Origin of the sequence: Pseudonocardia ammonioxydans (assembly GCF_900115005.1) — a bacterium.
In the GTDB taxonomy this organism is placed as follows: Bacteria; Actinomycetota; Actinomycetes; order Mycobacteriales; family Pseudonocardiaceae; genus Pseudonocardia; species Pseudonocardia ammonioxydans.
Map to the genome: position 1 here is coordinate 56,696 of NZ_FOUY01000007.1, position 56,040 is coordinate 112,735.

Genomic DNA, 56,040 nt, shown 5'->3' on the forward strand with positions numbered 1-56,040 from the left:
ACCCCGAGCAGCGGGACCTCGGGCAGCGCCACGGTCGAGGAGTTGTCGTCGATCAGCAGGATCGTCTCGCAGGCCAGTGCCATCTCGTAGCCGCCGCCGGCCGCGGTGCCGTTCAGCGCGGCGACCCAGGTCTGGCCGGAGTGCTCGGTCGCGTCCTCGATGCCGTTGCGGGTCTCGTTGGTGAACTTGCAGAAGTTCACCTTCCACGGGTGCGGGGACCCGGCGAGCATCCGGATGTTGGCGCCGGCGCAGAAGTTCCGGTCGCGCGCGCTGGTCAGCACGACGGCCCGGACGCCGGGGTGGGTGAAGCGCAGCCGCTGGGTGATGTCGTACAGCTCGATGTCGACGCCGAGGTCGTAGCTGTTCATCTTCAGCTCGTAGCCGTCGACGAGCCCACCCTCCTCGTCGACGTCGAGCCGGACGTAGGCGACAGCCGGGTTCTCGGAGTCGATCTCCAGTTGCCAGTGCCGGTACGTCGAGGGATCCCGGTCGAAGTCGACCGCCGGGGAACCGGCGTCGGTGGTGGGGCCGGACTCGGTCATGGGACGGGCGCCTCCTCGCGTCGTCGCGGTGCCTCAAAGGCTACAACACGACGACGCGACGACGGAAGATTGTGGAGTGTCCGTCCGGTGCCGGGGTCAGCGGGAGTGGTGCACCACTCCCGCGGGGACCGGCTTGCGCAGCTCACCGACGTCGTTGCCGACGAACCCGTGGGTGGCCAGCCAGTCGGTGACCTGCTCGGGGTCCGGGTGGGCGTGCGGCACCACGTTGTAGATGTAGCTCAGCCCGCGCTGCCCGGCCTCGTCCTCCAGCCGGGACAGCACGAACGAGCCGACCCCGGTCCGCCGGGCCTCCGGATGCACCAGGACGAGGATCTCCGCGTCCCCCCACGACTCGTCCAGCCGGCCGTAGGCGACGGTCCGGCCGCCGCCGTCCTCGACGCGCCACCACTCGTCGCCCAGCGCGTCACCGGACTCGGGCCTGCCCAGGCCGAACAGTGCCGGATCCAGAACGCCGAGCACGCCGGCCTTCCGGGTGTCCCAGGTCGCCGGGGTCTCCGGGATCCACTCCCACGCGTGCACGCCGGCCTCCTCGCCGTCGGGTGACAGGTGCCCCTGCGAGTGAACCCTGTCGACCGGCTCCGGCCAAGGGACCGTCGCGAAAAGCGACACTAGGGCCGGCGCATGGTGCCCGTCTCGACGAAGCGTGCGTGCCAGGACAGCGCCTCGGTCAGCAGGTGCGGGGTGTGGCGTCCGTACGCCGACGCCAGCGCCCGTTCGTGGTAGTCGCGCAGCGCCGGCCGGTAGTCCGGGTGCGCGCAGTGCGCGATGACCTGCTCGGCGCGCTGCTTGGGCGAGAGCCCGCGCAGGTCGGCCAGGCCCTGCTCGGTGACGACGATGTCGACGTCGTGCTCGGTGTGGTCGACGTGCGAGACCATCGGGACGATCGCCGAGATCGCCCCGTCCTTGGCGGTCGAGGGGGAGAGGAAGATCGAGAGGTAGCCGTTGCGGGCGAAGTCGCCCGACCCGCCGATCCCGTTCTGGATCCGGCTGCCCATCAGGTGCGTCGAGTTGACGTTGCCGTAGACGTCCGCCTCGATCATGCCGTTCATCGCGATCACCCCGAGCCGGCGCACGACCTCCGGGTGGTTGCTGATCTCCTGCGGGCGCAGCACGATCCGGTCGCGGTAGTCGGCCGCGCTGGCGTTGAACCGCTGCACCGTCCCCGGGCTGAACGACAGCGCCGTCGCCGAGGCGGTCGCCAGGGTGCCCGAGTCGAGCAGGTCCAGCATGCCGTCCTGGATCACCTCGGTGTAGGCGCTCAGGCCCGCGAAGGGGCCCTCGGCGAGCCCCGCCAGGACGGCGTTGGCGATGTTGCCCACCCCGGACTGGATCGGCAGCAGCCGGTCGGGCAGCCGCCCGCGCCGCACCTCGGCGGTGAGGAAGTCGAGCACGTGCCCGGCGATGCGGCGGGACACGGTGTCCGGTGGCGCGAACCCGCTGTTGCGGTCCGGGGCGTCGGTGGGCACGACCGCGATCACCTTGTCCGCCGGGCACTCCAGGTGCGGCACCCCGATCCGGTCGGCCGGGCCGGTGATCGGGATCGGGACGCGGTCCGGGGGCAGCGCGGTGCCGTAGTAGACGTCGTGCATCCCGCGCAGGCCCTCGGACTGCCAGCTGTTCACCTCGAGGATCACCCGGTCCGCCCGGTCGATCCAGGTCTTGTTGTTGCCCACCGACGAGGACGGCACCAGCCGGCCGTCGGCGTCGATCCCGGCGACCTCGACGACGGCGATGTCGACCGCCCCGAGGAAGCCCATCCACACCATCTGGGCCACGTGCGAGAGGTGGGTGTCGAGGTACTCCATCGTCCCGGCGTTGATCTTCTTCCGGGTGACCGGGTCCGACTGGTAGGGCAGCCGCAGCTCGATCCCGTCGGCCTCGGCGAGCGCGCCGTCCAGCTCCGGTGCGGTCGACGCTCCGGTCCACACGTTGACTCGCAGCGTCTCGCCGGCCGCGGTCGCCGCCGTCATCCGGCGGGCCAGCGCGCCGGGCACCGCCTTCGGGTAGCCGGCGCCGGTGAACCCGCTCATGGCGACGTTCGCGCCGACCGGGATCAGCCCGGCCGCGTCCTCGGCGGACATCACCTTCGCGCGCAGTGCCGCGGACGCGATCCGGTCCGGGGTCATCCGCGACGGTCCGGGTCGGGGAGCGCGATCAGCGGGTCGGTGGCCAGGTCACCGGCCCGGATGCGGTAGACCCACAGGGTGCGGCCGTAGTACTTGTCGGTCTCGCCGACCCACTCCAGGCCCAGCCGCCGGGCCGTCGCGATCGCCGGCTCGTTGTCCGGGCGGGCCACCGCGAACAGCTCCTCGACGTCCGGCTGGCCCAGCGCCCACCCGATCAGCGCGAACGCGGCCTCGGTGGCGTAGCCGCGGCCCCACGCGTCCGGGCGCAGCTGGAAGCTGATCTCCAGGTCCTGGTCGTAGGGCGGCAGCAGCCGGATGGCCAGGCCACCGACGACCACCCCGTCGGTGCGGCGCTCGATCGCCCACCGGCCCCGCGGGGCCTCCAGGTTCTGCTGGGCCTCGGTCCAGGCGACCAGGACCGCGCGCATGGCGTCCACGTCGCCGATCCGGTCGGTCTCGGGCGTCAGCCAGCCGGTGACGTCGGCGACCCCGTAGGTGGCCAACGCGTCCTCGGTGTCCTCCGGCCGCCAGCCGCGCACCCGCAGACGCTCGGTCTCGAGTTCCAGCGCCATCCCGGCACGCTAGCGCCGGGCAGGGCGGGCCGCCACCGGACGACCGGGTGCCCGCGGCGGCCCGGGGCGCCCGGTCACGCCTCCCGGCGTCACGCCCTCAGGACACCGCCTCCGGTGTCGCGCTGCGCCCGCCGACCTCCGGCAGGGCGGAGGCGTGCTCGCGCAGCCGGTAGCGCTGGATCTTGCCGGTCGGGGTCTTCGGCAGCTCCTCGACGGTGACGACGACGCGGGGCCGCTTGAACGCGGCGAGCCCGTCCCGGCAGAACGCCACCAGCTCCTCCGGCGAGGGTGCGGCGGTCGGGTCCCGCGGGACGACGAACGCGACCGGCTTGTCCAGCCCGTCGGCGTCGGGCACCCCGACGACGACCGCCTCGGCCAGGCCGGTGTGCTCCAGCAGGCGGGTCTCCACCTCGCCCGGGGAGACCCAGATGCCGCCCACCTTCAGCACGTCGTCGGCGCGGCCCAGGCAGGTCCACGAGCCGTCGGCGTTGCGCACGTACTGGTCCCCGGTGCGCATCCAGCGGCCCTGGAAGACCATCCGGTTGACCTCGGTGCGGCACCAGTAGCCGGTGCAGATCGAGTCCCCGGCGACGTAGAGCATGCCCTGCTCGCCGGCCTCGTCGATCACCGTGCCGTCCGGGCGGCGCAGCTGGACCTCGTAGCCGGGCACCGGGAAGCCCGAGCTGCCCGGGACGACCTGCCCGGGCAGGTTCGACACGAAGATGTGCAGCGCCTCGGTGGAGCCGATGCCGTCGAGGACCTCGAAGCCGTAGCGCTCGCGCACGCCGTGGAACATCCGGGCCGGCAGCGCCTCGCCCGCCGAGGCGCCGCGCCGCACGGTCGCGAACCGCTCGGCGGGCAGCTCCGCGGCGAGCATCGGCCCCCAGAAGCTGGGCACGGCGAAGAACAGCGTCGCGCCGTGCTCCTCGGCGAGCCGGGAGTACCGCTCCGGGTCCGGCCGGCCGGGCTCGAGCACCGCGCAGGCGCCGGCCGACAGCGGGAAGAACATCGAGTTCCCGATGCCGTAGGCGAAGAACAGCTTCGCCACCGACAGGCAGACGTCGTCGGCGCGGATGCCGAGCACCTGGGCGGCGTAGGTGTCGCAGACGAACCGGATGTCGCTGTGCCGGTGCATCGCGCCCTTGGGCTTGCCGGTGGTGCCCGAGGTGTAGAGCCAGAGCGCCTGCGACTCGTCCCAGGTCGGGGCGGGTTCGGGCATCGGCCCGCCGGCGGCGAGCAGCCCGTCCCAGGTGAGCGCGTCGACCCCGGACGGCGCGGTGGGTGCGGTGGCGCCGGTGAGGACGACGCGTTCCAGGTCGGGCGCGCCGGCGGTGGCCTCGGCGAGCCGGTCGGCGAACGCCTCGTCGCCGATCACCGTGGTCGCCCGGGAGTCGCGGATCAGCACGCCCAGCTCGCGCCCGGTCAGCATCGTGGAGCCGGGCACGGCGACCGCCCCGGCCCACATCGTGCCGAGGATCGCGGTGAACAGGTCGATGTCGTCGGGCATGACCATGAGCACCCGCTGCTCGGGGCGGACACCGGCCGCCCGCAGCGCGCCCGCGACCGCGCGGACCCGCTCGGTCAGCTCGGCGTAGGTGAGCGAGCCGCCCGGGAACCGGACGGCGGTACGGTGGCCGTCACCGGCCTCGACCCGGGCCAGGGTGAGGTGGGCGGCCGCGTTGAAGGAGGCCGCGCCGCTGGTCGGGCCGGGTGCGGTCGGTAGGGAACGGGCGGGTTCGTCACCGCGGGTGGGCTCGTCCGGGGCGGGTTCGTCAACGCGGGTGGGCTCGTCCGGGGCGGGTTCGTCAACACTGACGACATCAGCCATGGTGGGTGGCTCCTGTGCCGGTTCGGGGCCTGTGATGCTACACACGTCGGACGTGTCGTCAACGGTTTGTAGATCGAAATGGACCCGCTCCGGACGGTGGTCCGGCGCTGCGTAGGCTCCGCCGCCGTGGGGACCCTTGTCAGCTTCCACGCCCATCCCGACGACGAGTCGATCGGCACCGGCGGCACGCTCGCCAAGGCCGCGGCGCTCGGGCACCGGGTGGTGCTCGTCTTCGCCACCCGCGGTGAGCTCGGCGAGCCGGTGCCCGGCGTCCTGGCCGACGGCGAGCAGCTCTCGTTACGGCGCTCGGCGGAGTGTTTCGCCTCGGCGCGCGAGCTCGGCGTCGCCCGCGTCGAGTTCCTCGGCTACGTCGACTCCGGGATGATGGGCGAGCCGACCAACGACGCGCCGTACTGCTTCTGGCAGGCGGGGGTGGAGCACGCCGCCCGCCGGCTCGCGGTGATCCTCGAGGAGGAGGAGGCCGACGTCGTCACCACCTACGACGACAACGGCGGCTACGGCCACCCCGACCACATCCAGGTGCACCGGGTCGGCAACCGGGCCGGCGAGCTCGCCGGGGTGCCGGTGGTCGCGCAGAACACCACGAACCGGGACTGGATGCTGCGCGGGATGCGCGGTCTGCAGAAGGACCGTGGTGCCGACTGGACGCCGCCGGAGATCCCCGACGACGGCTCGTTCGGCAAGCCCGAGTCGGAGATCACCCACCGGGTCGAGGCCGTCGAGTACGCCGAGGTCAAGCGGGCGTCGATGCGCGCGCACGCCAGCCAGATGGGGCCCGACCACTTCATGCTGACGATGCCCGAGCCGGTGTTCGCGATGGGGCTGGGCACCGAGTTCTACATCGTCGAGGTCCAGCCGAACCCGGCCTCGGCGCCGGACGTGTGGACCGACGTCTTCGAGCCGCTCCGCCCGTGAGTGGTTTTCGCGGTCCTGACCGCGAAAACCACTCACGGGCGCGGTAGCGCGAACCGGTCCCAGGTGCGCATCAGCGCGCCGTGCGCCGGGCGTTCGACGAGCCGGGTCAGCAACCAGCCGAGCAGGACCGCGGTGACCAGCATCGCCGCGGACTGCAGCAGCGGCCCGACGCCGACGTCCTGCAGCCGGCGCATGAGGACGTAGCCGACGGTCTGGTGCATCAGGTACACGCCGTAGGAGATTCCGGCCAGCCACCGGACCGCCGACGCGACCGGGGCCGGCGTCCACGCCCCCGGCCGCGGCAGCCGCGCGACCAGCGCGACCAGCGCGATCCCCACGCACACCAGGCCCGCGGCCATCGCGTCGAGGTGGTCGAGGTCGAAGCGCACGACGTTGTCCGGGCCGGGGGTGAAGGCGTGCACGAACTGCGCCACCCCGCAGAGGGTGAGCAGGGCACCGGCGTGGGCGTTGCCGATGCGCCGGGTCGACCACAGCCAGACGGCGATCCCGGCCACGAACAGGTGCAGCCGGTGGAACCCGAAGCCGTCGGAGATCATCCGGTACCACTCCGGCGGGTCGGCCGGGTCGTTCGGCGCCGCCCGCAGCGGCCACAGCAGCAGCGGGACGACGACCATCATCCACAGCAGGATCCGCAGCCGCGGCCCGGTGCCCCAGCGGGTCACGCTGAGCACGGCCGCCGCGGTGAACGCCATGAGCTGCAGCGGCAGCGTCCAGAACGCGGGGTCGAGCCAGGGGAACCGCTCGGTGTCCCAGTTCCCGAGCATCAGCCAGTTGACGACGAGCTCGCGGGCGGGCGGGTCGCCCCAGTCCTCGGGGGACAGGTAGCGCAGCGCGGTCCAGGCGATCGGCACGGCGACGAGGAAGGCCGGTAGCAGCCGGGACACCCGGCCCCACCAGTAGCGCCCGGGGGAGTGCCTGCCCAGGGTGGCGCACGCGAAGTACGCCGAGATCACCAGCAGCAGGCTCGCGCCGACCTGGTGATCGAAGGAGAACCGGCGCGGGATCAGCTCCGGGTGCAGCGTCGGGCCCAGGTGGGTGGCGTGGTAGAGGACCACGAGCAGCACGAACCCGCTGCGGAGCACGTCCCAGCCGGGTTCCCGGCGCCGGGAGCCGGGTCGACCGGGTTCCGGTGTCGGTACGACCACCCCGCCACGGTAGGCATGGGCCCCGCGCGGCCCCGGCGGTACCCCCGGGCGGGCCGCGGGGGTGATCCCGGACACCGGCGGGCCCGGTGGAAGGCTGCCCTGATTGCGCTTCCGGAGAGTGTTCGTTCTACTCTCCGTAGAGCACGATCGGCGGCTTTCCGGCCCGACCGGAGGCGGGCCGTCGATCGAGAAGTAGAGTCCCCGCGGAGTCCGCGAGGACTTGCTCAGGTCAGGCAAGTGCATGGAGGCCCAGGTGACAGCGGTCGAGCCCAAGCCGATCTCGACGCGCCCGTATCCGGCGCGCCGGGAGGGCAAGGGATCCACGTTCCTCAAGATGCTGAGGACGACGGACCCCAAGGACATCGCGATCCTCTACATGGTCACGTCGTTCGCCTTCTTCGCGGTCGGCGGCGTGATGGCGCTGCTCATCCGGGCCGAGCTCGCGCGTCCGGAGCTGCAGTTCCTCTCGACCGAGCAGTACAACCAGCTGTTCACCATGCACGGCACGATCATGCTGCTGCTGTTCGCGACGCCGATCGTGTTCGGTTTCGCGAACTACATCGTGCCGCTGCAGATCGGTGCGCCCGACGTGGCGTTCCCGCGGCTGAACGCGTTCTCGTACTGGCTGTTCCTCTTCGGCGGCCTGACGGTCCTCTCCGGCTTCCTGACCCCGGGTGGCGCCGCCGACTTCGGCTGGTTCGCCTACACCCCGCTGTCGAGTGCGGTCCGCTCGCCCGGCGTCGGCGCCGACCTGTGGATCATGGGCTTGGTCGTGTCCGGTCTGGGCACGATCCTGGGTGGCGTCAACTTCATCACCACGATCGTCTGCATGCGCGCGCCCGGCATGACGATGTTCCGGATGCCGATCTTCACCTGGAACATCCTCATCACGTCGATCATGATCCTGATCGCGTTCCCGATCCTGACCGCGGCGCTGCTCGGCCTGGCCGCGGACCGGCATCTCGCGGCCAACGTGTTCGCCCCGGAGAACGGCGGTGTGCTGCTCTACCAGCACCTGTTCTGGTTCTTCGGGCACCCCGAGGTCTACATCGTGGCGCTGCCGTTCTTCGGCATCGTGTCCGAGGTCTTCCCGGTGTTCGCCCGCAAGCCGATCTTCGGCTACAAGGGCCTGATCTTCGCGACGATCGCCATCGCGGCGCTGTCCATCGCGGTCTGGGCGCACCACATGTACGCCACCGGCGCGGTGCTGCTGGCCTTCTTCTCCTTCACGACGTTCCTGATCGCCATCCCGACCGGCATCAAGTTCGTGAACTGGATCGGCACGCTGTGGCGCGGCAAGATTACCTTCGAGACGCCGATGGTCTTCGCGCTGGGCTTCCTGGCGACGTTCCTGTTCGGCGGACTGACCGGCGTCCTGCTCGCGATGCCGCCCGTGGACTTCCACGTCTCGGACAGCTACTTCGTCGTCGCGCACTTCCACTACGTGCTCTACGGCACGATCGTGTTCGCCACCTTCTCCGGGATCTACTTCTGGTTCCCGAAGATGACCGGCCGGTTCCTCGACGAGAAGCTCGGCAAGATCCACTTCTGGCTGACCTTCGTCGGGTTCCACATGACGTTCCTGGTGCAGCACTGGCTGGGCAACGAGGGCTACCCGCGCCGGTACGCCGACTACCTGCCCTCCGACGGGTTCACCACGCTGAACATGATCTCGTCGATCGGCGCGTTCATCCTGGGTGCCTCGACGCTGCCGTTCTTCTACAACGTGTTCAAGAGCTACCGGTTCGGCCGGGTCTGCACGATCGACGACCCGTGGGGCTTCGGCAACTCGCTGGAGTGGGCCACGACGTCGCCGCCGCCGCGGCACAACTTCACCGAGCTGCCGCGGATCCGGTCCGAGCGTCCGGCGTTCGACCTGCACTACCCGCACCTGGTCGAGCGGGCCCGGGCCGAGGCCCATGTCGGCGGCCACGCGCAGCCGAGCGAGGTGCTGGCCAAGGAGGTCGGCAAGGAATCGTGGCCGGACGACGACCCCAAGTCGAACTGAGGTGCCGGTAGCTCCCACCCCCGGTCCGGCCCGCCCCACCGTGCTCGTCACGGTGAGCGGTCCGGACCGTCCGGGTGTCAGCTCCGTCCTCTTCGCCGCCCTCACCGCCGCCGGCGTCGAGCTGCTCGACCTGGAGCAGGTGGTGGTGAACCGCCGGCTCACCCTCGGTGCCCTCGTGGTGCCGGCCGGGGACCCGGAGGAACTGCAGGAGTCCGTCGGCGAGGCGATGGACTCCATCGGCATGTTCGTGCACATCGAGATCCAGCGCGACGGCGACGTCGACACCCGCCCGCAGTCGACGCACGTCGTCACGGTGCTGGGCCGGCCGATCACGGCCCGCGCCTTCGGGGCGATCGCCGCCGAGCTGGCCGCGGTCGGCGCGAACATCGACGCCATCCGCCGGGTCGCCGACTACCCGGTGACCGGGCTGGAACTGCTCGTCTCGCCCGTTCCCGACGGCGACGCCGACGCCTACCCGCCCGGCACCCTGCGCAAGCGGCTCGTCGAGGTGGCCCACCAGGCCGGGGTGGACGTCGCGGTGTCGCGGTCCGGGCTCGCCCGGCGCAGCAAGCGGATGATCGTGTTCGACGTCGACTCCACCCTGATCCAGGGCGAGGTCATCGAGATGCTCGCGGCGCGGGCCGGTTCGGACGTCGAGGACGAGGTCCGGCGGGTCACCGAGGAGGCGATGGCCGGCGAGCTGGACTTCGCCGAGTCCCTCACCCGCCGGGTCGCCGCGCTGAAGGGACTGCCCGCCTCGGTCGTCGACGAGGTCGCGTCCGAGATCGAGCTGACCCCGGGCGCGCGGACCACGATCCGCACCCTCAAGCGGCTCGGTTACCGCTGCGGGGTCGTCTCCGGTGGGTTCACGCAGGTCATCGCCGGGCTCGCGGACGAGCTGAAGCTCGACTTCGTGGCCGCCAACGAGCTCGAGATCATCGACGGGGCCCTCACCGGCCGGGTGTGCGGCGAGATCGTGGACCGGCCGGGCAAGGCCGTCGCGCTGCGCCGGTTCGCCGAGGCGTACGAGATCCCGATCGACCAGTCGATCGCGGTCGGCGACGGCGCGAACGACATCGACATGCTCTCCACCGCCGGGCTCGGCATCGCGTTCAACGCCAAGCAGGCCCTGCGTGACGTCGCCGACACCTCGGTGTCGGTGCCCTACCTCGACGTGGTGCTGTTCGTCCTGGGCATCACCCGCAACGAGGTGGAGGCGGCCGACGCCGCCGAGGGTGTGCTGCGCCGGGTCCCCATCCCGTGACGACGCCGGCGCCGGTCCTGGGCCTGCTCGCCGGGCGGTACGGCACCGGCGCCCGCTCGCGGGAGATCCCGCCCGAGCCGGACGGCGTCGTCCGGGCGATGCCGGTCGTGCTGCGGATCGAGCGGGACCCGCTACCGGGCCGCACCCCGCTGCTGGAGGCGGCCGCGACCGCGGCGGTGGCGGTGTGCCTGGACCCCCGCTCCCAGCCGGACGGCGAGTGGCACGAGGCCGTCGCCCCCTGGATCGACGGCCGGATCCGCAAGATCGCCCGCCGGGCCCGGGGCGCGCACTGGCGCGCGGTACAGGACCTGCCCGGGGTCACGGTCGAGGTCGACGGAGCCGAGGCCCGCGCGTTGCTGCCGGGTCCGGTCGACGACGTGCCGAAGCCGGTCTCGCGGCTGCAGATCGGCGGCACCGAGCTCGACGCCGACCGGCCGGGTGAGGTGCCGGACGGTGTGCCGACGGTGCTGCTGAACCCGCGTGCGGAGATGACGGTGGGCAAGGCCGCGGCCCAGGTCGGGCACGCGTCGATGATCCTCGCCGCGGCCCGTGGCTGGCCGGTCGCCGAGCCCGCCGAGGTGCCGCGGTGCGCCGTGCGCACCCCCGCGCCCGAGGCCTGGGACCGGCTCTGCGCCGGGCTCGCCGCCGGCGGGGACCCGGGCCTGGTCGCGGTACGCGACGCCGGGTTCACCGAGGTCGAACCGGGTACCGTCACCTGCCTGGCCCGCTGACCGGCCGCTGACCGGCCGGGAGCCGCTGCCGGCTCAGCCGCGGTCGACCTCGGTGACGAACGTGAGCACCCGCTCGTTCACCACCTCCGGGAACTCCCCGTTCAGCGCGTGCCCGGCACCGTCGACGATCTCGACCCGGACGTCCGGCAGGAGTGCCCGCGCCCGCTCCCGGGAGCGCCGGGCGTCGTGGGTGCGGCTGCGCCCGCCCAGCAGGGCCAGTACCGGGACCCGCAGCCCGCGCAGGTCGTCGTCGGCGGGCAGCGCCGGCGGCGGGGTGACGTTGCGGAAGTCCCCGGCGGCGGCGACGGTCAGCCGGCCGATCGGGCCGTCGAACAGCGTGTCGTCGGCGTCGACGATCCAGCGCAGTGCCCTCCGCCGCAGCCCGACCGGCAGGCCGGGGACGGTGAGCAGCCCCGCCACCACCAGTCCCGGCCGGATCCGGCCGAGCACCTGGGTCGGCTCGATCATCGACAGGGACGCGACCCGGGCCGGTTCCCGCAGGGCGACCTGGACGGCGAGCCAGCAGCCGATCGACTGCCCGACCAGGTGCGCGGGGCCGGTGTCGAGGGCGTCGAGCACCGAGGTGAGCCAGGACGCCTGGTCCTCGCCGGAGCGGAGCGGCCGCTCCTGGCGGGACGGACCGGCGTCGCCGAGCGGCTCGACCGCGTAGACGGTCCGCGCGGCGGACCAGGCGTGCAGGTTCGGCAGCCACAGCGCCGAGGTCCCGCCGCGCCCGGGCAGCAGGACCATCGGCGCCCCACCTCCTGCGCCGAACCGGTACACGCGCACGGTGCCGAACGGGGTCGGGACGTCCTCGGTGCCGGCAGGCGTCGGCAGCAGGGCGAGTGCCTCGGCGTAGAGCCGGCCGAAGCGTTGCTCCGCCTCGGGGGTCGTGAACCGCCCCACGTCGGTACCCATCGCCGCCTCCCAGCCGCCCCGGTCGGCGGGGACGGAAGAGGAGAGTACGGGAACCGACGCCGGGCGGTGACGATGTTCCCCGACCCGTGTGGCCGCGTCTGTGACCTTCGTAACCGGCACGGACCCACGTCGTTACCGAGAGTATGACCAGACAGGCTCAGCCGTCACATCCGATGTTCCGCCCGGTACCGCCGGGCCCGTCGGGGGCCGGACGGGACCTCTGGGCCACGGCGGCGGACAGCCCGGAGTTCGCCGAGCTCCGACGGCGCCTACTGCGGTTCGTCCTGCCGGCGACGGCCGGCTTCCTGGTCTGGTTCTTCGCCTTCATCGGGCTCACCGCCTGGGCGCCGGAGCTGATGAGCACCAGGGTGGTCGGTGACCTGACGCTGGTGCTGGTGCTGGCCGTCGCGCAGTTCGTCTCGACCTTCGCGCTCACCGCCGCCTACGTCCGGTACGCCAACCGCAGGCTCGACCCGCTCGCCGACGACATCCGCGGCCGGCTCGAGGGGACCCACCTGTGAGCATCGCGGATCCCGCCGGCACGGACGTCCCGGCCCCGACCCTCGCCGCGGCGGCACCCGCACCGGGCGACCCGGTACTCAACATCGTGGTGTTCACCGCGTTCATCCTGTTCGCCTTCGTCCTCGTGATGCGGGTCCGGCGCCGGTCGGGGGCCGCGACCGCGGACTACTACACCGCGGGCAGCCGGTTCACCGGAGCGGAGAACGGGCTCGCCCTGTCCGGCGACTTCCTCTCCGCCGCGACGTTCCTGGGCATCGTCGGAGCGGTCGCCGTGGCCGGCCCGGACGGCTACGTCTACGCGGTGGTGGCCTTCGTGGCCTGGCTGGTGGCGCTGTTCTTCGTCGCCGAGCTGCTGCGCAACACGGGCCGGTACACGATGGCCGACGTCCTGGGTTACCGGCTGCGGAAACGGCCGGTCCGCGCGGCGGCCGCGACCTCGGCGGTGGTGATCTCGACGCTCTACCTGCTCGGCCAGCTCGCCGGTGCCGGCGGCCTGATCGCGCTGCTGCTGAACATCACCGACCGGGCCGCCCAGTCGGCGGTGATCGCCGGCGTCGGTGCCGTCGTGGTCGCCTACGTGCTGGTCGGCGGCATGTCCGGCACGACCTGGATCCAGATCGTGAAGGCCTGCCTGCTGCTCGTGACCGGGCTGGTGATGGCGGCGTTCGTGCTCGGGACCTCCGGGCTCAGCCTGCCCGCGCTGCTCTCCGCCGCCGTGGCGAACCATCCCGGCGGCGAGGCGGTGCTGCAGCCCGGGTTGCTCTACGGCGGTTCCCTCACCGCGAACCTCGATCTGGTGTCGCTGGCCCTCGGGGGAGTGCTGGGCGTGGCCGGGCTCCCGCACATCATGATGCGCTTCTACACCGTGCCCGACGCCCGTCAGGCCCGGCGGTCGGTGGTGTGGGCGATCTGGCTCATCGGTGCGTTCTTCCTGCTGGTGCTCGTCCTCGGGTACGGCGCCACCGCGCTCGTGGGGCCGCAGGCGATCATGGCCGCCCCGGGCGGGGTGAACTCGGCGGCACCGCTGCTGGCGCTGCAGATCGGTGGCCCGGTGCTGCTCGCGCTGGTCTCGGCGGTGGCGTTCGCGACGATCCTCGCCGTCGTCGCCGGTCTGATGATCACCGCGGCCGCGGCGTTCGCGCACGACGTCTACGCCCAGCTGATGCGCAACGGCCGGGCCACGGCGGAGGAGGAGGTCCGGGTCGCGCGCCGGACCACGCTGGTCATCGGGGTGGTCGGCATCGCGGGCGGGATCCTGGCCAACGGCCAGAACATCGCCTTCCTGGCCGCCCTGACGTTCGCGATGGCCGCCTCGGCCAACCTGCCGACGCTGCTGTACTCGCTGTTCTGGAGGCGGTTCACCACCACCGGCGCGGTGTGGAGCATCTACGGCGGCCTCACGGTCACGCTGACGCTGATCGTCTTCTCACCCGCGGTGTCCGGGACACCGGAGTCGATGCTGCCCGGCCTGGACTTCGCGTGGTTCCCGCTGAGCAACCCGGGCCTGGTCTCGGTGCCGGCGGGCTTCCTGCTCGGCTACCTCGGCTCGGTGCTGGGTCGTGAGCGGCCCGACGACGCCGGCTACGCGCAGATCTCGGTCCGGGCCCTGACCGGTGCCGGCCTGCAGCGCCGGGTGACCGGCGACCCCGCCGCGCCGCCCCCGCTCGGACGGCACCGGACCGGGGCACCCGGCCGCGCACCGGGCTCGGCACCGGGCCGCGCACCGGGCCGGGTGGCGGGCCCGGTCCCGAGCCCGGCTGCGGGGACGCCCGGACGGGGCCCGGCGTCGCAACCCGGCGGCCCGGTTCCGGCGGGACCCCGGGGACCGGTGGGGGTGGCGGGGGACCCCGGCCGGCCGGGTCCTCCGGACGCCGCGCTCCGGCTGGGCCGGAACCGGCCGTACCGCCCCGGTGACGCAGCGGGCCCCGGCGGCCCGCGCCGGTGACCGGATCCGGCAGGGCTCGGCCGTGCCGCCGGGACCGCTGTGCCGCTGCGACCGCTGTGCCGCTGGGACCGCTGTGCCGCCGCGACCACTGTGCCGTCGCGACCGCCGTGGCGCACGCCGGCGCCCGGCGCCGCCGTGACCCGTGTCCCGTGCCCGGTGTCCATGGACCCGGGCCCGGACCCGGATCAGGCGCCGCGCAGCCGCTCGAGCGCGCCGTGCACCTTCGTGACGTCGGTCGTCTCCCAGAACGGCGGCAACGACGCGCGCAGGAACCCGCCGTAGCGCGCGGTGGCGATCCGCGGGTCCAGGATTGCGACGACACCACGGTCGTCGGTGGCCCGCAGCAGCCGGCCCGCACCCTGGGCCAGCAGCAGCGCGGCGTGCGTCGCCGAGACCGACAGGAACCCGTTGCCGCCGCGGGCGTCGGTGGCCTTCTGCCGGGCCGAGACCAGCGGGTCGTCGGGGCGCGGGAACGGGATCCGGTCGATGAGCACCAGGGACAGCGAGGGGCCGGGCACGTCGACGCCCTGCCACAGCGACAGCGTCCCGAACAGCGACGTCTCCTCGTCCTCGGCGAACCGCTTGACCAGCAGCATCGTCGAGTCGTCGCCCTGGCACAGCAGCGGGGTGTCGAGCCTGCCCCGCAGCGCCTCGGTGGCCTGCTTGGCCGCCCGGGTGGAGGAGAACAGCCCCAGCGTGCGGCCGCCCGCGGCGCGCACCAGGCCCTCGATCTCGTCCAGCGTCGCCTGCGCGAGGCCGTCGCGGCCGGGGGAGGGGAGCCGTTTCGCGAGGTAGAGGATCCCGGAGCGGCCGTGCGCGAACGGGGAGCCGACGTCGAGGCCCTGCCAGCGCGGGGCGTCCGGGTCCTGGACCGGGCCGTGCCCCTCGGGCGTGGCCGGTGGGGTGTCGCCGACCTCCTTGGGCTGCGACGCGGGGAGACCCCACTGCCGGGCCAGCGCGTCGAACGACCCGCCCAGCGCCAGCGTCGCCGAGGTCAGCACGGTGGTGCGGGTGTTGAACAGCCGCTCCCGCAGCAGCCCGCCGACCGACAGCGGTGCCACCCGCAGCACCTTGTAGCGGGAGCCGTCGGGGCCCTGCTCCCCGAGCCACACCACGTCGCGGCGCTTCGCCGGGTCGGTCTCGGCGAACGTGTCGTTGAGCCGGACGCAGGTCTCGGACACCTCGTCGAGCACCGCGAGGGCGAGCTTGCGGGCGGCGGCGCCCTCGGGGTCGCCGTCGTCGGAGCGCTTGTTCGCGCCCATCGCCTGGCGGCAGCCGGCGGCGGCGGACAGGATCGCGTTCAGCGCGCCCGCGGCCGGGGTCGGCAGCGACTCCCAGCGACCGGTGGCCATGTCGTCGAGCACCGCGCCGAGGCCCTCTCCGGACTCGGCGAGCCGGTCGGCCAGCTCCTGGTCGACGAGCTTGCCGCAGCGCCGCGCGGCGGTGGCGACCGTGCCGGCTGTCAGCTCCGCCGTCGCCGCGCCGGTGACCCGGTCGACCAGCTCGTGCGCCTCGTCGACGATCACGGCGTCGTGCTCGGGCAGCACCTGCGCCTCGCCCATCGCGTCGATCGCGAGCAGGGCGTGGTTGGTGACGACGATGTCGGCCCGGCCGGCCTCGGCGCGGGCCTTCTCGGCGAAGCAGTCCTCGCCGACCGGGCAGCGGCTGGCGCCGAGGCACTCCCGCGCGGTCACCGACACCTGCCGCCACGCGGTGTCCGGGACACCGGGGACGAGCTCGTCCCGGTCCCCGGTCTCGGTGTCGGAGGCCCACTCGTGCAGCCGCTTCACGTTGCGGCCCAGCGCGGAGATCGCGAACGCGTCGAACAGCTGCTCCTCGGGCGCATCCGCAGTATCTCCCATGTCGCCGTGCAGCTTGTTCAGGCACAGGTAGTTGCGCCGGCCCTTGAGGATCGCGAACGTCGGCTCCCGGCCGAGCACCTTCTTCAGGCTCTTCGCCACCCGCGGCAGGTCGCGGTCGACGAGCTGGCGCTGCAGGGCGATCGTCGCCGTCGACACCACGACGGTGGTGTCGCGGGCGATCGCGTGCCGGATCGCGGGCACCAGGTAGGCCAGTGACTTCCCGGTGCCGGTGCCGGCCTGCACGGCCAGGTGCTCCCCGGACGACAGCGACCGGCGCACCGCGTCGGCCATCCGGTCCTGGCCCTCCCGGCGCGACCCACCGACCGAGGAGACGGCGGTCTCCAGCAGCTCGTGCACCCCGGGCAGGTCGCGGGTCTGCACGGGTGTCGGGGCGGCGGGCACCGTTCGATGCTACCGAGCGGGTCCGACGGTCACGGCCGGACCGGGGAGGCCGACACGCAGGGACGCGGGCCGGCCGCGAGACGCACCACATGTGATAAAGGGCGGCCGGTGCCCGGTGAGCGGCGACACAGCGTCACCATGGTGGGGTGACTGCCACTATCCCGACTGAGAACGCCACGGTTCCGCAGCCGAGCGGGTTCCCGGTGCTGATCGAGCACGAGGCGCGCTACGCCGACCTCGACCCGAGCCGCCGGATCGGCCGCGACGCACTGGTGCGCTGGTTCGAGGACGCCCGGGTCGCCGTCGAGCGCGACACCTTCGGCGCCGACCTGGTCGCGCGGCTGCAGTCCCGGGTCCGGCTGCTCCTCGCCGCGATCCGGGTCGACGTGCTCGCCCCGCTGCGCGTCGCCGGCTCCTACCGGATCGGTGTCGGCGTGAGCCACGTCGGCACGACGTCGTTCTCCTACCGCTACGCGGTCTTCGCCGGCGACGAGTGCGTCGCCACCGGCGAGTCGACCTCGGTGCACACCGACGGGGACGCTCCGGCCCCGCTGCCCGGTGAGGTCCGCGAGGCGCTGACCACGCTGATGATCGAGGCCCCGGCCCCGGTCCGCCCCGAGCGCGGCGACGCCCGCGCCGTCCGCGAGAACTACCCGTTCCGCTGGGACGTCCGGACCCGGTTCACCGACCTCGACACCAACCGGCACGTCAACAACGTGGCGCTGGCGTCGTGGTACCTCGACGGCCTGGCCGAGCTGCACTCGGACGTCTTGGGCTACCCGGCCGGCGGGCCGCTGGACGGGCTGTCGCCGTCGTCGCTGTCGGTGCAGTACCTCGACCAGGTGCACTACCCGGGCATCTACCAGCTGCGGGTGGGCGTCGAGGAGATCGGCGAGGACACCGTCCGCTACGTCTGCGGCCTGTTCGACGAGCGCCGCCTGATCGGGCTCGCCGAGGCCGAGGGCTTCCACCACGCCCCGGGCGAGAACGGCGACCCGGTGCGGCTGGCGGAGGCGCTGGCCCCGTTCCGCTTCGGGGACTGAGGCCCGGCGGTCACCGTCGATCACCCCGGGGTGACGACGGTGACCCCCGACTCCCGCAGCCGGGCCAGGGCCTGGCGGGTCGTCTCCTCGGCGACTCCGGCACAGTGCGCGAGCAGCACCGACGTCCGCAGGCCGAGCCGGGCGGCGTCCAGCGCGGTCGCGCGGACGCAGTGGTCGGTCGCGAGCCCGACGATGTGCACCTCGGTGACCCCGCGCTCGTCCAGCCAGTCGGCGAGCGGGGCGCCGGACTCGTTGGCGGTGGCGCCTTCGAAGCCCGAGTAGGCACTCGTGTAGGCGCCCTTGTCGAAGACGCACTCGATCGGCGCCACGTCGAGGGCCGGGTGGAACGACGCCCCGGGCGTCCCCGCCCGGCAGTGCGGCGGCCAGGAGTCGACGAAGTCCGGGGTGTCGGAGAAGTGCGGGCCGGGGTCGACGTGCACGTCCCGGGTGGCGACGACGTGGTCGTAGTCCCCGCCCGTCGCGAGCGCCCCGATCCCGGCGGCCACGGCGGCACCACCGGTCACCCCGAGCGAACCGCCCTCGCAGAAGTCGTTCTGGACGTCGACGACGATCAGTGCGCGGGCCGCACGGGACTCGCCGCTCATCGAGCCTCCTGGAACGTGGTCGGGATCGCCGGCTCGCCCCGGGAGAGCTTCAGGCCCTCCCACGGCACGGCGACCAGCGCCGTGCGGAGCCGTTCACGGGCGTCCTCGAGGGTCGCGCCGGTGGCCTCGGCGGTCAACTCGCCGCCGCGCACCAGCGGCACCGGCAGCACCCGGTCGTCCGGACCCAGCTCCGGGGCCGCCCCGTACGGGAGGACGACCTCCTCGACGGCGGTGCCCGTCGGCTTGTAGCGGCGCAGCGCGGACTTGCGCCCGCCGCGGGACTCCTTGGCGCTGGAGCGCTTGCTCACCGGGCGGTCGTCGACCTCGACCAGCTTGTAGACCATCCCCGCGGTCGGCGCCCCGGAGCCGGTGACCAGCGAGGTCCCCACGCCGTAGCTGTCCACCGGTTCGGCCCGCAGCGACGCGATCGCGTACTCGTCGAGGTCGCCGGAGAGCATGATCCGGGTGCTCGTCGCGCCCAGGGAGTCCAGCTGGTCGCGGGCCTGGCGGGCCAGCTCGCCGAGGTCGCCGGAGTCGATCCGGACCGCCCCCAGGCCGGTCCCGGCCGCCTCGACGGCGTTCGTGATGCCCGTGCGGATGTCGTAGGTGTCGACCAGCAGGGTCGTGCCGGTGCCCAGCGAGGCGACCTGGCTGCGGAACGCCGAGGGCTCGTCGTCGTGCAGCAGCACCCAGGCGTGTGCGGCGGTGCCGGCGGTGGGGATCCCGAAGCGCTGCCCGGCCGCCAGGTTGGACGTCGTCGCGAAGCCCGCCAGGTGGGCGGCGCGTGCCGCGGCGACGGCGGCCTCCTCGTGCGTGCGCCGCGAGCCCATCTCGATCAGCGGGCGCCCGGCGGCGGCGGAGACCATCCGGGCCGCGGCCGAGGCGATCGCACAGTCGTGGTTGTAGATCGACAGCGCGAGGGTCTCCAGCAGCACCGCGTCGGCGAACGTGCCGGTGACGGTGAGTACCGGCGAGCCGGGGAAGTAGAGCTCGCCCTCGGGGTAGCCGTCGACGTCGCCGGTGAAGCGGTAGTCGCGCAGCCACTCCAGCGTCGCGGGGTCGACGACCCCGGCCAGCGGCTCCAGCTCGGCGGGGCCGAACCGGAACCGGGAGAGTGCGTCCAGCAACCGGCCGGTGCCGGCGACGACGCCGTAGCGCCGCCCGTGCGGCAGGCGGCGGGCGAACAGCTCGAACACGCAGCGCCGGTCGGCGGTGCCGTCGGCCAGCGCGGCGGCCACCATCGTGAGCTCGTAGCGGTCGGTCAGCAGCGCCGGGCCGGGGGCCGGGGTGCTCGGCGGGACGGAGCCGGTCATGGCCGGAGCCTATGCCCGGCCGGGCGACTGTCCGGCTGTGCCGTCGTGCCCCTGTGTCACCATGGCGTGCATGACCGCGCCGTCCCCGTCTCCCACCGAGCACGTCTCGCCGGACACTGACGAGGTCACCGATCCCGACACCCCGTGGCAGGCGGTCGTCTGGAACGACCCGGTCAACCTCATGTCGTACGTCACCTACGTGCTGCAGAAGATCTTCAACTACCCCGAGCCCAAGGCCACCGCGCTGATGCTCGACGTGCACCACAAGGGCAAGGCCGCGGTCTCGTCCGGGGACAAGGACACGGTCGAGGGGCACGTGGCGCAGCTGCACACGGCGGGCCTCTGGGCCACCATGCAGCGCTGCTGAGATCCGGGGGATCATGAACGGCTGGAAGCGCAGCGGGCGCGGGAACCGCGTCCGCTACACCTCGGGTTTCTCCGGTGAGGAGGCCGCCGTGCTGCGGGGGCTGTTCACCGAGGTCCGCCAGATGCTGGCCGGCCGGGCCGAGCTCGCACCCACCGACGAGCTCGCCGAGCTGACCGGCATCCGCACCGGTCCCACCTCCCGGCCGACCGACCGCGTGCTGGCCCGGCTGCTGCCCGACTTCACCACCGAGGACTCCGACCTGGCCTCCGGCCTGCGCTCGCTGCACGAGCCGGAGCTGATCGAGGCCAAGGACACCGCGGCGGCCACGGTGCTGGACACGCTGCCGGAGGCGGGCGGACGGCTCGAGCTCAGCCCCGACCAGGCCGACGCCTGGCTGGCGGCGCTCAACGACGTCCGGCTCGCGCTGGGCACCGCCCTCGACGTCAGCGAGGACATGCCCGAGCAGCTGCCCGACGACGACCCGCGGGCGCAGCACCTGGGCGTGTACCACTGGCTGACCTACGTGCAGGACTCGCTGGTGCGGGTGCGGGTCACATCGCTGTAGCCGCACGGGCGGGTATTCTCACCGGCGTGCTGGCCATCCGAGCGGACCTCGTCGACGAGATCGTCGCGCACGCCCGGCGGGACTTCCCGCTGGAGGCGTGCGGGCAGCTCGTCGGCCCGGAGGCCGGGGAGCACGCCGAGCGCTACGTCCCGATGACCAACGCCGACGAGGTGGAGAGCGACTTCGCGTTCTCCCCGGCCGAGGACATCCGGCTCGAACGCGACCTCGACGCCCGTGGCGAGCGCCGGATGCTCGTCGTCCACTCGCACACCCGCGTCCCGCGCCGGCCGCTGACCGACACCGGCCTGCCCGAGGCCTACCCCTCGGTCAAGGACATCGCGCAGATGGAGTGGACCCCCGACCAGCACTGGCTGATCGTCGGGCTGGCCACCGCCGACGGTGACCCCGAGGTGCGCTCGTACCACCTGGCCGACGGCGAGGTCGTCGAGGACGACGTCGCCGTCGTGGAGTCCTACATGTTCTCCCACACCGGCTCGGACGACGTCCCCGACCGGGCCTGAACCTCCGTCGGCGCACCCGCGTGCGACGGATCCGCGGGAATGTCGCCGGGCTCCGGTCGCGTTCCCGTGTCCAGAAGTGCGACCACGGCACCACGTGCCGCCACGGCAACAACGAATCCAGGAGTGATCACCTCAGATGGCCGTCTCCGTCTCCATCCCCACCATCCTGCGCACGCACACCGGCGGCGAGAAGTCCGTCGAGGCGAAGGGTGACACCGTCGCCGCCGTCATCGACGACCTGGAGTCGCGTCACGGCGGCATCAAGGACCGCCTGATCACCGACGGCAAGCTGCACCGCTTCGTCAACATCTACGTCGACGACGAGGACGTCCGCTTCGCCGGCGGGCTCGAGGCCCCGGTCAAGGAGAGCTCGACCCTGACGATCCTCCCGGCCGTGGCCGGCGGGCGCTGACAACCTCGTTCCGGGTGCCGGACGGCCTCGTCGTCCGGCACCGTCGTCCGGCACCCGTTCGTGAGGAGAACCTGTGCGTTACGACTCGCTGCTGCATGCCGTCGGCGACACCCCGCTGGTCGGGCTGCCGTCGCTGTCGCCGTCGGAGGACGTGCGGCTGTGGGCGAAGCTGGAGGACCGCAACCCCACCGGCTCGATCAAGGACCGGCCCGCGCTGGCGATGATCGAGGACGCCGAGAAGCAGGGGCTGCTGACACCCGGCTGCACCATCCTGGAGCCGACCTCGGGCAACACGGGCATCTCGCTGGCGATGGCGTCCCGGCTCAAGGGCTACCAGCTGGTCTGCGTGATGCCGGAGAACACCTCCGAGGAGCGGCGCCAGCTGCTCGCCATGTACGGCGCGCAGATCATCTCCTCACCGGCGGCCGGCGGGTCGAACCAGGCCGTCGCCGTCGCCAAGCAGCTCGCCGCCGAGCACACCGACTGGGTGATGCTCTACCAGTACGGCAACCCGGCCAACACCGAGGCGCACTACCGCGGCACCGGCCCGGAGATCCTGCGGGACCTGCCGTCGATCACCCACTTCGTCGCGGGCCTCGGCACCACCGGCACACTGGTCGGGGCGGGGCGCTACCTGCGCGAGCACAAGCCCGACGTCCAGGTGGTCGCCGCCGAGCCCCGCTACGGCGAGCTGGTCTACGGGTTGCGCAACCTCTCCGAGGGGTTCGTCCCGGAGCTGTACGACGAGACCGTGCTCACCGGCCGGTACTCGGTGGGGTCCTACGACGCGCTGCGCCGCACCCGCCAGCTCGTCGAGCAGGAGGGGATCTTCGCCGGCATCTCGTCGGGGGCGATCGTGCACGCGGCCCTCGCGGTCGCGACCAAGGCGCTCGACGCGGGGGAGCGGGCCGACGTCGTCGTGATCATCGCCGACGGCGGCTGGAAGTACCTGTCCACCGGTGCCTACTCGGGCGACCTGGGCTCCGCTGCGCAGGGGATCGACGGCCACCTCTGGGCCTGAGGGCCGGTACCGTCGACGGCATGACCGCACCCCCGTCCGGCCGGGCCCGCGCCCGCGTGCTGCCGCCCGCGCCGCGACGGGCCGCGGTGACGATGCTGCTGTTCACCGCCGCGCTGTACCTGTTCGAGGCGATCGACCAGGCCTCCGGCGGGATGGTCGACGCCGCCGCGGCGATCTACCCGCGCGACACCTCCGGGCTGACCGGGATCCTCACCGCGCCGCTGCTGCACGTCGGCTACGTACACCTGGCCGCCAACACGCTCCCGTTCCTGCTCTTCGGGTTCCTCGCCATGTCCGGCGGGATTGGGCAGTGGTTCGCGGTCACCGCGACGATCTGGGTGATCAGCGGGGTCGGTGTCTGGCTGATCTCCCCGGCGGCGGTGCTCGGGGCGTCCGGGATCGTGTTCGGCTGGTTCGTGTTCCTGCTGGCCCGCGGCTTCTACGCCCGCAACGGCCGCCAGATCGCGCTCGCCGTGGTGCTGTTCCTGATCTGGGGCTCGCTGCTGTGGGGCGTGCTGCCCTCCGACCCGAGGGTGTCCTGGCAGGCGCACCTGTTCGGCGCCCTCGGCGGGCTCGTCGCCGCGTCGTGGGTGGCGAAGGCCGACCGCCGCCCCGCACCTACCCTGGGGGCGTGACGGACGCACCCGGCCTCGACGCCCCGATCGGAATCTTCGACTCCGGCGTCGGCGGGCTCACCGTCGCCCGCTCGGTGATCGACCTGCTGCCCGCCGAGCAGATCGTCTACCTCGGCGACACCGCACACAGCCCGTACGGGCCGCGCACCATCGCCGACGTGCGCCGGCTCGCGCTCGCGATCGGCGACGAGCTCGTCGAGTCCGGGGTGAAGGCGCTGGTCATCGCCTGCAACACCGCCTCCGCGGCCTGCCTGGCCGACTTCCGGGAGCGCTACCCGGTCCCGGTCGTCGAGGTCGTCCGCCCGGCCGTGCGCCGCGCGGTCTCCGCCACCCGCAACGGCCGGATCGGCGTCATCGGCACCCGGGCCACCATCGCCTCCGGCGCCTACGCCGACGCGTTCGCGGCCGCCCGCGACACCGAGATCACCTCGGTGGCCTGCCCGCGGTTCGTCGACTTCGTCGAACGCGGCACCACCAGCGGACGCCAGGTGCTCGGCGTCGCCCAGGGCTACCTCGAGCCGCTGCAGCGGGCCGGGGCCGACACCGTCGTGCTCGGCTGCACCCACTACCCGCTGCTGTCCGGCGTCCTGGAGATCGTGCTCGGCCCGGACGTCACGCTGGTGTCCTCGGCCGACGAGACCGCACGCACGCTGGTGCGCACCCTGCACGCCCACGACCTGCTCCGGGACGACACCGCCCCGCCCGCGCCGCACCGCTTCCTGGCCACCGGGGACCCGGAGCCGTTCCGCCGGCTCGGCCGCCGCTTCCTCGGCCCGGAGATCGGCGCCGTCGTCGGACGGGCCGGGGCGGGTGTGGCCCAGGACGCAGGGGTACGGTCCGTGCCGTGATCGGTGCGCTGGTCCTGGTGATCATGGTGGCCCTGTCGGCGACCGCGCTGTTCGGCCTGGTCACGACGGCGATGAACCGCCCTCCCGGGCCGGTGCACAGGGTCGCCGTCGGGATCTGCACGGCGCTGGTCGTGGTGCAGGCCGCCGTCGCGGCGTACCAGGTGCTCGTCGGCGGGGTGACGCTGCCCGAGCAGACCACCTTCCTCATCTACCTCGTCGTCGCGATCTGCGTGCCCCCGATCGCGCTGCAGTTCGCCACGGCCGAGCCGACCCGCTGGGGCGGCGCGGTGATCGCGGTCGGGACGATCGGCACGCTCGTCGCGGTGCTGCGCCTGCAGGGTCTGTGGGTCCCCGGTGCCTGAGGGAACGCCGCAGGTGCGGGCCACGGCGACCGGCCCGGGCCGGATCCTCATCGCCGTCTACGGGATCTTCGCGCTGTCCGCCAGTGCGCGGGCCGGCGTCCAGATCGCCGAACGCTTCGACGAGGCCCCGCTGGCCTACGCGCTGTCCGCCGTCGCCGGATTCGTCTACATCCTCGCGACCGTCGGGCTGGCCGGCTCCGGGCCCGGCTTCCGCCGGCTCGCGTGGTTCGCGGTGTCGTTCGAGCTGCTCGGCGTGCTGCTGGTCGGGGCGTTCACGGCGTTCGTCCCCGGCGACTTCCCGCACGACACCGTCTGGTCCTGGTTCGGCCGGGGCTACGGGTTCATCCCGCTCGTGCTGCCGTTCGTCGGCATCTGGTGGCTGCGCCGTACCGGCCGATCGGGTTAGTGTCGCCCATGCGCCTGATCGTGCTCGGTTGCTCCGGCAGCGGCCCCGGGCCCGAGTCACCGGCGTCCGGGTACCTGGTCGAGGCCGGCGGCACCCGACTCGTCCTGGACCTGGGCAACGGCACCCTCGGCGCGCTGCAGCGCCACACCGACCCGTGGTCGCTCGACGCTGTGGCCTTCAGCCACCTGCACGCCGACCACTGTGCCGACTTCGCGTCCCTGGCCGTGTATCGCCGCTACCACCCACGGCCCCCGTACGACGCCACCGCGGCCCCGCTGCCGGTACTGGCCCCGGCCGGCGCGCACCCCCGGTTCGCCCGCGCCTACGCCCCGTCGGAGCAGGAGCTCGCGACGACCGACCTCACCGACGTCTTCACCTTCCACGACCTCGCGGCGGGCGAGCCCGTCACCGTGGGCACCGGCACCGACACCGTCACCGTGACCGCCCACCCCGTCGTGCACCCGTGCGCGGCGTACGCGCTGCGCGTCGAGCACCGCGGCACCGTGCTGACCTACTCCGGCGACACCGCCGCCTGCGCCGGCCTCGTCGAGGCGGCCCGCGACGCCGACCTGTTCCTGTGCGAGGCCAGCTGGCCGCACGGGGACGGCAACCCCGCGGGCGTGCACCTGTCCGGGCGCGAGGCGGGGGAGCACGCCGCCGCCGCGGGGGCCCGCCGGCTGGTGATCACCCACGTCCCGGCCTGGTACGACGCCGACGAACTCGCCACCGAGGCCAAGGCCGCGTTCGACGGTCCGGTCCAGACGGCCTTCCCGGGCGCCGAGTTCCGGGTGTGAGTTCCTACGATGTCCCGGTGACACGACCTGAGGGCAGAGCGGACGGACGGGCGGACGACGAACTGCGCCCGGTGACGATCACCCGGGGCTTCCAGAAGCACCCGGCGGGATCGGTACTGGTCGAGTTCGGGGACACGAAGGTGCTGTGCGCGGCCAGCGTCACCGACGGTGTCCCGCGCTGGCGGAAGGGCTCGGGCCTCGGCTGGGTCACCGCCGAGTACGCGATGCTGCCGTCGTCGACCGACACCCGGTCGTCCCGGGAGTCGGTGAAGGGCAAGATCGGTGGCCGCACCCACGAGATCTCCCGGCTGATCGGGCGCTCGCTGCGCGCCTGCATCGACCTGCGCGCGCTCGGCGAGAACACCATCGCGATCGACTGCGACGTGCTGCAGGCCGACGGCGGCACCCGCACCGCGGCGATCACCGGGGCCTACGTGGCGCTGTGCGACGCCGTCACCTGGCTCGGCGAGCACGGCAAGCTGTCCGACCCCAAGCCGATCTCCTGCCAGGTGGCGGCCGTCTCGGTGGGCGTGGTCGACGGCCGGGTGCGCCTGGACCTGCCCTACGTCGAGGACTCGCGGGCCGAGGTCGACACCAACGTCGTCGCCACCGAGACCGGCACCCTGATCGAGGTCCAGGGCACCGGCGAGGGCGCCACCTTCGCCCGCAAGACCCTCGACGCCATGCTCGACTCGGCGCTCGGCGGGATCGCCGAGATCGCCCGGCTGCAGGTCGAGGCGCTGGCCGCACCGCACCCGAAGCTGGCGGCGGAGAAGGGCGCCACCGCGCCGGAGACGCCGGCGTGAGCGCCACCGACAGCGGCTCCGGCGCCGGCAGGTCCCCCGACGGCGGGTCCACCGGCAGCGGGTCCACCCCCAGCAGCAGCGCCGGGCGGGCGCAGCGGATCCTGCTCGCCACCCGCAACGCGAAGAAGCTGGTCGAGCTGCGCCGCATCGTCGACGCGGCCGGGCTCGCCGACGTCGAGATCGTCGGGCTGGCCGACGTGCCGGAGTTCCCGGAGGCCCCCGAGACCGGCTCGACGTTCGCCGAGAACGCGCTGGCCAAGGCGCGGGACGCGGCCGCCGCGACCGGCCTGCCCGCGATCGCCGACGACTCGGGCATCACCGTCGACGCGCTGAACGGCATGCCGGGGATCTTCTCCGCGCGCTGGGCCGGCCGGCACGGCGACGACGAGGCCAACCTGCAGCTCCTGCTGGGCCAGACCGGTGACGTACCGGACTCCCGGCGCGGTGCCGCGTTCGTGTGTGCCGCCGCGCTGGTGACACCGGCCGGGGCGGCGGCGGACACCCGGGACGGCACGGCCGGCGGGGCCCGCTCCGTCGGCGCGCCGCTGGGGGAGGTGCCCGGCCAGACCGTCGTGCACGGCACCTGGCGGGGGACCCTGCTGCGGGCGCCCCGCGGGGAGAACGGGTTCGGCTACGACCCGATCTTCGCGCCGGAGGAGGGGACCCGGTCCTCGGCGGAGCTGTCCGCCGAGGAGAAGGACGCCGCCTCGCACCGCGGCCGGGCGCTGCGGGCCCTGGTCCCGCACCTGCAGGCGCTGCTCACGGAATCCTGAACCCGGGCTCCGCGGCGCGGACCGGCCTGCGTGAACCGGGCTGTGTGAGCCGGGCTGCGTGAACCGGGCTCAACGGCCCGGCCGGGCTACTCGGGGGCCGGCTCCGCCAGCACCCGCTGCGCGATCTTGAACGCCGAGTTCGCGGCGGGCACACCGCAGTAGATCGCGGTCTGCAGCAGGATCTCCTTGATCTCGGCGTCGGTCAGGCCGTTGCGGCGCGCGGCACGCAGGTGCATCTCCAGCTCGGCCCAGTGCCCGTGCGCGACGAGCGCGGTCAGCGTGACCGCCGAGCGCATCCGGCGCTCCAGGCCCGGCCGGGTCCAGATCTCGTTCCAGGCGTAGCGGGTGATCAGCTGCTGGAACTCGGCGGTGGTGGCGTCGGTGTTCTCCAGGGCGGCCGCCACGTAGTCGGGCCCGAGCACCTCCCGGCGCACGGCGAGGCCGTCGGCGTCCAGCTCGGAGGGATCGATCCCGTTGCTCGCAGCGCTCATGGCCGCAGCCTCTCACGGCCTGCGGGGTGCGCCGGACCCGTGACCCCGGGCGTGACGACGGTCGCGCCGGCACGCGCAGTACCGTGACGGACGTGCGGTGGTGGCGTCCCCTCCTGGCGTGTCTCGGGCTGGTGCTCCTGGCGAGCCTCGTCGTACTCGTCGCCCGGGCCTCCGGCATCTCCGTCGTCCCGCAGTTCGGTGAGCTGCGCCGGGTCGTGGAGTCCACCGGCGCGTGGGGGCCGCTGGCGTTCGTGCTGCTCCAGGTCCTGCTCAACGTGCCGCCGTTCCCCCGGACCGTGTTCACGGTCTCGGCCGGGGTGCTGTTCGGCGCGGTCGCCGGGACGGTGCTCACCCTGCTCGCCACCGCGCTCGCCGCGGTGGCCGCGTTCCTCCTCGTCCGGCTCACCGGGGGCCGGCTCGTCGCCCGCTACGCCACCCACCCGCGGGCGGTCTGGGTGCGCCGCCGGCTCGACCACCACGGCACGCTGGCGGTCACCTCGCTGCGGCTGATCCCGATGGTGCCGTTCGCCGCGATGAACTACCTGGCCGGGCTCTCCCAGGTGCGGTTCCGGCCCTACCTGGTCGGGACCGTCCTCGGCTCCGCGCCCGGCACGATCGCGATCGTCGCGCTGGGCGATGCGGTCACCGGGCACCTGCCCCCGGCGCTGCTGATCGTCTCGGGCGGCTGTGCGGTCGTCGGGCTGGCCGGGGTGGTGCTGGCGGCCCGCAGACCCCTGCCCGAGGAGGAGCCCGCGGCCTGAGCCGCGAGCCCTCGATCGGCGGTCGTGCTGTGCCGGCGGCGGGATTCGAACCCGCACTTGCACGGACCTAAACCGTGTCTCTCTGCCGATTGGAGTACGCCGGCTAGTTCTTTCGGCCGCACCATGTGTCCGTGAGCGCATGGCAGTTGGGGCACAGAATACGGAGGTTCTCCAGCCGGTTGTCAGTGTGGTCCCCGTTGATGTGGTCGAGCTCGAGAGGGAGCTGTCGACCGCGCCACTCGGTGAGACCGCATTCCTCGCACCGTGCCTGCTTCAGTCCCTCGGCGATCAGTCGCCTGCGCAGTACGGCACTGCTCCGATAGTCGGAGTTCCGGACGAGGATCTCGGAGAGGGGTCGTGCACGGCGACGGGGGAACCGGCGACCGCGCGCCCACGCCTGGCCGGTGAAATGGCCGGTGTCCAGCCCGAGCGTTCGGATGTGCATCGTGACGGCTCGGAACATCCCTCCATTGGGTTGGTAACCGAGACGGCGCAGCACCCCGTGGACACTCACCTCCGCGGCGACCGCCTCGACGAGTTCGGCATCGGTGTAGCGCCGGCGGTGGTTGCGGTGCCCGGGATCGAGGGCGCCCGGGATGTGGCGCACATCCGCGCCGACTCGTTCGATGTGCTTCCGGAGCTGGTCGTAGCGGCCGGGCTTGATCCCGAGACGGTGACAGACCTCGCTCAACCTGGACGACGCCGCGACCGCGGCGATCAGCTGCTCGTCGGTCCACCGGCGGGCGCGGGGCATCACCCACCGCCCGCCGGCGGGACCGCGCCCATGTCAGATCTTCCAGTCCCGGCGCAGCTTCGCGACGTGCCCGGTCGCCTTCACGTTGTACTTCGCGTCGGTGATCGTGCCGTCCTCGCCGATCAGGAACGTGGAGCGGATGACCCCGGTGACGGTCTTGCCGTACATCGTCTTCTCGCCGAAGGCGCCCCACGCGGTGAGGACGCTCTTGTCCGGGTCGGACAGCAGGGGGAAGGTCAGGCCCTCGGCGTCGCGGAACCTCGCGAGCTTCTCCGGCTTGTCCGGGGAGATGCCGAGGACGTCGATGCCGGACTCGTTCAGCTCGGCCAGGTTGTCGCGGAAGTCGCACGCCTCCTTGGTGCAGCCGGGCGTGCTCGCCGCGGGGTAGAAGTAGACGATCACCTTGCGGCCCTTGTGGTCGGCCAGCGAGACGGGCTTGCCGTCGGCGTCGTCGAGGGTGAAGTCGGGGGCGGGGTCGCCCGCCTGCAACCGGGTGCTCATGAGGATCAGAGTGCCACCCGCCGGCCGCGACGAGCGGCCCGGATCGTGGCCTGTGGACAACTCCGCCGGGTCGGGCCCGGTTGTGGACAGCGGCGTCCGGCGGGCGCGTGCCACCCGTCCGGTGCGCGCCGCGCCGTGGGCGGGACGCGCGGGGCACGGGCCCGGTGGCTACGGTGTGTGCCACGCCGCCCGCACGTCGCCGGTGCGGGCGAGGACCAGCAGGAACCGGGGCGCGGAGCGCACCGGCCGGACCGAGGAGACGACGTGGTGGCCCGCGACCCCGAGAACATCCAGCGCGAGATCGAGAAGACCCGGGACGCGCTGGCCGAGAGCCTGGACGCCCTGGCCGACCGGGCGAACCCGAAGACCCTGATCGAGGGGAGCAAGGAGCAGATCGCCGAGAAGCTCGCCGACCCCAAGATCAAGTACACGTTGATCGCGGTGGGCACGCTGGTGGGCCTGGCCGTGGTCCGCTCGATCTTCCGCTGAGCCTGCGGCCGGCCGCTCAGGTCAGCGAGTCGCGGAACTCCAGGACGGTGTCGCGGTCGGCGCGGTCGGCCAGCGGCTTGCGGTAGCGGGCGATCCGCCGCGCCGCCCCGAAACCGACGACGGCGACGAGCTCGTCGCCGCGCAGGTAGCCGATGGTCGTCCCCTTGATCTCGCCGCCGGTGTCCCCGCCGTCGTCGAAGCCCTCGCCGTGCAGCGCCAGCAGGCCGTCGGCCAGCTCCGGGCGCCCGATCAGCTGGATCTTCAGCCCGAACTGGTCGGACCAGAAGTAGGGCACGCTCTCCGGTGGCGGCTGCGCCCCCGCGATGTCCGCGGCCACGGCGGCGGCCTGGTCGGTCGCCGAGGTCCAGTGCTCGTGCCGCGGCCGGTCGCCGTAGCGCGGGTCGGTCCAGGCGGCGGCGTCGCCGACGGCCCACACCCCGGCCAGGCCCTCGACCCGGCCGCGCTCGTCGCACGGGATCCCGCCGGCCAGGTCCAGCCCGGTGGTGGTGAGCCAGTCGAGGTCGAGCCGGGCACCGACGCCGACGAGGATCGCGTCGGCGTCGACGGTGCTGCCGTCGGACAGCGTCGCCCCGGAGCCGGTCAGCGCCGACACCGACACCCCGCACCGCAGGTCCGCGCCGCCGTCGGAGATCAGCCGGCCGGCGAGCGCGCCGACCCGGGAACCGAGCACCCGCGCCATCGGCACCGCATCGGCCTCCAGCACCGTCACCCTCAGGCCGCGCGCCACCGCGGTGCTCGCGACCTCCGCGCCGATGAACCCGGCCCCGACCACGAGCAGCGACGACGCGCCGTCGAACGTGCCGCGCAGGGCGGTGGAGTCCTCGACGGTGCGCAGCAGGTGGGCCGAGTCCGGCTGCCCGGACAGTCGCCGGGGGGCGACACCGACCGCGAGCACGATCGCGTCGGCGTGCAGCGTGCTGCCGTCGTCCAGCTCGACCTCGTGCGTGTCCCCGCCGGGCCGCAGCGCGACCGCGGACCGGCCGAAGTGGGTGCGCACGCCGAGCCCGTCGAACTCGTCGTCGGCGACCAGGCCGATCCGCTCCCGGTCCCACTCGCCGGCCAGGTACTGCTTCGACAGCGGCGGCCGGTCGTAGGCGGGCGGCTCCTCGGCCCCGACCAGGCTGATCCGGCCCGTGAAGCCGGACCGGCGCAGGCCCTGCACCGTCCGCAGGCCACCCAGCCCGGCCCCGATCACCAGCACGTGCTCCGGCTCGCTCATCGCACCCCTCGTCCCAACGGCAGCAGAATCGCCCAGCTCGCTGCCGATGATCCTCTCCTGCCGCCGGTGGCCGGCGCACGGGGGCGTGGCTACAGGGCGCGCTCGCCGGGGTCGAGGCGGTCGCGCAGCCGGGTCAGCGTCTGTGCCAGCAGCCGTGAGACGTGCATCTGGGAGATGCCGACCTCGGAGGCGATCTGGGTCTGGGTCCGGTTGCCGAAGAAGCGCAGCATGACGATGGTGCGTTCGCGCGGTGCCAGCTCGGCGAGCAGCGGCCGGAGGGACTCGCGGTAGTCGACCCGGTCGAGTTCGGCGTCGGCGTCGCCCACCAGCTCGCCGACGGTGGCGCTGCCGTCCTCGGAGGACAGCATCTCGTCGAGCGACGAGCTGCGGTAGGCCTCGGCGGCCTCCAGGCCCTCCAGGACCTCGTTGACCGGCAGGTCGAGGTGCCGCGCGATCTCGGACGGCTTCGGGGACCGGCCGAGCGTCTGGGACAGCTCGGACACCGCGCCGTTGATCGACACGTGCATGTCCTTGAGCCGCCGCGGGACCCGCATGGACCAGCTCTGGTCGCGGAAGTGCCGCCGCACCTCACCGGAGATCGTGGGGACGGCGAAGGAGAAGAACTCGCCGCCCTTGCCGGGGTCGAACCGGTCGATCGCGTTGATCAGCCCGACCGTCGCGACCTGGACGAGGTCGTCGAGCGGCTCGCCGCGGTGGTTGAACCGGCGTGCGATGTGCTGTGCGACCGGCAGGTAGCCGGTGACCAGCCGGTCCCGCAGCTCCTCCCGCCGGGGGTCGTCCGGTTCGAGACCGGAGTACTCCTCGAGCAGCGGCGTGAGGTGGGCGTACTCGGGGTCTGCCGTCACAGGGCCGGCCCGGCGAGCTTGTGCAGCCGGATGGTCAGGGCGGGACGGCCGCCGTCGACCGCACCGGTCTCCACCGCCACCTGGTCGGCGAGGGTCTGGAGTACCCGCCAGCCGAAGCTGTCGGTCGGGAGTGTCGCGTCGGCGCCGGTGAGCACCTGGGCCGCGACATCGATCCGCTCGTCGTGCACGTCGAACGTGCACCGCAGCGACGAGCCGGGCTCGGCCAGCCCGACCAGGGTCGCGCAGGCCTCGTCGACCGCCATCCGCAGGTCGGAGATGGCGTCGAGGTCGAAGTCCGCACGGGCGGCGAGGTCCGAGGCGACCGCGCGAACCGTCGGGATCAACGCGGCCCGCGCCGCGGTCCGGATCTCGACGCTGGCCGCGCGGGGTTCGGCGGGTGCGCTCGAAGGTTCCTGCTGGGGCACGCTGGCATGTCCTTTCGACGTGGATCCGGTCCCGGCGCGAGTACGCCGATCAGGTGGAATCATGTCTGGCTCGCGCCGGATGTGCAGGGTCGGGCGTGGTCACGGCCCCGGGATCGCGGTGAGGTCGGGTACGACGGTGAACAGCTGTGCGGACCCGGTGACCTCCAGCGGCCGGAGCACGGCCCGGGCGGTGGCGACGACGACCAGCGTGCGGTCGTCGCGGGCGGCCCGGCGCGCGGTGTCGATGAGCACGCCCAGGCCGCTCGAGGCGAGGAACGTGACGCCCTGCAGGTCGAGGGCGACCCGGTGGTCGTCGGGACCGCTCATCAGCTCGTCGAGGGCGGTGGCGAGCCGGGGCGCGGTCAGGGCGTCCACCTCGCCGCGGACGGTGAGCACGGTCAGGCCGGCACGCGGGGACGACACCGCGACACCGAGGTCGACCAGCAGGTCCTGGTCGGGGGCGCCGTCATCCCGGGACGGCTCGGCCGGCGCGGATCCGGGCAGGGGGATCACCTCCGTGTGGGGGCGGACGACCGATGACGGCCGGGCACACCGCCGTGGTCTCGACGGACTGCCTTCGGGCCCGCTCCGGTACGTGTCGTGCCGGGAGCCGTGGGAGTCCACCACACAGGGCGGAACTCCTCGGCGACGATACCGGCCGGTCCGTCGTGCCACCGCCGGAGGCCTCGATGGCAGGTGCCGGCCACGGCCTACTCTCGCCGCTGTGACCCCGTATCCCGACGACGGTGCGAGCGGACCCCCCGGAACCCCCGGTGACGCCCTCCGGCGGGCCGTGGGCCGCGCGGTCGAGGCGTCGGCGGACCTGGCCGTCCCGGCCCCCGCCGTCCCGGACGTCGCCATCCCGGACGTCGCCACGAGCGCCGGCCGGGTGGTGGTGCTGGTGATCGACATCGCCGGGCGGCGGATCGTCGACGCCGGCCCGTCCGCTGCGGTGCCGTGGGCGCCGGAGCCGCCGGTCGGGCTGTCGCAGTGGAGCGAGGCCGTCCGGCTCACCGGCCCGGACGGCCGTCCGTTCGACGGCGCGGGATCGCCGCTGACCCGCATCGCCGACGGTGAGCCGGTGTCCGACGAACCGGTCGTGCTGCACGCTTCCGGTGCGCCTGCGGAGCAGGGTGGGACGACTGTCCGCGTGACCGGGTTCCCCCTGACCGGCCCCGACGGTGCTGCCGGACCCACCGGACCGGCCCACGCCCTGGCCGTCCTGCTGCTCCCGGACGGCCCCGCCCACCGCGACCGGCTGGAACACCTGCGGGACCGGGCGGTGCTCGCCACCGAGATGTCGTTCGCGATCTCCGATCCGCGGCGGGCGGACGACCCGCTGGTCTGGGTGAACCCGTCGTTCGAGCGGCTGACCGGCTACTCGCTGGACGAGGTGGTCGGGCGCAACTGCCGTTTCCTGCAGGGCCCCAACACCGACCGCGCGGCGGTGCACCGGATCCGGGAGGCGCTGCAGGAACGGCGGCCGGTCACCGAGGTGCTGCTGAACTACCGGCGCGACGGCACCGCCTTCTGGAACCAGATCTCCCTGTCGCCGGTGCAGGACGCCGACGGCGAGCTGGTGAGCTTCGTCGGCGTGCAGAGCGACGTCACCGAGCGGGTCGTCGTCGAGCAGGAGCGGCGAGCGGCGCTGGCCGACGCCGAGGCGGCGCGGGCCCAGCTGCGGCTCCTGGCCGAGGCGACGACCCAGCTGACGGCGGCACTCGACGTCGCCGACGCCTGCGCCCGGTTCGCCCGCATCGTCGTGCCCGAGCTCGCCGACCTGTGCACGGTCGACCTGCTGGAGGCGCCGGACGGGCGCAGCCGCGAACGGATCGCGGTCGCCGCTCGCGACGGCGACGACGACGGGCTGCTCGACCGGGGCGGCCCGTTGCGAGCTCCGCGGATCGAGGACCTGGCCGCGGCGGCGGTGCGCGCGGGCAAGCCGTACCTGATCCCCGAACTGCCCGACGACGGCGGCGAGATGCTCCGCGACGACCCCGCGGCCGCCGAGGACTACGAGCGGCTGCGGCTGCGGTCCGCGCTGGCGCTGCCGCTGCTGGGCCGGGGGCGGGTGCTGGGCCTGGTCATGCTGTTCACCCAGTTCCCCTACGGGCGCCGCTACACCCAGCGGGACCTGCACCTGGCCGCCGACCTGGCCGGGCGGGCCGGGCTGGCGGTCGACAACGCCCGGCTCTACGAGGTGGAGCGGGCCGCGGCCGCGACGCTGCAGCGCAGCCTGCTGCCGGCCCTGCCGGACGTGCCCGGCACGGGGGTCGCGGCGCGCTACCTGGCCGGCGCGGACGGCAACCAGGTCGGCGGGGACTGGTACGACGTGCTGCCGATGCCCGACGGCTCGGTCGGTGCGGCCGTCGGCGACGTCGTCGGGCACGACCTGGCCGCCGCGGCCGCGATGGGGCAGCTGCGCGGTGTGCTGCGGTCCTACGCGTGGGGCGGTGACCGGCCGGGGGCGGTCCTGGACCGCTGCGACCAGCTCGTCCAGGGCCTCGACGTCGCCGAGATGGCCACCGCGGTGTACGCCCGGCTGGCGCCCGCCGCACCGGACGGCTCCCGGGTGCTGGCCTATGCCAATGCCGGGCACCCCGCGCCGCTGCTGCGCGAGCCGGACGGCACCGTGGTCCGGCTCGACGAGCACCGCTCGCCGATGCTCGGCGCGGTGCCGGAGTTCGGCCGGGCGACCGGTGCGAGCCGCGACGACGCGGCGGTGACCTGCGCCCCCGGCTCGCTGCTGGTCTTCTACACCGACGGGCTGACCGACATCGTCGGGGAGGACGCCGACGCCCGGGCCGAGCTGCTGGAACGGACACTGGCCGGCCTGCCCCTCGGTTCGACCCCGGAGGAGGTCGTGGACGGGATGCTGGCGGAGTGCCTGCCGGAGCGGCTGGTCGACGACGTCGCGCTGATGGTGATCCGGCTCGACGACGCCGGTGGTGGCTGACCGGGACCACGCCGGAGGCAGGCGATCACGACCGCGCTGCAGGCAGATGGTCGGGCCTGCGCCGGAGGCGGTCGGCGGGGACCACGCCGGCCGCTGCGCCGCGGTCGGCCGGACACGTCCGAACTCCCCGGCAACCGGCCGGACCGGCAGGCCGACCGCCGGGCGGGCACCCGCCACCGTTCGACCGCCGGACCGTTCACCGCGACCGGCGGGCGTCGGGACGGCGCTGCGGCGCCGTGCCGCGGGCCCCGGTCGCCGGATCCGCGGGTTCACCGTCCGCTCGCGGCGCGACCGGCTCCACTCGTCCGTACGGGTGGCGATTTCGCGCGCGGCGGTACCCCCGGACGGGTCTACTCTCCGCGAGGAGCTGTCAGGTGCGGGACTCGGAAGGCGCGTGATCGTCGTGGGGCAGGACGTGGCCCGGCCGCGCAGGCTGGTGGCCGTGGCGCTCACCGAGTCCGAGTCCGTCCAGGCCGGGGGAGCCCTGGCCGAACTGTCCGGCAGTACGGGGGAGACCGACCTGCTCGTCGTGCGCAACGACCCGGCGGGGCCGCTGCGGATGGTGGAGCCGGCCGACGCGGAGGACTACCCGGGTGAGGACGCGTCGCAGGATCCCGACGACTCGCCGATGACGATGCCGGTCACCCGGGTCCCGTCGATCCCGGTGCGGCTGCACCGGCTCGGGCTGCGCTGGACGGTGCGCGACGCCGACGAGCCGGACCTGGTGGCGGCGCTGTCCGAACTGGTCGGGTTCGACCCGGACGACGACACCTACTGTGCTGCCCCGGCGCTCACCGGCGCCGTGGCCGATCCCGAGATCGAGGTCGTCCGGCGCGCGGTCCAGCGGGTGGCCCGGGTGTACGGGCTGCCGGTGCTGCCCTACCGCTGCCCGGGCGCCGACGGGGTCGCGCGGGTGACCCCGCCGATGAGGGTGCGCGGCCCCCTGGGCGGGGAGGCCTCGGCGGTCTGAGGCCCGGCGGTCGGGGGCCGAAGCACGGCACTGAGGCCCGGCGGTCGGGGGCCGAAGCACGGCACTGAGGCCCGGCGGTCGAGGGCCGAAGCAGGTCTGTGAGGCCCGGCGGCCGGGACGGCCTCAGCCTGCGGCGGCGACCAGGCCGTGGGACTGCGCGGCCACGGCGGGCCGGCCGGTGTCGCGGCGCTCGAGGATGGCGCGCCGCTCGGACTCGCCGAGCCCGCCCCAGACGCCGAACGGTTCCCGGCTGGCCAGCGCGAACCGGCGGCACTGCTGGATCACGGGACACGTGCGGCAGACCTGCTTGGCCCGCTCGGTGCGGCGGGACCGGGAGGGGTTGCGCTCACCGTCCGGGTGGAAGAACACGGCGCTGTCCATACCCCGACAGGCGCCCAGACGCTGCCACTCCCACTCGTCGTCCATCGGGCCCGGAAGCCGGGAAACGTCGCTCACGTGCTCACCTCGTCGATCGGGGCCCGGACGGTCCGGGGGAGTTGCGTCTGCCCGATCGGTTCCCGAGCGCCACCGCGACCAAACCTGTCCGGCCCGCCGACCGCCGCCGTGTCGGGTGCGACCGGTGCCGCCGCGACGGTGCGCGGCGCCGGACGCGGGAGCATCGTCGCTGCTCACGGCCGGATCCACCGGTCCCGGCGGGCCGGGCCGGGCACCACGCTACAGTCGACTGTGACGTGCATCACAGACGGGTGATCAGGACTGCAGGGCGGTCTCGACGTCGTCGTGGATGTCGAACAGGTGGTGCAACCCGGCGATGCCGAGCGGCCGGAGCACACGCAGCTCGGTGCAGGCGATCCGCAGCTCGACGCCCGACCGGTGCGCCTGCTCGCGGATCTCGATGAGCGCGGCCAGGCCGCTGGTACCGAGGAACCGCACGCCGTCGAGGTCCAGCACGACCAGTGTCACCGCCGGGATGCGCGCGAGCACGTCCCGACGCAGCTCCGGCGCGGTCAGCATGTCCAGCTCGCCACCGACGGTGAGCACCTCGACACCCTCGGACGGGGTGGCGACGTCCAGGTGCAACCCCTCCACCGCCTCGCTGCCCGTGGCGTCCCCGGTGGCACCGGCCTCCGCCGCCGACGGGGTGCGGGTCGCCCCGCCGGGACGGCTCTCCGCGGCGCCGGGGCCGGGATGGCGGGAGTCGGTCATTGCCCTGACGGTAGGCACCGTCACCGGTGCCCGCCACTCGGAGCGACGGCCGACCCCCGGCCGGAGTAGATCTTCAGCGCAACCGGTGGTTTCCCGCGGGGGTCCGCACCGTCCGCCCGGTGCGCCCGAGGAGTTCCAGCAGCGGCACGGCGACCCGGCGGCTGGTCCCGAGCGCCTGCCGGGCGGCGCTGAGGGTGAACTCCCCGTCGGGACCCTCAGGAGCAGGCCCCTCAGGAGCGGGGCCCTCAGGAACAGGACCCGCAGGAGCAGGGCCCTCGGCAGCGAGGCCCTGCAGGACGTCGACGGCCCGGTCCGGGGCGTCGGGCAGCAGCACGACCTCGGGCGTCAGCCGGAGCAGCTCCCCGGCCCGCTCCAGAGCGGCCAGCTCCCGGGGCCCGAGCCCCAGCTCGGCCAGCCGGTCGGCGTCGGGGGCGGCGAACGGCGCCTGCTCGAGGTCCGCGCGCAGCCGGGCGGCCGCGGCGAGGACGTGCTCGGGTGGTCCGGTCGCGGTGGCCGCGAGTACCCGGCCGTCCCGGACGACGAGTGCCGTGCCCCGGGCACCGTCGCTCCCGGAGCCGGAGCCGGAGCCGGAGCCGGAGCCGGAGCCGCCAGCGTCTGCTCCTGCGGTGAGCACCGCCTCCACCAGCGCGGCGTCCGGGAGGCCGGCGGCCCGCCGGGCGGCCGCGAGCGGCAGCCCCGGGTCGAGGGGGTCGGCGTCGTCGTGCGCCGCGACCGCCCGCTCCAGTGCGGCGACCGCCGCGGCTGCGGTGTCCGGGTGCACCAGCACACCGGCCGCCCCCGGTACCTCCTGCCGCAGCGCATCCACCTCGGCCGCGGGAACGCCCCACCGGACCAGGTCGGCGGCCCGCACGGTGCCCCGGCGGGCCAGCTCGGCCGTGGCGTCCGGGACACCGGTCGCGCCGGTCAGGACCCGCGCGCGTGCCCGGGCCGCGCCCCGGCGGCGCAGCTGTGGCGGGGCCGGGTCCAGCACGGTCACCCCGGCCACCACGCGCCGGGCGCCCGGATCGCGCAGCACGGCCCGATCCCCGATGCGCAGCGGCAGCGGATGCTGCGGGCGGAGCCGGACCACGTCGTCGCCGAGCGGGCGTACCCGGACCGGGACGGCGGCCGAGCCGACGTGCAGGGTCAGGCCGACCGGGGAGTCGATCTCCGGCGGTGGCCCGCCGATCCCGTGCAGCCGGACGTCGGCCTCGGTGGTGTCCGGCCAGGCGCCGGGTGCGAGCAGGGCGTGACCGCGCTCGACCTGTTCGCGGGGGACCCCGCGCAGGTTGAGCGCCACCCGGGCCACCGCCTCCGCGCGGTCGACCGGTGCCCCCAGCTCCTGCACCCCGCGCACGGTGACCGGGACGCGACCTCCGGCGCCCTGCAGCTCCAGCTCGTCACCGGTCCGCACGGTGCCGCTGCGCAGCGTCCCGGTGACCACGGTGCCGGCGCCGCGGACGGTGAACGCCCGGTCCACCCACAGCCGGGCGGCGCCGTCCCGGTCGGCCGGGGGGAGGTCGGCGACCAGCTCGCTCAGCGCGTCACGCAACGTGTCGATCCCGGCCCCGGTGTGCGCGGACACCGCCACCACGGGCCACCCGTCCAGCCCGCGCTCGGCCAGCGCCGAGCGGGCGTCGTCGCAGGCGAGCTCCGGGTCGAACAGGTCGGTCCGGGTGATGACGAGCAGGCCGCGGGTGATGCCGGCGGCGGCGAGCGCATCGGCGTGCTCGGCGGACTGCGGCATCCAGCCCTCGTCGGCGGCGACGACGAACAGCGCGGCCGGTACCGGTCCGGCACCGGCGAGCATGGTGCTGACGAACCGTTCGTGCCCGGGGACGTCGACGAACGCCACCGTCGGTGGTGGTTCGACCGACCCACCGGCGGGCCGGCTGCTGGACGCCGCCGGCAGCGTGGTCCAGGCGAAGCCGAGGTCGATCGTCATCCCGCGGCGCCGTTCCTCGGCGTACCGGTCGGGTTCCATCCCGGTGAGCGCGCGGACCAGCGTCGACTTGCCGTGGTCGACGTGTCCGGCGGTGCAGAGCACGTGCACGGCTCACCCCACCCGTACCGCGCGTACCGCGCCGAGCAGGACGCTGTCGGCGGACGGCGGTACGGCGCGCAGGTCGAGCAGGCAGCGATCACCGGCGACCCGGCCGAGCACCGGTGGGTCCCCGGCGCGCAGGGCCTCGGCGTATCGGGCGGGCAGTGCGACCGCCGCGCTGGGCAGCTCCACCCCGGGCGCCCCACCGCCCCCGACGCCGGCGACGGTGTCGGCGGCGCTCGCCGGCACCCCGTCGGCGGCCAGCGCCGCAGCCAGCGCGTCGGCCCGGGGGCGCAGCGTGGCCGGGTCGGTGTCGAGGAACTCCCGCACCGGGGTGGGCGGGCCGGCGACCGAGGCCTCCAGCGCGGCGAGGGTCAGCTTGTCCACCCGCATCGCGCGGGCCAGCGGGAACCGCCGGACCTGCTCGACCAGCCGGGTGCCGCGCTCGCCGCCGCCGAGCAGCAGCCCGGCCTGCGGGCCGCCGAGGAGCTTGTCGCCGGACGCGGTGACCAGGTCGGCCCCGCCCGCCAGCGCGCCCGCGGCGTCCGGCTCGGCGGGCAGCAGCGGGTGCGGGGTGAGCAGCCCGGAACCGATGTCGGCGACGACCGGCGGGCCGAGCCCCGCCAGCTCACGCAGGTCCACGTCGGACACGAACCCGCTCACCACGAAGTTCGACGGGTGCACGACCAGCACGAACGCCGTGTCGGGGCCGATCGCGCCGGCGTAGTCGGACAGGTGGGTGCGGTTGGTGGTGCCGACCGGGCGCAGCCGGGCCCCGGTCGACTCGATCAGCTCGGGGATCCGGAAGCCGTCACCGATCTCGACGAGCTGCCCGCGGGAGATCACGATCTCCCGGCCGGGCCCGGCCAGCGCCGCGCAGACCAGCGCGAGCGCGGCCGCACCGTTGTTGGCGATCCAGGCGGCCCCGGCGCCCGGGACCGCGTCGCGCAGGGCCGCGACCGCCCCGGCCCCACGGGTGCCGCGCCGGCCGGTCGTCAGGTCCAGCTCGACGTCGCAGGTCCCCGCGGCCGCGCCGATCGCGGCGACCGCGGCATCGGACAGCGGTGCCCGGCCGAGGTTGGTGTGCAGCAGCACCCCGCTGGCGTTGAGCACGGGCCGGATGCCGGTGGCGGTCGCCGGGAGCGCGGCGAGCGCGTCGGCGGCGACGTCCGAGGGCGCGATCACGCCGTCCCGGGCCCGTTGCTGGGCCGCGGTGACGGCGCGCTTGACGCGGTCCCGGCCGAGACGTCCGGCGGCGGCGGTCAGTTCCGGCTCGGCCAGGACGGCGTCGGTGCGCGGGACGCGGCGACGCGGGTCCGCCGCGTGGTGCGGGCGCGCGGTGGTCATCCGCGCACGGTAGCGCTCACTCCTCGCCGGTGTGTCCACTCGTCCGGACGGGCTCGGCGCCGGTCCGGGCGTCGGCGTCCGGGGTCGCGACCTCGGACGGCCCGTCCTCGGCAGCACCGCCCCCGGCTCCACCGCCCCCGGCGCCACTGTCTCCGGCTCGGCTGCCTCCGGCTCCTATGCCCCCGGTCCCGCTACCCCCGGCTCCGCTGTCGGCCGGTCCGCCGGTACCGGCCCCGCCGTCCGCGGCCCGCTGCTCGGGCAGAGACACCGCGGGCAGGTCGCCGGTGTCGGGGCCGGCACCGGACGGCTCCTCGGCGGCGGGCACCGGGTCGTCCGGAGCAGGCGGCGCGGGCTGCGGCCGCGCAGCGACGGCGGGCAGCGGGCCCGTGTCCCCCACGAGACCGTCCGCCACCCGGCCGGCCTCCCCACCCTCGCCGGTGAGGGGGGCCGGTCGGTCGAGCCGGTGCAGCTCCGCACCGAGCAGCGCGTGCAACCGGGCGACCTCGTCGCGCACGCTGCTGCGCAGCCCGGAGACGTGCGCGTGCATCGACGCGGCGGTGTCCGCGACGAGCTCGCCGTCGCGGCGGGCGGCGACACCGGCGGCGTTGAGCCGGTCGACCTCGGCGGCCGCGTCCGCGGTGACCCGCTGGGCCCGGGTCTGCGCCTCCGCGGTGATCCGGGAGGCCTGTGAGCGGGCCTCGGTAGTGATCCACTCCGCGTCGGCGCGGGCCTGCTCGCGCAGCTCCTCGGCCTCGCGCTCGGCGGTGCGGCGGCGTTGCGCGGCGTCGTGGTCGGCCATCCGCAGGACCTTGTCCGCGCGCATCCCGAACGTCTCGGCCGGTTGGGCCCGCGCGTCCTCCAGGGCCGCGGCGAGCGCGTCGGCCCGCTGGACGGCCTCGTCGCGCGCCGCCTCGGCCTGCTCGCGTGCCCGTTCGGTGTTGGCGAGCCGGGTCAGCAGCTCCTCGACGATGGTGGTGTCGATGGAGCTGGTGTCGACGACCCTGCTGTCGGCCCGGGGGGTGTCGGCGGCCGGGCCTCCCCGGAAGCCGTCGTGCGGCACCGAGGGCGTCCGCCGCGGGAGGCCCGCCGCGGTCGTGCCGGCCGCGCGGGTCGTCTCGTCGTCGCGCACGTCCTCGACCTCGTCATCCCGGGAATCCACGTCCCGGCCACCCACGTCTGAAGAATCCCCGCCGGGGGCGGCCACGTCTCGGCCACCCCTGTCTCCGGGTCCGACGCCTCCGAAGACGTCTGAGGGGCCGACGTCTCCGGCCCCGTCGTCCTCGGGCTCACCGTGCTCGGCCACCTCGTCGACCGTCCCCCTGTCCGGCTCCCTCGTGGAGCGTCCCCGGCCGACCAGGCCGGCCCATCGTCCTGCACCGTCTCGCGGGCGTCGCCCGTCCGGCACGTCGGTCACGCCGTCCTCACGGTCGGTCAGTCTCGGTGCCCGGCCCGGCCCGCGCAGCCCCCGTTCGGCGGACGGCTGCGGCTCCGCGACCGGCGGTGTGCAGCCGAGCGTGATCGTCGGTGACCGCGGGTAGGGTCGGACGTGGTCGTCGTCACCACGGGAGGGGATCGCATGTCCGACACCGGCTCCACCGGCACCGTCCGGCGGCTCACCGAGTTCAGCCACGGCGCCGGGTGCGGCTGCAAGCTCGGGCCCGGTCAGCTGGCGGAGGTCCTCGCGGGCGTCACCCCACCGGCGCACCCGGACCTGCTCGTGGGGACCGACACCGGTGACGACGCGGCCGTCTGGCGGCTCTCCGCGGACCGCGCGCTGGTCGCCACCACCGACTTCTTCACCCCGATCGTGGACGACGCGCGCACCTGGGGCGCGATCGCGGCGACCAACGCGGTGTCCGACGTGTACGCGATGGGCGGCACCCCGCTGTTCGCGCTGAACCTGGTGTGCTGGCCGTCGAACGATCTCGGGCCGGAGGTGCTCGCCGAGGTCCTGGAGGGTGGCGCCGGGGTCGGGCGGGCGTGCGGCTTCGCCGTCGTCGGCGGGCACACGATCGACGACCCGGAGCCCAAGTACGGCCTGGCGGTCGTCGGTGAGGTGCACCCCGACCGGGTGCTGACCAACGCGGGCCTGCGCCCCGGGGATGCGCTGGTGCTGACCAAGCCGCTCGGCATCGGCGTGATCTCGACCGCGGTCAAGCGGGGTGTCCCGGCCGCGGTCGACGCCGCGGTGGCGGCGATGACCACCCCGAACGCGGACGCGGCGGCGGCCGCCCGGGACGCCGGCGCCACCGGTTGCACCGACGTGACCGGCTACGGCCTGCTCGGGCACCTGACGAAGATGACGGTGGCGTCCGGTGTGGACGCCACGGTGGACGTCGCGTCGGTGCCGCTGCTGGAGGGGGTGCGCGACCTGGTCGCGGCCGGCGTCGTGCCCGGCGGGACGCAGCGCAACCGGCAGTGGATCGACGACCGGGTGACGCGCGCGGCGGCCTCCGAGGAGGACCTGCTGCTCCTCTCGGACGCCCAGACCTCCGGCGGTCTGCTGTTCGGTGCGGCGCCGCAGTCCGCCGCGGACGCCGTCGGGTGGCTGCGCGGGCGCGGGCACGAGGCCGCCGTGATCGGGTTCGTCACCGAGGGGACGGGCACGGTGCACGTGTAGGTCCGGCCTAGGGTCGGTCGGGTGGAGCCCGTCGACCGCAGCTGTGCCCGTACCCGATCCTGGACCGACGAGGCGATGCGCCGGGTCCAGGCCGACGCGAACCGCTCCGCGGACACCCACCTGCACGTCCTCGACCTGCCCGCGGAGTGGGGGGTGCACGTCTACCTCAAGGACGAGTCCGTGCACCCCACCGGCAGCCTCAAGCACCGGCTGGCGCGGTCGTTGTTCCTGTACGGGCTGGCCTCCGGCTGGATCCGCGAGGGGACGACGGTCGTCGAGGCCAGTTCCGGGTCCACCGCGGTGTCCGAGGCCTACTTCGCGCGGCTGCTGGGCCTGCCGTTCGTCGCGGTGATGCCCCGGTCGACGAGCCCGGAGAAGGTCGCGCTGATCGAGCGGGAGGGCGGCCGCTGCCACTTCGTGGAGCACGGGCCGGACGTCTACGACGAGGCCGAGCGGCTCGCCGCCGAGTCCGGGGGTCACTACCTGGACCAGTTCACCTACGCCGAGCGGGCGACCGACTGGCGGGGCAACAACAACATCGCCGAGTCGATCCTCGACCAGCTCGCCGAGGAGCCGCACCCGGTGCCGGAGTGGATCGTCGTGGGGGCCGGGACCGGCGGCACGTCCGCGACGATCGGCCGCTACCTGCGCTACCGGCGGCTGTCCACCCGGCTGGCCGTGGTCGACCCGGAGAACTCGGCGTTCCTGCCCGGCTGGGCCACGGGCGCCCCGGACTACGCGACGGGGATGCCGTCGCGGATCGAGGGGATCGGCCGGCCGCGGATGGAGCCGAGCTTCGTGTCCTCGGTGATCGACCGGATGTTCCCGGTGCCGGACGCGGCGAGCATCGCCGCGGCCCGGCACCTGCGGGACCGCACCGGCCGCTGGGCGGGCGGCTCGACCGGCACCAACCTGTGGGCGGTCTACCAGCTGGTCGCCGAGATGCTGCGGACCGGGCGCACCGGCAGCGTCGTCACGCTGATCTGCGACGGCGGTGAGCGCTACCGGCACAGCTACTACGACGACGGCTGGGTCGCCGAGCAGGGCATGGACCTGGCCCCGTACACCGCGACGCTGGAGACGTTCAGCCGAACCGGTCGCTGGGAGCCACCGCAGGTGTGACGCCCTCAGGGCGCGGCGAGCAGCGCGGCGGTGGCCAGCAGCCGCCGCTCGGAGCCGGGCCGCCCGACCAGCTGGACGCAGCCGCGCCCGCCGTGCCCCACCGGCGTCACCAGTGACGGCAGGCCCGCGAGGTTCCAGACGGACAGCCCGGTCGTGCCCGCGCCGGCCGGTCCGGCGGTGACCGGCAACAGCCCGGCCTCGGTGCCGGCCTCGTCCAGCCAGCCGACGAGGCGTTGCCGCCAGGAGGCCGGGGTGGCCGGGCGGAGCCCGCCGAGCCGGCGGACCCGGCGCCCGCGGCGCAGGGCGTTGCGGGCGGCGCGGGGGAGCTCGTCCGGGTCGAGATCGAGGTCCTCGACCCGGCGGGCGAGACCGACCTGGCGCCGGCGCGCGCCGTGCACCCGCAGCACCGCGCTGTAGGGCGGGTCCACGGCGAGCAGGCGGGTACCGGTGGCGTCGAGCACCCGGATGGCGGTGTGGACGGCGGCCGCGGCGGCCGGGTCGGCGAGCCGGGTGCGTCCGGTGCGCAGCGAGCAGGCGAGCGAGCCGACGGGATCGGCGCCGGCGGCGGGACCGGGGGCCGCGCTCCCGTTCCCGGGGCCCGGGCTGCGGTCGACGTGGCCGGCGCCGGGGAGGACGCCCTGCGGGACCGCGGTGCCGGCGAGCCCGCCCCCGGCCGTGGCGGGTCCCCGGCGGGCGGCGACGGCCAGCACCTCGAACGCCGCGAGCACCTCCTGCGGGGTCCCGGCGACGACGGTCGTCTCGGCCAGGCCGGACCACCGTCGCTCGGCGGCGGCGGGCAGCGGGAGCACCCGTCGTCCCGGCTTCAGCGCGGTCAGCCCGTGCGCGGCCGCGGCGGCCCGCAGCGCACCGTCGCCGTCGACGCCGACGGCCAGCGGCACCGCACCGGACGCGACCACGGCGGCCGTGGCCCGGCCACCGGGGGAGCCGTCGGTACCGATGCCGAACTCGGCGGTGCGGGCACGGCCGGCGAGCAGCGCACCGGCGGCGCGCAGCCGCCGGACCGGCTCGTCACCGCGTCCGGCGACCGAGATGCCGTCCTCGACCACGACCGGCACGCCCGCGAGCGGCAGCGCGAACCGGTCGGTGCGCCGGTCCAGCGCCGCGGCGGCGGCCCGGACGGCGTCGGGATCGACCGACAGCAGCGGGCCGGCGCCATCGGCACGCGTCAGGAGCGCGTCGGTGACACCGGCCGCGGTGCTGCGGCCCGCACGGACCGCACCGGCGATGTCCGGCACGGTCCACGGGGTGGCGGCCGGGCGCTCGGGCCCGGCGGAAGCGGCGGTCTCGGGGAGCGTGCTCATCGTCGGGGAAACAGGTCGGCGGAGGCGGACGGGAATCGAACCCGCCTGGCCGAGATACTCGGCCACGTCGGTGTTGAAGACCGCGGGGGCCACCAGGCGCCCATACGCCTCCAGGTCTCGTCAGGCCGTCCGGAGCGCCTCCGGAACTCCGTCGGCCACATCGAACAGGGACAGGAGGTTGGTCGCCTCCAGGGCGCGGGTCACCGCGTGCGAGCCGCACACGAGCCGCAGGCGGCCGTCGGCCCCCTCGGTCTTCTCCTTGGCCTCGACGAGCGCCGCCAGGCCGGCCGAACCCAGGAACGTCACCTGGGACAGGTCGACCACGAGCAGGCTCGCGGATGGGATCTGCATCGCCAGGCGCTCGCTGAGCACCGGCGCGGTCATCGTGTCGATCTCGCCGTGCACGTGGACGACGACGGCGCCGTCCCCGTGCTCGACCACCTCGAAGCGGACGACCTCGCCGACGTCGGGGCTCTGCTCGTCCCCCACCCCGGTGGGCGTCTCACTGCTCATGTGCCTCGTGCTCCCTCGACAATCGTCGGCGGTGGCTCGGCCACTGAAGGACCTCACCGTGAGTGACAACCGGCCGCCGCTTCTTGACGTACCGCTCATGCTGTCCCGGCCCCAGCCTAGTCAGGAGGACCTCCCACCCTACGACCACGGTCGTGCGCGGCACAAACATCGTTCCGGGTGTGGCGGGCAGGGCCGGTCGCGGGCCCGGACGGGATGACAGGCTGGCGTCCATGAACGCCGCCCAGCCCGCACGGTACGTGGTCCGGATCGCCGTCCGCAGTTACGAGATGGACGTGAACGGGCACGTCAACCATGCCGTGTACCACCAGTACGCCGAGCACGCCCGGATGGAGCACATCCGGGCCACTGGGCTGACCCAGCACGCGCTCGCCGAGCACGGACTCACGGTCGTGCTGCTCTCGACCACGGTCCATTTCCGGGCCGAGCTCCGGCACGGCGAGGAGATCGACGTCGACTCCGAGATCGCCTTCAGCGACCGGAAGCCGTTCACGATGCGTCACCGGATCGTCCGGGTGGCCGACGGCGACGGTGCCCCCGCGAACCATCTCGCGGCGGAGGCGGAGTGCACGATGGGAGTGCTCGACACCACGACCCGCCGGTTGGTTGCCGACCCGTTCGGCCGGTTGGCCGCCGCGGCCACGACACCGGAGCTGCTGGGCGCCGGCCCGTCCTGACGGCCGGGGAACACGCCGAGACGGCAGCGGGTCACGCCGGGACGGCAGCGGATCACGCCGGGACGGCGGGCGATCAGGCCGGGACGGCCGGGTCGCTGTCCGCGCGGCGGTGCCGTTCCGCCGGCCGGGTCGTGCCGGGGCAGGCCGCGCCCGGCTCGTACCGGGTAGCCGACGTTCCCGGCCCCTGCTGCGGCGCCCGGACCGCGCCGAGCGGGCCGGGCCCGTCCGGGACCGGGCCCCGGTGGTTCGGCACGACGGAGGGCAGCGCTCGTCCGATCAGCGGCGGCACCGCACCCCCGGCGCGGCGGACGGCGCGGCGCGAACGCAGGTACGCGCGGGGACCGACGAGCAGACCCCGGGTCCGCGTCTGGTCGGAGTCGCTCGGCATCGCGTCCCCGGCACCGGCCTCGCGGTCGGCGATGTGGCGCAGCCGGGCGAGTGCTGCGGGCAACCGGCGCAGCGCCACCGCGCGGCCCTGCGGCGAGAGCGCGACCTTGGCCAGGAAGCTCCCCAGGCCGACGGCGTAGCCCTCCAGCTGGCGGCGCAGCGCCTCCTGGTCGGGGCGGTGGTGGTGCCACAGGTAGGCGCCGGGCGCGTACCCGAGCACGTGCCCGGCCAGGATCATCCGGACCAGGAACTCGCAGTCCTCGCCGCCGTGGGTGGGGGTCCCCGGCCCCATGGCCTCGTCGAACCCGCCGACCGACCGCGCGGCCGCGGCCCGCACGGCGAGGTTGGCGCCGATGCCGAACAGCCCGGGGGCGAACGGGAAGATCGGCGAGTCGTCGGGCGGCTGCTCCATCGAGAACCGCCGGGCGGTGAAGCCCTTGTTCCAGGCCAGGGCGACGTCGGCCGCGCGCTCCTCGGGCGACCCGAGCCGGGCGGCGAGCACCGGGCCGGACACGCAGGCGAGTTCCGGGTCGGCCGTGAAGGCACCGCACAGCCGCGAGGCCCACGCCGGGTCGACCTCGGTGTCGTCGTCGGTGAAGGCGACGAGGTCGGTCCGTGCCTCGGCGAGGCCCCGGTTGCGGCCGACGGAGGCGCCACGGCGCGGTTCGCGGACGTAGCGGACCCGCGGCGAGCCGGTGGCTGCGACGACGTTCTGGGTGCGTTCGTCCTCCGGGTCGTTGTCGACGACCACGACCGACAGCGCCGGGTGGTCGGACGCGAGCACGGCCCGCAGGCAGCGGGCGAGCGACTCGGGCCGGTTGCGGGTCGCGATCACCACGGTGACCGGGTCGGTCGCGACCGGGGCCGGTGCCACCCGCTCGGGCGAGCCGAGCGCGATGAGCGCGGCCTCCAGGTCGGCGATGGTGGCGCGCCCGCTCCGCAGCGGGACGGTCACCTGGCCCTGCGGGGTGCCCCCGACCGTCACCAGCAGGCGGGCGGCGTGGAACCCGGGGCCGACCCGCAGGTCGCGCAGCGGTGCGAGCCGGTCCAGCTCACCCACCCACGTCGCGGCGTCGGCGGTCGCAGACATCCCTGACATACCGCACAGTCTCGTGCACGAGGCCTGAGACCACACTGAGAGTGCCGAACGGGGCCCGGATGACGACGCTGAGTCAGCATCGGCGATCGGTTCACCGGTTCCGGTTCCGACGGTCGCCGTCGTCGCAGGTCCCGGGCTCGGGGCCGGAGGTTCCGGCCGGCCGGTCCCCGGTCACCCGGCGCGTCCGAGACCACGACGAGCGTCGCGGATCCGGCGGGGACACGCCGGAGGCCGGGTGCTCGTCGGCGTGTCCGGTGGATCCGACCGCCACGATCGGGTGAACGCATTCCCGTCGGCCGTCCGGCCCGGGAGTGAACTGCGACGACGATGATCGGTTCGGACACGATCGGGTGGATCTGTCCGTCCGGTTCCGACCGGTCCGGGGTGTCCTGCCCGGATCGGGTGCCCGCCGGGTCGCGGGTCCGTCGCCGCCCGATCGGTACCCGGGCCCCGCTCGGGAACCGGAACGGTGCGTGACCGTCCGGCGCGGGTAGGTTCGGATCATGAGTGAGCGTCCCACCGCGTCCGTGCTGGTCACCGGCAGCGAGCTGCTGACCGGCCACGTCGCCGATGCGAACGGCCCGTTCGTGGCACGCGCGCTCGGCGATCTCGGCTTCGCGGTACGCCGGGTGATCCTGGTCGGGGACCGGCCCGACGACCTGAGGTCCGCGCTGGACCACGTCTCCGGCGAGGACCTCGTCGTGACCAGCGGTGGGCTCGGCCCGACCGCCGACGACCTGACCGCGGAGATCGTCGCCGAGTACTGCGCCGCACCGATGGCCGTCGACCCTGCGCTGCGCGACCGGATCCACGCCAAGGTCGCCGGCTGGGCGAAACGGGCGGGCTGGGCCGGCCCGGCCCTCGACGCCGCCACCGCCAAGCAGGCCCGGGTGCCGCACGGGGCCGAGGTACTGGAGCCGGTCGGGACCGCGCCCGGGCTGGTGGTCAGCCGGGGCGGCGGGCCGGTCGTCGTCGTCCTGCCGGGGCCGCCGCGCGAGCTCACCGGGATGTGGCCCGCGGTCGTCGCCGCCGGACCGGTCGCGACGCTGCTCGAGCGCGCGCCGCGCGCCGAGGCGATCCGGTTGCGTTTCGCCGGGATCCCCGAGTCCGACATCGCCGCGACCCTGCGCGAGATCGGGGCCGACCTCGACCTGGCCCGCGTCGAGATCATCACCTGCCTGCGGCGCTCCGAGCTGGAGGCCGACCTGCACCCGTTGCCCGGGGCGGAGGGGATCGCCCGGGAGGCCGCCGACCGGATCGTGGCGGCGCACCGGCGCAAGCTGATCAGCGACGACGGCAGCACCACCGACGAGCTCCTGGCCGCTGCGTTGCTGGAACGGGGCTGGACCGTCGCGACCGGGGAGTCCTGCACCGGAGGGCTGCTGGCCGGTCGGCTGGTCGACCGGGCCGGTTCGTCGGCCTACGTGGCCGGGGGAGTGGTCGCCTACTCCAACGAGGCCAAGACCGCGCAGCTCGACGTGCCGGCGGACCTGATCGCCGAGCACGGTGCGGTCTCCCCGGAGGTCGCCCGGGCGCTCGCCGACGGTGCCCGCGCACGGTTCGGGACGGACGTCGGGGTCGGGATCACCGGCGTCGCCGGGCCGGACGGCGGGACGGAGGCCAAGCCGGTCGGGTACGTCTGCTTCTGCGTCACCACCGCCGACGGTCAGGTGATCAGCCGCGACCCACAGTTCCCGGGCGGGCGCACCGACGTCCGCGAGCGGTCGGTGGACCTGGCGATGCACCTGCTGCTGCGGGCGACCGGGCGCACCGGCCCCGGCGCGCACCGGTAGCGACGCGCTCGCCCCGCCCGGGACTCCGGACGGGGCGAGGCGCAGGTACGGGCTCGGCCGGTGCCGAGGCTCCGGATCAGCCGCGGGCGGCTGCGAAGCGCTCGGCCGCGTCGGCCCAGTTCACGACGTTCCACCAGGCCTTGACGTAGTCGGGCTTCACGTTCTTGTACTGCAGGTAGAACGCGTGCTCCCACATGTCGAGCATGACGATCGGCGTCTGCCCGGCCGGGAGCTGCGACTGCTGGTCGTAGAGCTGGTGCACCAGCAGCCGCTGCCCGAGCGTGTCCCAGGACAGGATCGCCCAGCCGGAACCCTGGATCGTGGTCGCGGCCGCGGTGAAGTGCGCCTGGAAGGCGTCGAACGAGCCGAAGTGCTCGTCGAGGGCCGAGGCGAGGTCACCGGTGGGCTTGTCGCCGCCGTCCGGGGACAGGTTCTTCCAGAAGATCGAGTGGTTGACGTGGCCGCCCAGGTTGAAGGCCAGGGTCTTCTCCAGGCCGACGATCGCGCCGAAGTCGTTCTTGTCGCGGGCCTCGGCGAGCTTGTCGAGCGCGCCGTTGAGGCCGGTCACGTAGGTGTTGTGGTGCTTGGAGTGGTGCAGCTCCATGATCTCCGGCGCGATGTGCGGGGCGAGCGCGCCGTAGTCGTACGGAAGATCCGGGAGCGTGTACTCGGCCATCGGTTGTCTCCGACCTCCTCGGTCACGGGGGCGTGGCGGGATGCCACGCGGGTTCACTTGCCACTATGTAGCAACAGCCCAGTACCCGCGATCCCCGACGCGCACGCGTGGACGAATGGATTCGCCAGGAGTAGTCTTCTGCAAGTCACTTGCAGGAGTGCGGGTGGCGCGGTGCAGGTGATCGTTCTGGCAGCTCGACACCCGCCGTCGACGGCGCCGCCCGGGGACTCCCGGCCGCGGCGCCGTCGGAGTTCCGGGCCCGAGTGGTCTCAGGACCCGAGCAGTTCGGCGAGCTTGCCGACCGTGGCCCAGTTGCGGGCGGTGCCGCCGCCGTCGGCTGCCCGGGACCGGCTCGTCAGCCGGGCGGCGAGGGTGCTGCGGCCGAGCCCGTCGGGCAGGTGCAGGTACACGACCCGGCCGATGACGGCGGCGTCCCCCTGCCCGCCGGCCGCGCGCTCGGCGGCGAGGGCGGTGTCCAGCCCGGTCAGCTCGGCCTCGGTCGGGGCCGCGGCGCGGAAGATCGCGTGGAGCTGCTTCGGCTCGGTGACCTGCGGGAACGGGTTGGCGGCCAGTGCGGCGAGGTACTCGTCGCGGGTGAACGTCACGACCGGCCGCGGCACGGCGAAGTCGTCGCGCAGGATCTCCTCGATCGTCGTCGCGACGGCGGCCGGGTCGGCGACGCTGCTGGTCAGTACGACGTTGCCCGACTGGATGTAGGTCGCGACCTCGGTGAAGCCGCGTTCGGTGAGCAGTCGTCGGAGGTCGGCCATCGGGACCTTCCCCGACCCGCCGACATTGATCCCGCGCAGGAGCGCGACGTGGGTACGCACGGTGTCATCCTTCCGCTGTATCGGTGCTCGGGGAACGGGACGAGCACCGTGATGACCGGGTGCCGTCATCGGCCGCCTCCGCCCGGGGGTCGCGTCCGCCCGGCGATCACGGGGCGACGCGACCGCGGATCGCCGCCGACGGAGTCGCCGGCCCGTGAGGGGCTGTCGAGGATCTCGGACATCGGGTCAGAACGGAGCCGGATCGTCGCGGTCGGCATCGCGCGCCCCACCGTCCGGGCCGGCGACGGCCGGTCTGTCGCTGCCGGCCGGGGGAGTCCGTGGTGGGGTGCCGCCCGGTGTGGTGTGACGCCGGGGCGTGGGACCGGCCGGCTCGATGCCGTCCGTCGAGGTGTCGTTCTGGGCCGGTGGGCCGCGTTCGTGTCGACGTAGGTCGGGTTGTTCGTCGTCGGCGTAGACGGGACCGGGTGCGGGCGCGTCGAAGGCAGGGTCGTCCTTGCGGGGGACTGGTGTGATCGGTGGCGGCAGGATCGGTTCGGGGTCGACCCGGTACTGGCGTTTGAGGGGGCTGGTCCAGATGAAGTGGCCGGGTTCGGGTTGGTCGAGGCGCCAGTTGCCCTTCGACTTGAGCGTGTGGTCGTGCCGGCACAGCGGCCCGAGGTCGGCCCGGACGGTCGGCCCGCCGTGATGGTGATCGATCGTGTGGTCTTGGTCGCAGCGTCGGGCTGCGGTGCGACACCCGGGGCCGAGGCAGGTGCGATCGCGGACCTCGGTGTGGCGGCGCAGTGCCGCATGGGGGAACCGCGCACTCGGTTGATTGTCGAGTCCGGCGTCGGGATCGTCCTGTTCGGTGTGCTGCCGGTACTGGTCGGCGATGTCGGTGATCACCGTCGCCCAGGCGTCGTGTTCGGCAGCGTCCGCGGCCAGTCCCGTGAGCTGGGTGGCGGGGATGTGGAGTTCGACGATCCCGCCGGGTGGCCCGTTGCGGTTTCGCGGGACGGGGCGGTGTCGGGTGATGCCTTCGGCGAGCAGGTGGCCGTGGTCGTCGACCACGACCCAGCGCCATTGGGCGCGGTGCTGGCGGGCGACGAGGCGTCTCGCGGCGCTGGCGGGGATGGGTCCCCAGCCGGGGAGTTCGCCGGCGCGGTTGTCGAGGCCGAGCAGGGTGCTGAGGGGGATGCGGATCTCGGTCCCGACACTGGCGCTCGTCCGGGGTTCGGTGTGGTCGTTGCTGCGGCGTTGTGTCGGCACGGTCGGGGATGGGTCGGGGCCGGCGTCGGGGGGTGCGGGTGTGCCGCCGCCGTTCGGGCTGTTGGGCCGGGGATCTCCAGGGCCGGGGTCGGGGTCGTTCGGGCCGGGGTCGCTCGGTCCCTGGTCGTCGGTGTCAGGATCGTCCGAGTCCGAGTCCGAGTCCGAGTCCGAGTCCGAGTCCGAGGCACCCGAGCCGTGGTCGGTGTCGGGATCGCTCGAGCCGGGTGCGCCGGAGGTGTCGGGTGCGCCGGAGGTGGTGTCGCCGTGCTCTGAGCCGTTGCTCGGTGTGGGTCCATCAGTTCCGGGGCCGCCGGGTGCAGGGCCGTCGGGAGTAGGGCTGCCGGGTGCAGGGTCCTCGGGTGCGGGCGTATCGGACACGGGAGCACCAACACCCGGATCGTCAGCGATGGGGTCATCGGAGCCGGCTCCACCGGTATCGGCGGTCGGCCTGCCGGAGATCCGGTTACCGGGGCTCGCGCTGCCGGAGGCCGGGTTGCCGGACGCCGGGCGGCCCGCAGCCGGGGTGCCGGCGGCAGGCTTGTCGACCTCGCTACCGGTGGGGTTGTCGGCGTGCCCGGCGAAGCGGGCCATCAGCGCGCGCAGGATCCCGGCCCGGTCCAATCCGTGCAGTGTCCCGTCGAGCAGGCCGAGGACGAGATCGGCACGGATCTGGTCGATCGTGCCCGGATGCCCGTCACGCCGCGCGGCTTTGGCCAGGGCGTCGAGGCGCTCCCACGCCGCGGCCGCCTCCTCGGCGGGCAGTCCTTCGGCGGAGATGACGGCGGTGCCGGTCTCGGTCAGGTACGCCACGACCAGGCGGTCCCGGATGGCTTTGCGGTAGCGGCGCTCGTAGTAGGCGGGGTCGAGTTCGAGGATCAGCCGTTTGATCCGTTCCCCGATCTGGCCGGTGGTCAGCTTCGGTGCGTGTGGCAGGACCGCCTCGCAGATCGCGGTGCGCTGGGCTTCCGGGAGGTCGGCGAGGTGCTGGGCGAACACCCGGGCCTTGGTGCGGTCGATCCGCCCCTGACACAGGGAGGCCTGCACCTGCGGAAGGTCACTGACAAGCGTGACGGCGAGGCTCATCTCGTACTCGGCGGCACGGCGGTTCCAGGCCAGCGCGAAGCGGATCTCATCCGAGCCGTACTGGTCGGGCAGGGCACCGCGGCGGATCTCCAGGGGCCCGGCGAACGGGCGGCGGTGCACGACCTCGGAGATGGCGGCGAACATGTGGGCCTGGTGGTGGGCCAGCTGCCGGTGGTGGGCGAGCATGACCTCGTCGATGTCGTCGTTGCACACCTTCGTCAGGTCGATCGAGGCGAGGACGGTGGCCAGGTCGGGGCCGGGTGGCATGGTCGCCAGCCCGTCCGGTATCGCCTGCCCCAGCTGCATGGTTCGAACATACGCTCGACCACCGACAGTTTCGGCGCCCTGACCGGTCAGGGGAAACCGAGAGACACGTCAATGCACCTGTCGGGCGTGAAATCACCCGTTCGGCGGCAGGGGTCGGTCCAGGTGTGCAGCTTCGCCGCCGACCAGCGGCAACGAAGCGGGAGTCCGGTCCGGCGTCCGAGCAGAAGATCGACCGCGGACCGGTGGTCAGCGCCTGGTCTCGTACCTGGCCAGCACCACGCCGTCGGGGAACGTCCGGGTCTCCACCAGGTTCAGGTTCACCCAGCTGTCCAGGGCGGTGAAGAACGGCGTACCACCGCCCACCAGGACCGGGTGGGTGACGACCGTGTACTCGTCGACCAGCCCGGCCCGCACGGCCGCCGCGGCGAGGGTGGCCCCGCAGACGTCCATGGGACCGCCGTCCTCGGCCTTGAGCCGGGTGATCTCGGTGACCGCGTCACCGGTGACCAGACGGGTGTTCCAGTCGACCGGCCGGGCCGTCGAGGAGAACACCACCTTCGGCATGTTCCGCCAGCGGCGGGCGTACTCGACGTGCCCCGGCGTGACGCCGGGCTGCTGGTCGGCGGTCGGCCAGTGGGAGCTCATCGCCTCCCACAGCCTGCGTCCGTACAGCGCCAGGCCCGTCGCCGCTACCCGGTCGGACCACCACTGGAACAGCTCGTCGCTCGGCACGCTCCAGCCGAGATCGTCGCCGGGCGCAGTGATGTAGCCGTCCAGGCTCACGTTCATGCCATAGGTCAGTGTCCGCACGGCGTCGGCCTCCTGCGAGTCGGTCCTCGGCGTGGAGACCGGCCCGGCGCGGGAAAGTCATCGGTCGGGCCACGCGGAGGGTGAGCGGCGGCGGAAAGCGGCCCGGCGACGAGAAACGGCGCCGACCGACGGGAACACGTTCCCACCGGTCGGCGCCGCCCTGGAGCCTGTGATCAGGCAGCCTGCTTGGTCTCCCAGAAGATCTTGTCGATCTGGGCGATGTAGTCCAGCAGCTCCTGGCCGGTCTTGGGGTCGTTCGACCCCTTCGTGCCGGTGGCACCGGCGGCCT

General features: G+C 74.1%; 56 protein-coding genes, 2 tRNA genes and 1 pseudogene (2 of these 59 only partly in view). 27 read left to right on the top strand and 32 right to left on the bottom strand.

Features of this window, described 5'->3' with window-relative positions; genetic code table 11:
• The 5 genes from boxC to BM093_RS09135 all read right to left on the bottom strand — a co-directional run.
• Window positions 1-542, bottom strand: partial view of a 2,3-epoxybenzoyl-CoA dihydrolase gene (boxC, locus tag BM093_RS09115; RefSeq protein WP_093340277.1) — the 5' end (the start) only. Its footprint begins 1,207 nt before the window's first position; only the first 542 of its 1,749 coding nucleotides appear in the window; its start codon is at window positions 540-542; its stop codon lies off the left edge, out of view.
• A 96-nt stretch (window positions 543-638) separates the two neighbouring features.
• Complete coding sequence (locus BM093_RS09120; protein WP_143105312.1) at window positions 639-1,082, bottom strand: GNAT family N-acetyltransferase; 444 nt, start codon at window positions 1,080-1,082, stop codon at window positions 639-641.
• 89 nt (window positions 1,083-1,171) lie between these two features.
• Window positions 1,172-2,689 (bottom strand): succinyl-CoA:acetate CoA-transferase ScpC, encoded by a 1,518-nt coding sequence (gene scpC, locus BM093_RS09125; protein WP_093340282.1) that lies wholly within the window; start codon window positions 2,687-2,689, stop codon window positions 1,172-1,174.
• Window positions 2,686-3,261, bottom strand: a complete 576-nt coding sequence (locus BM093_RS09130) for a GNAT family N-acetyltransferase (protein ID WP_093340285.1) — start codon at window positions 3,259-3,261, stop codon at window positions 2,686-2,688. Before BM093_RS09130 ends, scpC begins: the two co-directional genes overlap by 4 nt.
• Before the next feature lie 97 nt (window positions 3,262-3,358).
• Entirely contained in the window at window positions 3,359-5,089 is a 1,731-nt protein-coding gene (locus tag BM093_RS09135) for a benzoate-CoA ligase family protein (protein ID WP_093340288.1), read from the bottom strand.
• A gap of 126 nt (window positions 5,090-5,215) precedes the next feature.
• On the opposite strand from BM093_RS09135, the gene BM093_RS09140 reads away from it, so the two are divergent.
• Window positions 5,216-6,025, top strand: a complete 810-nt coding sequence (locus BM093_RS09140) for a PIG-L family deacetylase (protein ID WP_093340554.1) — start codon at window positions 5,216-5,218, stop codon at window positions 6,023-6,025.
• A 32-nt stretch (window positions 6,026-6,057) separates the two neighbouring features.
• Here BM093_RS09140 and BM093_RS09145 read toward each other — a convergent pair whose 3' ends face one another.
• Window positions 6,058-7,191: an acyltransferase family protein gene (locus BM093_RS09145; RefSeq protein WP_245773408.1), complete on the bottom strand. Its 1,134-nt coding sequence runs from the start codon at window positions 7,189-7,191 to the stop codon at window positions 6,058-6,060.
• 253 nt (window positions 7,192-7,444) lie between these two features.
• On the opposite strand from BM093_RS09145, the gene ctaD reads away from it, so the two are divergent.
• The 3 genes from ctaD to BM093_RS09160 are packed head-to-tail and all read left to right on the top strand — an operon-like array spanning window position 7,445 to window position 11,194.
• Window positions 7,445-9,199 (top strand): aa3-type cytochrome oxidase subunit I, encoded by a 1,755-nt coding sequence (gene ctaD / locus BM093_RS09150; RefSeq protein WP_093340560.1) that lies wholly within the window; start codon window positions 7,445-7,447, stop codon window positions 9,197-9,199.
• Between the two features lie 40 nt (window positions 9,200-9,239).
• Complete coding sequence (serB, locus tag BM093_RS09155) at window positions 9,240-10,463, top strand: phosphoserine phosphatase SerB (protein ID WP_093340563.1); 1,224 nt, start codon at window positions 9,240-9,242, stop codon at window positions 10,461-10,463.
• Window positions 10,460-11,194: a peptidyl-tRNA hydrolase gene (locus tag BM093_RS09160; RefSeq protein ID WP_093340291.1), complete on the top strand. Its 735-nt coding sequence runs from the start codon at window positions 10,460-10,462 to the stop codon at window positions 11,192-11,194. Before serB ends, BM093_RS09160 begins: the two co-directional genes overlap by 4 nt.
• A gap of 33 nt (window positions 11,195-11,227) precedes the next feature.
• On the opposite strand, the gene BM093_RS09165 is transcribed toward BM093_RS09160, so the two are convergent.
• Window positions 11,228-12,112 (bottom strand): alpha/beta fold hydrolase, encoded by an 885-nt coding sequence (locus BM093_RS09165; RefSeq protein WP_093340293.1) that lies wholly within the window; start codon window positions 12,110-12,112, stop codon window positions 11,228-11,230.
• Between the two features lie 173 nt (window positions 12,113-12,285).
• On the opposite strand from BM093_RS09165, the gene BM093_RS09170 reads away from it, so the two are divergent.
• Both BM093_RS09170 and BM093_RS09175 read left to right on the top strand, forming a co-directional pair.
• Window positions 12,286-12,633 carry a DUF485 domain-containing protein gene (locus tag BM093_RS09170; RefSeq protein ID WP_093340296.1) on the top strand — a complete coding sequence of 116 codons (348 nt, stop codon included), beginning with the start codon at window positions 12,286-12,288 and terminating at the stop codon, window positions 12,631-12,633.
• A gap of 83 nt (window positions 12,634-12,716) precedes the next feature.
• Window positions 12,717-14,270: pseudogene (locus tag BM093_RS09175) on the top strand (solute symporter family protein); the annotation flags it as partial.
• A 494-nt stretch (window positions 14,271-14,764) separates the two neighbouring features.
• Here the strand turns inward: BM093_RS09175 and BM093_RS09180 are convergent.
• On the bottom strand, window positions 14,765-16,843 hold the full coding sequence (locus BM093_RS09180; RefSeq protein WP_425439128.1) for an ATP-dependent DNA helicase: 2,079 nt from the start codon (window positions 16,841-16,843) through the stop codon (window positions 14,765-14,767).
• A gap of 146 nt (window positions 16,844-16,989) precedes the next feature.
• On the opposite strand from BM093_RS09180, the gene BM093_RS09185 reads away from it, so the two are divergent.
• Window positions 16,990-17,886 (top strand): acyl-CoA thioesterase, encoded by an 897-nt coding sequence (locus BM093_RS09185; RefSeq protein WP_143105313.1) that lies wholly within the window; start codon window positions 16,990-16,992, stop codon window positions 17,884-17,886.
• A 20-nt stretch (window positions 17,887-17,906) separates the two neighbouring features.
• Here BM093_RS09185 and BM093_RS09190 read toward each other — a convergent pair whose 3' ends face one another.
• Together BM093_RS09190 and BM093_RS09195 are read right to left on the bottom strand one after the other, a co-directional pair.
• Complete coding sequence (locus BM093_RS09190) at window positions 17,907-18,491, bottom strand: isochorismatase family protein (protein WP_093340305.1); 585 nt, start codon at window positions 18,489-18,491, stop codon at window positions 17,907-17,909.
• The gene (locus BM093_RS09195; protein WP_093340307.1) at window positions 18,488-19,804 is read right to left on the bottom strand and encodes a nicotinate phosphoribosyltransferase; all 1,317 of its coding nucleotides are present in this window, start codon (window positions 19,802-19,804) and stop codon (window positions 18,488-18,490) included. The genes BM093_RS09190 and BM093_RS09195 overlap by 4 nt, the downstream gene beginning before the upstream one ends.
• Before the next feature lie 70 nt (window positions 19,805-19,874).
• Between BM093_RS09195 and clpS the strand changes: the two genes are divergently transcribed.
• The 12 genes from clpS (at window position 19,875) to BM093_RS09255 (ending at window position 27,314) form a co-directional block, all read left to right on the top strand.
• A complete protein-coding gene (gene clpS / locus BM093_RS09200) occupies window positions 19,875-20,171 on the top strand; it encodes an ATP-dependent Clp protease adapter ClpS (RefSeq protein ID WP_143105314.1) in 297 nt (98 codons plus the stop codon).
• 13 nt (window positions 20,172-20,184) lie between these two features.
• Window positions 20,185-20,736, top strand: coding sequence for a DUF2017 domain-containing protein (locus BM093_RS09205; RefSeq protein WP_093340312.1), 552 nt, complete (start codon window positions 20,185-20,187; stop codon window positions 20,734-20,736).
• Between the two features lie 26 nt (window positions 20,737-20,762).
• Window positions 20,763-21,257, top strand: coding sequence for a M67 family metallopeptidase (locus BM093_RS09210; protein WP_177238355.1), 495 nt, complete (start codon window positions 20,763-20,765; stop codon window positions 21,255-21,257).
• A 136-nt stretch (window positions 21,258-21,393) separates the two neighbouring features.
• Window positions 21,394-21,669 carry a MoaD/ThiS family protein gene (locus BM093_RS09215; protein ID WP_093340317.1) on the top strand — a complete coding sequence of 92 codons (276 nt, stop codon included), beginning with the start codon at window positions 21,394-21,396 and terminating at the stop codon, window positions 21,667-21,669.
• A 73-nt stretch (window positions 21,670-21,742) separates the two neighbouring features.
• Window positions 21,743-22,690, top strand: coding sequence for a PLP-dependent cysteine synthase family protein (locus BM093_RS09220; RefSeq protein WP_093340320.1), 948 nt, complete (start codon window positions 21,743-21,745; stop codon window positions 22,688-22,690).
• A 20-nt stretch (window positions 22,691-22,710) separates the two neighbouring features.
• Window positions 22,711-23,325, top strand: coding sequence for a rhomboid family intramembrane serine protease (locus BM093_RS09225; RefSeq protein WP_093340322.1), 615 nt, complete (start codon window positions 22,711-22,713; stop codon window positions 23,323-23,325).
• The gene (gene murI, locus BM093_RS09230) at window positions 23,322-24,173 is read left to right on the top strand and encodes a glutamate racemase (RefSeq protein ID WP_093340325.1); all 852 of its coding nucleotides are present in this window, start codon (window positions 23,322-23,324) and stop codon (window positions 24,171-24,173) included. Before BM093_RS09225 ends, murI begins: the two co-directional genes overlap by 4 nt.
• Window positions 24,170-24,535, top strand: a complete 366-nt coding sequence (locus BM093_RS09235; RefSeq protein WP_093340328.1) for a hypothetical protein — start codon at window positions 24,170-24,172, stop codon at window positions 24,533-24,535. Before murI ends, BM093_RS09235 begins: the two co-directional genes overlap by 4 nt.
• Entirely contained in the window at window positions 24,528-24,941 is a 414-nt protein-coding gene (locus BM093_RS09240; protein WP_093340331.1) for a hypothetical protein, read from the top strand. Before BM093_RS09235 ends, BM093_RS09240 begins: the two co-directional genes overlap by 8 nt.
• 8 nt (window positions 24,942-24,949) lie before the next feature.
• A complete protein-coding gene (locus BM093_RS09245; RefSeq protein WP_093340333.1) occupies window positions 24,950-25,735 on the top strand; it encodes an MBL fold metallo-hydrolase in 786 nt (261 codons plus the stop codon).
• A 17-nt stretch (window positions 25,736-25,752) separates the two neighbouring features.
• Window positions 25,753-26,541: a ribonuclease PH gene (gene rph / locus BM093_RS09250; protein WP_093340336.1), complete on the top strand. Its 789-nt coding sequence runs from the start codon at window positions 25,753-25,755 to the stop codon at window positions 26,539-26,541.
• A 98-nt stretch (window positions 26,542-26,639) separates the two neighbouring features.
• A complete protein-coding gene (locus BM093_RS09255) occupies window positions 26,640-27,314 on the top strand; it encodes a non-canonical purine NTP pyrophosphatase (protein ID WP_245773423.1) in 675 nt (224 codons plus the stop codon).
• An 86-nt stretch (window positions 27,315-27,400) separates the two neighbouring features.
• Here the strand turns inward: BM093_RS09255 and BM093_RS09260 are convergent, their stop codons facing one another.
• Window positions 27,401-27,805 (bottom strand): carboxymuconolactone decarboxylase family protein, encoded by a 405-nt coding sequence (locus tag BM093_RS09260; protein WP_093340341.1) that lies wholly within the window; start codon window positions 27,803-27,805, stop codon window positions 27,401-27,403.
• An 83-nt stretch (window positions 27,806-27,888) separates the two neighbouring features.
• Between BM093_RS09260 and BM093_RS09265 the strand changes: the two genes are divergently transcribed.
• Window positions 27,889-28,566 (top strand): TVP38/TMEM64 family protein, encoded by a 678-nt coding sequence (locus tag BM093_RS09265; protein ID WP_245773410.1) that lies wholly within the window; start codon window positions 27,889-27,891, stop codon window positions 28,564-28,566.
• A 30-nt stretch (window positions 28,567-28,596) separates the two neighbouring features.
• On the opposite strand, the gene BM093_RS09270 is transcribed toward BM093_RS09265, so the two are convergent.
• The 3 genes from BM093_RS09270 to bcp all read right to left on the bottom strand — a co-directional run bounded on the left by BM093_RS09270 (window position 28,597) and on the right by bcp (window position 29,821).
• Window positions 28,597-28,670, bottom strand: a tRNA-Leu gene (locus tag BM093_RS09270).
• The gene (locus tag BM093_RS09275) at window positions 28,670-29,320 is read right to left on the bottom strand and encodes an HNH endonuclease (protein WP_143105315.1); all 651 of its coding nucleotides are present in this window, start codon (window positions 29,318-29,320) and stop codon (window positions 28,670-28,672) included. Before BM093_RS09275 ends, BM093_RS09270 begins: the two co-directional genes overlap by 1 nt.
• 33 nt (window positions 29,321-29,353) lie before the next feature.
• On the bottom strand, window positions 29,354-29,821 hold the full coding sequence (gene bcp / locus BM093_RS09280; protein ID WP_093340346.1) for a thioredoxin-dependent thiol peroxidase: 468 nt from the start codon (window positions 29,819-29,821) through the stop codon (window positions 29,354-29,356).
• Window positions 29,822-30,088: 267 nt separating this feature from the next.
• On the opposite strand from bcp, the gene BM093_RS09285 reads away from it, so the two are divergent.
• Window positions 30,089-30,310, top strand: a complete 222-nt coding sequence (locus BM093_RS09285; RefSeq protein WP_093340572.1) for a DUF3618 domain-containing protein — start codon at window positions 30,089-30,091, stop codon at window positions 30,308-30,310.
• 16 nt (window positions 30,311-30,326) lie between these two features.
• Here BM093_RS09285 and BM093_RS09290 read toward each other — a convergent pair whose 3' ends face one another.
• The 4 genes from BM093_RS09290 to BM093_RS35850 form a co-directional block, all read right to left on the bottom strand.
• Window positions 30,327-31,550 carry an NAD(P)/FAD-dependent oxidoreductase gene (locus BM093_RS09290; RefSeq protein ID WP_093340348.1) on the bottom strand — a complete coding sequence of 408 codons (1,224 nt, stop codon included), beginning with the start codon at window positions 31,548-31,550 and terminating at the stop codon, window positions 30,327-30,329.
• Between the two features lie 89 nt (window positions 31,551-31,639).
• Complete coding sequence (locus BM093_RS09295; protein WP_093340351.1) at window positions 31,640-32,416, bottom strand: SigB/SigF/SigG family RNA polymerase sigma factor; 777 nt, start codon at window positions 32,414-32,416, stop codon at window positions 31,640-31,642.
• Complete coding sequence (locus BM093_RS09300) at window positions 32,413-32,841, bottom strand: ATP-binding protein (RefSeq protein ID WP_093340354.1); 429 nt, start codon at window positions 32,839-32,841, stop codon at window positions 32,413-32,415. The genes BM093_RS09295 and BM093_RS09300 overlap by 4 nt, the downstream gene beginning before the upstream one ends.
• A gap of 99 nt (window positions 32,842-32,940) precedes the next feature.
• The gene (locus BM093_RS35850; protein ID WP_177238356.1) at window positions 32,941-33,354 is read right to left on the bottom strand and encodes an STAS domain-containing protein; all 414 of its coding nucleotides are present in this window, start codon (window positions 33,352-33,354) and stop codon (window positions 32,941-32,943) included.
• A 211-nt stretch (window positions 33,355-33,565) separates the two neighbouring features.
• On the opposite strand from BM093_RS35850, the gene BM093_RS09310 reads away from it, so the two are divergent.
• The gene (locus tag BM093_RS09310) at window positions 33,566-35,797 is read left to right on the top strand and encodes a SpoIIE family protein phosphatase (RefSeq protein WP_177238357.1); all 2,232 of its coding nucleotides are present in this window, start codon (window positions 33,566-33,568) and stop codon (window positions 35,795-35,797) included.
• Between the two features lie 394 nt (window positions 35,798-36,191).
• A complete protein-coding gene (locus BM093_RS09315; protein WP_093340363.1) occupies window positions 36,192-36,767 on the top strand; it encodes a hypothetical protein in 576 nt (191 codons plus the stop codon).
• A gap of 123 nt (window positions 36,768-36,890) precedes the next feature.
• Here BM093_RS09315 and BM093_RS09320 read toward each other — a convergent pair whose 3' ends face one another.
• The 5 genes from BM093_RS09320 to BM093_RS09340 form a co-directional block, all read right to left on the bottom strand.
• Window positions 36,891-37,223, bottom strand: a complete 333-nt coding sequence (locus BM093_RS09320; RefSeq protein WP_218162716.1) for a WhiB family transcriptional regulator — start codon at window positions 37,221-37,223, stop codon at window positions 36,891-36,893.
• 255 nt (window positions 37,224-37,478) lie between these two features.
• Window positions 37,479-37,934: an anti-sigma factor antagonist gene (locus BM093_RS09325; protein ID WP_093340367.1), complete on the bottom strand. Its 456-nt coding sequence runs from the start codon at window positions 37,932-37,934 to the stop codon at window positions 37,479-37,481.
• Between the two features lie 73 nt (window positions 37,935-38,007).
• Window positions 38,008-39,987, bottom strand: a complete 1,980-nt coding sequence (gene selB, locus BM093_RS09330) for a selenocysteine-specific translation elongation factor (protein WP_093340369.1) — start codon at window positions 39,985-39,987, stop codon at window positions 38,008-38,010.
• 3 nt (window positions 39,988-39,990) lie between these two features.
• Window positions 39,991-41,325 (bottom strand): L-seryl-tRNA(Sec) selenium transferase, encoded by a 1,335-nt coding sequence (gene selA, locus BM093_RS09335; RefSeq protein WP_093340371.1) that lies wholly within the window; start codon window positions 41,323-41,325, stop codon window positions 39,991-39,993.
• A gap of 16 nt (window positions 41,326-41,341) precedes the next feature.
• On the bottom strand, window positions 41,342-42,484 hold the full coding sequence (locus BM093_RS09340; protein WP_143105317.1) for a hypothetical protein: 1,143 nt from the start codon (window positions 42,482-42,484) through the stop codon (window positions 41,342-41,344).
• A 417-nt stretch (window positions 42,485-42,901) separates the two neighbouring features.
• Between BM093_RS09340 and selD the strand changes: the two genes are divergently transcribed.
• Both selD and cds1 read left to right on the top strand, forming a co-directional pair.
• Window positions 42,902-43,945 carry a selenide, water dikinase SelD gene (selD, locus tag BM093_RS09345; RefSeq protein WP_093340376.1) on the top strand — a complete coding sequence of 348 codons (1,044 nt, stop codon included), beginning with the start codon at window positions 42,902-42,904 and terminating at the stop codon, window positions 43,943-43,945.
• A gap of 21 nt (window positions 43,946-43,966) precedes the next feature.
• Entirely contained in the window at window positions 43,967-45,067 is a 1,101-nt protein-coding gene (cds1, locus tag BM093_RS09350; RefSeq protein WP_093340379.1) for an L-cysteine desulfhydrase Cds1, read from the top strand.
• 5 nt (window positions 45,068-45,072) lie between these two features.
• On the opposite strand, the gene BM093_RS09355 is transcribed toward cds1, so the two are convergent.
• The 3 genes from BM093_RS09355 to BM093_RS09365 all read right to left on the bottom strand — a co-directional run bounded on the left by BM093_RS09355 (window position 45,073) and on the right by BM093_RS09365 (window position 46,902).
• Window positions 45,073-46,389, bottom strand: coding sequence for an amidase (locus BM093_RS09355; RefSeq protein ID WP_093340382.1), 1,317 nt, complete (start codon window positions 46,387-46,389; stop codon window positions 45,073-45,075).
• Window positions 46,390-46,408: 19 nt separating this feature from the next.
• Window positions 46,409-46,501, bottom strand: a tRNA-Sec gene (locus BM093_RS09360).
• 8 nt (window positions 46,502-46,509) lie between these two features.
• A complete protein-coding gene (locus BM093_RS09365) occupies window positions 46,510-46,902 on the bottom strand; it encodes an STAS domain-containing protein (protein ID WP_245773411.1) in 393 nt (130 codons plus the stop codon).
• 230 nt (window positions 46,903-47,132) lie between these two features.
• On the opposite strand from BM093_RS09365, the gene BM093_RS09370 reads away from it, so the two are divergent.
• Entirely contained in the window at window positions 47,133-47,597 is a 465-nt protein-coding gene (locus BM093_RS09370; protein ID WP_093340384.1) for an acyl-CoA thioesterase, read from the top strand.
• A gap of 73 nt (window positions 47,598-47,670) precedes the next feature.
• Here the strand turns inward: BM093_RS09370 and BM093_RS09375 are convergent, their stop codons facing one another.
• Window positions 47,671-49,083, bottom strand: coding sequence for a glycosyltransferase family 2 protein (locus tag BM093_RS09375; RefSeq protein ID WP_093340386.1), 1,413 nt, complete (start codon window positions 49,081-49,083; stop codon window positions 47,671-47,673).
• Between the two features lie 503 nt (window positions 49,084-49,586).
• On the opposite strand from BM093_RS09375, the gene BM093_RS09385 reads away from it, so the two are divergent.
• Complete coding sequence (locus BM093_RS09385; RefSeq protein WP_093340392.1) at window positions 49,587-50,876, top strand: competence/damage-inducible protein A; 1,290 nt, start codon at window positions 49,587-49,589, stop codon at window positions 50,874-50,876.
• A gap of 76 nt (window positions 50,877-50,952) precedes the next feature.
• Here the strand turns inward: BM093_RS09385 and BM093_RS09390 are convergent, their stop codons facing one another.
• The 5 genes from BM093_RS09390 to sodN form a co-directional block, all read right to left on the bottom strand.
• Window positions 50,953-51,552, bottom strand: coding sequence for a superoxide dismutase (locus BM093_RS09390; RefSeq protein ID WP_093340394.1), 600 nt, complete (start codon window positions 51,550-51,552; stop codon window positions 50,953-50,955).
• A 269-nt stretch (window positions 51,553-51,821) separates the two neighbouring features.
• Complete coding sequence (locus BM093_RS09395; RefSeq protein ID WP_218162717.1) at window positions 51,822-52,382, bottom strand: DUF1697 domain-containing protein; 561 nt, start codon at window positions 52,380-52,382, stop codon at window positions 51,822-51,824.
• A gap of 186 nt (window positions 52,383-52,568) precedes the next feature.
• A complete protein-coding gene (locus tag BM093_RS09400) occupies window positions 52,569-54,980 on the bottom strand; it encodes an HNH endonuclease signature motif containing protein (protein WP_093340399.1) in 2,412 nt (803 codons plus the stop codon).
• 207 nt (window positions 54,981-55,187) lie between these two features.
• A complete protein-coding gene (locus BM093_RS09405) occupies window positions 55,188-55,751 on the bottom strand; it encodes a dihydrofolate reductase family protein (RefSeq protein ID WP_093340401.1) in 564 nt (187 codons plus the stop codon).
• A 173-nt stretch (window positions 55,752-55,924) separates the two neighbouring features.
• On the bottom strand, window positions 55,925-56,040 hold the end of the coding sequence (sodN, locus tag BM093_RS09410) for a superoxide dismutase, Ni (protein WP_093340403.1). The gene runs 292 nt beyond the window's last position; 116 of the gene's 408 nt are visible here — the last part of the coding sequence; its start codon lies beyond the right edge, outside the window — the gene reads right to left on this strand; it ends in the stop codon at window positions 55,925-55,927.

Excerpts from the sequence above, each read along its gene's own strand:
- BM093_RS09365 (WP_245773411.1), bottom strand. The coding sequence starts at position 46,902 with ATGAGCAGTGAGACGCCCACCGGGGTGGGGGACGAGCAGAGCCCCGAC.
- BM093_RS09275 (WP_143105315.1), bottom strand. The coding sequence starts at position 29,320 with ATGCCCCGCGCCCGCCGGTGGACCGACGAGCAGCTGATCGCCGCGGTC.
- BM093_RS09205 (WP_093340312.1), top strand. The coding sequence starts at position 20,185 with ATGAACGGCTGGAAGCGCAGCGGGCGCGGGAACCGCGTCCGCTACACC.
- BM093_RS09325 (WP_093340367.1), bottom strand. The coding sequence starts at position 37,934 with ATGACCGACTCCCGCCATCCCGGCCCCGGCGCCGCGGAGAGCCGTCCC.
- bcp (WP_093340346.1), bottom strand. The coding sequence starts at position 29,821 with ATGAGCACCCGGTTGCAGGCGGGCGACCCCGCCCCCGACTTCACCCTC.
- BM093_RS09135 (WP_093340288.1), bottom strand. The coding sequence starts at position 5,089 with ATGGCTGATGTCGTCAGTGTTGACGAACCCGCCCCGGACGAGCCCACC.
- BM093_RS09375 (WP_093340386.1), bottom strand. The coding sequence starts at position 49,083 with ATGTCAGGGATGTCTGCGACCGCCGACGCCGCGACGTGGGTGGGTGAG.
- selD (WP_093340376.1), top strand. The coding sequence starts at position 42,902 with ATGTCCGACACCGGCTCCACCGGCACCGTCCGGCGGCTCACCGAGTTC.
- BM093_RS09260 (WP_093340341.1), bottom strand. The coding sequence starts at position 27,805 with ATGAGCGCTGCGAGCAACGGGATCGATCCCTCCGAGCTGGACGCCGAC.
- scpC (WP_093340282.1), bottom strand. The coding sequence starts at position 2,689 with ATGACCCCGGACCGGATCGCGTCCGCGGCACTGCGCGCGAAGGTGATG.
- BM093_RS09165 (WP_093340293.1), bottom strand. The coding sequence starts at position 12,112 with ATGGGTACCGACGTGGGGCGGTTCACGACCCCCGAGGCGGAGCAACGC.
- BM093_RS09355 (WP_093340382.1), bottom strand. The coding sequence starts at position 46,389 with ATGAGCACGCTCCCCGAGACCGCCGCTTCCGCCGGGCCCGAGCGCCCG.
- BM093_RS09190 (WP_093340305.1), bottom strand. The coding sequence starts at position 18,491 with ATGAGCGGCGAGTCCCGTGCGGCCCGCGCACTGATCGTCGTCGACGTC.
- BM093_RS09225 (WP_093340322.1), top strand. The coding sequence starts at position 22,711 with ATGACCGCACCCCCGTCCGGCCGGGCCCGCGCCCGCGTGCTGCCGCCC.
- BM093_RS09130 (WP_093340285.1), bottom strand. The coding sequence starts at position 3,261 with ATGGCGCTGGAACTCGAGACCGAGCGTCTGCGGGTGCGCGGCTGGCGG.
- BM093_RS09245 (WP_093340333.1), top strand. The coding sequence starts at position 24,950 with ATGCGCCTGATCGTGCTCGGTTGCTCCGGCAGCGGCCCCGGGCCCGAG.
- BM093_RS09290 (WP_093340348.1), bottom strand. The coding sequence starts at position 31,550 with ATGAGCGAGCCGGAGCACGTGCTGGTGATCGGGGCCGGGCTGGGTGGC.
- BM093_RS09170 (WP_093340296.1), top strand. The coding sequence starts at position 12,286 with ATGTTCCGCCCGGTACCGCCGGGCCCGTCGGGGGCCGGACGGGACCTC.
- BM093_RS09215 (WP_093340317.1), top strand. The coding sequence starts at position 21,394 with ATGGCCGTCTCCGTCTCCATCCCCACCATCCTGCGCACGCACACCGGC.
- clpS (WP_143105314.1), top strand. The coding sequence starts at position 19,875 with ATGACCGCGCCGTCCCCGTCTCCCACCGAGCACGTCTCGCCGGACACT.
- BM093_RS09390 (WP_093340394.1), bottom strand. The coding sequence starts at position 51,552 with ATGGCCGAGTACACGCTCCCGGATCTTCCGTACGACTACGGCGCGCTC.
- BM093_RS09385 (WP_093340392.1), top strand. The coding sequence starts at position 49,587 with ATGAGTGAGCGTCCCACCGCGTCCGTGCTGGTCACCGGCAGCGAGCTG.
- selA (WP_093340371.1), bottom strand. The coding sequence starts at position 41,325 with ATGACCACCGCGCGCCCGCACCACGCGGCGGACCCGCGTCGCCGCGTC.
- BM093_RS09400 (WP_093340399.1), bottom strand. The coding sequence starts at position 54,980 with ATGCAGCTGGGGCAGGCGATACCGGACGGGCTGGCGACCATGCCACCC.
- BM093_RS09195 (WP_093340307.1), bottom strand. The coding sequence starts at position 19,804 with ATGACCGGCTCCGTCCCGCCGAGCACCCCGGCCCCCGGCCCGGCGCTG.
- BM093_RS09370 (WP_093340384.1), top strand. The coding sequence starts at position 47,133 with ATGAACGCCGCCCAGCCCGCACGGTACGTGGTCCGGATCGCCGTCCGC.